Annotated in this window: 58 protein-coding genes and 2 tRNA genes (2 of these 60 running past the window's edge); 32 read left to right on the top strand and 28 right to left on the bottom strand. The window is 42.0% G+C overall.

Annotated elements, in window-relative coordinates:
* The 7 genes from cheD to PSU72_RS04180 form a co-directional block, all read right to left on the bottom strand.
* A protein-coding gene (gene cheD, locus PSU72_RS04210; protein ID WP_300430969.1) for a chemoreceptor glutamine deamidase CheD crosses the window boundary here: on the bottom strand, positions 1 to 35 show its 5' end (the start). 574 nt of this gene lie to the left of the window's left edge; 35 of the gene's 609 nt are visible here — the first part of the coding sequence; the start codon lies at positions 33 to 35; its stop codon lies off the left edge, out of view.
* The gene (locus tag PSU72_RS04205; protein WP_300430967.1) at positions 32 to 925 is read right to left on the bottom strand and encodes a CheR family methyltransferase; all 894 of its coding nucleotides are present in this window, start codon (positions 923 to 925) and stop codon (positions 32 to 34) included. The genes cheD and PSU72_RS04205 overlap by 4 nt, the downstream gene beginning before the upstream one ends.
* 108 nt (positions 926 to 1,033) lie before the next feature.
* Positions 1,034 to 1,723, bottom strand: coding sequence for a formaldehyde-activating enzyme (gene fae, locus PSU72_RS04200; RefSeq protein ID WP_300430965.1), 690 nt, complete (start codon positions 1,721 to 1,723; stop codon positions 1,034 to 1,036).
* Positions 1,724 to 2,167: 444 nt separating this feature from the next.
* The gene (locus PSU72_RS04195; protein ID WP_300430963.1) at positions 2,168 to 3,388 is read right to left on the bottom strand and encodes an argininosuccinate synthase; all 1,221 of its coding nucleotides are present in this window, start codon (positions 3,386 to 3,388) and stop codon (positions 2,168 to 2,170) included.
* A 12-nt stretch (positions 3,389 to 3,400) separates the two neighbouring features.
* Complete coding sequence (locus PSU72_RS04190) at positions 3,401 to 3,709, bottom strand: hypothetical protein (RefSeq protein ID WP_013147594.1); 309 nt, start codon at positions 3,707 to 3,709, stop codon at positions 3,401 to 3,403.
* Positions 3,710 to 4,630, bottom strand: a complete 921-nt coding sequence (argF, locus tag PSU72_RS04185; protein WP_300430960.1) for an ornithine carbamoyltransferase — start codon at positions 4,628 to 4,630, stop codon at positions 3,710 to 3,712. It abuts the gene before it with no gap.
* Between the two features lie 43 nt (positions 4,631 to 4,673).
* Positions 4,674 to 5,855: an aspartate aminotransferase family protein gene (locus PSU72_RS04180; protein ID WP_300430958.1), complete on the bottom strand. Its 1,182-nt coding sequence runs from the start codon at positions 5,853 to 5,855 to the stop codon at positions 4,674 to 4,676.
* Positions 5,856 to 6,097: 242 nt separating this feature from the next.
* Between PSU72_RS04180 and PSU72_RS04175 the strand changes: the two genes are divergently transcribed.
* Together PSU72_RS04175 and PSU72_RS04170 are read left to right on the top strand one after the other, a co-directional pair.
* Positions 6,098 to 7,090 (top strand): DMT family transporter, encoded by a 993-nt coding sequence (locus PSU72_RS04175; RefSeq protein WP_300430956.1) that lies wholly within the window; start codon positions 6,098 to 6,100, stop codon positions 7,088 to 7,090.
* A gap of 73 nt (positions 7,091 to 7,163) precedes the next feature.
* On the top strand, positions 7,164 to 7,787 hold the full coding sequence (locus PSU72_RS04170) for a hypothetical protein (protein ID WP_300430954.1): 624 nt from the start codon (positions 7,164 to 7,166) through the stop codon (positions 7,785 to 7,787).
* Between the two features lie 23 nt (positions 7,788 to 7,810).
* Here PSU72_RS04170 and PSU72_RS04165 read toward each other — a convergent pair whose 3' ends face one another.
* Complete coding sequence (locus PSU72_RS04165; RefSeq protein ID WP_013147588.1) at positions 7,811 to 8,449, bottom strand: response regulator transcription factor; 639 nt, start codon at positions 8,447 to 8,449, stop codon at positions 7,811 to 7,813.
* A 50-nt stretch (positions 8,450 to 8,499) separates the two neighbouring features.
* Positions 8,500 to 9,855: an ATP-binding protein gene (locus PSU72_RS04160; protein ID WP_300430950.1), complete on the bottom strand. Its 1,356-nt coding sequence runs from the start codon at positions 9,853 to 9,855 to the stop codon at positions 8,500 to 8,502.
* 124 nt (positions 9,856 to 9,979) lie between these two features.
* Between PSU72_RS04160 and dhaL the strand changes: the two genes are divergently transcribed.
* Together dhaL and dhaK are read left to right on the top strand one after the other, a co-directional pair.
* The gene (gene dhaL, locus PSU72_RS04155; protein ID WP_300430948.1) at positions 9,980 to 10,606 is read left to right on the top strand and encodes a dihydroxyacetone kinase subunit DhaL; all 627 of its coding nucleotides are present in this window, start codon (positions 9,980 to 9,982) and stop codon (positions 10,604 to 10,606) included.
* A 103-nt stretch (positions 10,607 to 10,709) separates the two neighbouring features.
* Complete coding sequence (gene dhaK, locus PSU72_RS04150) at positions 10,710 to 11,714, top strand: dihydroxyacetone kinase subunit DhaK (RefSeq protein ID WP_300430946.1); 1,005 nt, start codon at positions 10,710 to 10,712, stop codon at positions 11,712 to 11,714.
* Positions 11,715 to 11,731: 17 nt separating this feature from the next.
* On the opposite strand, the gene PSU72_RS04145 is transcribed toward dhaK, so the two are convergent.
* Positions 11,732 to 12,550, bottom strand: coding sequence for an SAM-dependent methyltransferase (locus tag PSU72_RS04145; RefSeq protein WP_300430944.1), 819 nt, complete (start codon positions 12,548 to 12,550; stop codon positions 11,732 to 11,734).
* Positions 12,551 to 12,791: 241 nt separating this feature from the next.
* Between PSU72_RS04145 and ylqF the strand changes: the two genes are divergently transcribed.
* The 5 genes from ylqF to PSU72_RS04120 all read left to right on the top strand — a co-directional run bounded on the left by ylqF (position 12,792) and on the right by PSU72_RS04120 (position 18,773).
* A complete protein-coding gene (gene ylqF, locus PSU72_RS04140) occupies positions 12,792 to 13,736 on the top strand; it encodes a ribosome biogenesis GTPase YlqF (RefSeq protein WP_300430942.1) in 945 nt (314 codons plus the stop codon).
* A 50-nt stretch (positions 13,737 to 13,786) separates the two neighbouring features.
* On the top strand, positions 13,787 to 14,368 hold the full coding sequence (locus PSU72_RS04135; protein ID WP_300430941.1) for an AbiV family abortive infection protein: 582 nt from the start codon (positions 13,787 to 13,789) through the stop codon (positions 14,366 to 14,368).
* A gap of 93 nt (positions 14,369 to 14,461) precedes the next feature.
* On the top strand, positions 14,462 to 15,967 hold the full coding sequence (locus tag PSU72_RS04130) for a DUF4118 domain-containing protein (RefSeq protein WP_300430938.1): 1,506 nt from the start codon (positions 14,462 to 14,464) through the stop codon (positions 15,965 to 15,967).
* The gene (locus PSU72_RS04125) at positions 15,957 to 16,643 is read left to right on the top strand and encodes a winged helix-turn-helix domain-containing protein (protein ID WP_300430936.1); all 687 of its coding nucleotides are present in this window, start codon (positions 15,957 to 15,959) and stop codon (positions 16,641 to 16,643) included. Before PSU72_RS04130 ends, PSU72_RS04125 begins: the two co-directional genes overlap by 11 nt.
* A gap of 252 nt (positions 16,644 to 16,895) precedes the next feature.
* Entirely contained in the window at positions 16,896 to 18,773 is a 1,878-nt protein-coding gene (locus tag PSU72_RS04120; protein ID WP_300430934.1) for a potassium transporter Kup, read from the top strand.
* Between the two features lie 189 nt (positions 18,774 to 18,962).
* Here PSU72_RS04120 and PSU72_RS04115 read toward each other — a convergent pair whose 3' ends face one another.
* Complete coding sequence (locus tag PSU72_RS04115; protein WP_300430932.1) at positions 18,963 to 19,235, bottom strand: hypothetical protein; 273 nt, start codon at positions 19,233 to 19,235, stop codon at positions 18,963 to 18,965.
* A gap of 140 nt (positions 19,236 to 19,375) precedes the next feature.
* On the opposite strand from PSU72_RS04115, the gene PSU72_RS04110 reads away from it, so the two are divergent.
* Positions 19,376 to 21,412, top strand: coding sequence for a UvrD-helicase domain-containing protein (locus tag PSU72_RS04110; protein WP_300430930.1), 2,037 nt, complete (start codon positions 19,376 to 19,378; stop codon positions 21,410 to 21,412).
* Between the two features lie 65 nt (positions 21,413 to 21,477).
* Here PSU72_RS04110 and PSU72_RS04105 read toward each other — a convergent pair whose 3' ends face one another.
* Together PSU72_RS04105 and PSU72_RS04100 are read right to left on the bottom strand one after the other, a co-directional pair.
* The gene (locus PSU72_RS04105; protein ID WP_300430928.1) at positions 21,478 to 22,503 is read right to left on the bottom strand and encodes a catalase family peroxidase; all 1,026 of its coding nucleotides are present in this window, start codon (positions 22,501 to 22,503) and stop codon (positions 21,478 to 21,480) included.
* Between the two features lie 57 nt (positions 22,504 to 22,560).
* Positions 22,561 to 23,031, bottom strand: a complete 471-nt coding sequence (locus PSU72_RS04100) for a MarR family transcriptional regulator (protein WP_300430926.1) — start codon at positions 23,029 to 23,031, stop codon at positions 22,561 to 22,563.
* A gap of 205 nt (positions 23,032 to 23,236) precedes the next feature.
* Between PSU72_RS04100 and PSU72_RS04095 the strand changes: the two genes are divergently transcribed.
* Complete coding sequence (locus PSU72_RS04095; RefSeq protein WP_300430924.1) at positions 23,237 to 25,147, top strand: ATP-binding cassette domain-containing protein; 1,911 nt, start codon at positions 23,237 to 23,239, stop codon at positions 25,145 to 25,147.
* A gap of 88 nt (positions 25,148 to 25,235) precedes the next feature.
* Here the strand turns inward: PSU72_RS04095 and PSU72_RS04090 are convergent, their stop codons facing one another.
* Complete coding sequence (locus tag PSU72_RS04090; RefSeq protein WP_300430922.1) at positions 25,236 to 25,460, bottom strand: hypothetical protein; 225 nt, start codon at positions 25,458 to 25,460, stop codon at positions 25,236 to 25,238.
* Between the two features lie 235 nt (positions 25,461 to 25,695).
* Between PSU72_RS04090 and PSU72_RS04085 the strand changes: the two genes are divergently transcribed.
* Entirely contained in the window at positions 25,696 to 26,328 is a 633-nt protein-coding gene (locus tag PSU72_RS04085; protein ID WP_300430920.1) for a ParA family protein, read from the top strand.
* Positions 26,329 to 26,435: 107 nt separating this feature from the next.
* Here PSU72_RS04085 and PSU72_RS04080 read toward each other — a convergent pair whose 3' ends face one another.
* Positions 26,436 to 26,960 (bottom strand): DUF3617 domain-containing protein, encoded by a 525-nt coding sequence (locus PSU72_RS04080; protein ID WP_300430918.1) that lies wholly within the window; start codon positions 26,958 to 26,960, stop codon positions 26,436 to 26,438.
* 98 nt (positions 26,961 to 27,058) lie between these two features.
* Complete coding sequence (locus PSU72_RS04075; RefSeq protein WP_300430916.1) at positions 27,059 to 27,208, bottom strand: hypothetical protein; 150 nt, start codon at positions 27,206 to 27,208, stop codon at positions 27,059 to 27,061.
* A gap of 212 nt (positions 27,209 to 27,420) precedes the next feature.
* Here PSU72_RS04075 and PSU72_RS04070 point away from each other — a divergent pair, with 212 nt between their 5' ends.
* The 3 genes from PSU72_RS04070 (at position 27,421) to PSU72_RS04060 (ending at position 30,099) form a co-directional block, all read left to right on the top strand.
* The gene (locus PSU72_RS04070) at positions 27,421 to 27,915 is read left to right on the top strand and encodes a YbaK/EbsC family protein (RefSeq protein ID WP_300430914.1); all 495 of its coding nucleotides are present in this window, start codon (positions 27,421 to 27,423) and stop codon (positions 27,913 to 27,915) included.
* A 326-nt stretch (positions 27,916 to 28,241) separates the two neighbouring features.
* On the top strand, positions 28,242 to 29,159 hold the full coding sequence (locus PSU72_RS04065; RefSeq protein ID WP_300430912.1) for a retron St85 family effector protein: 918 nt from the start codon (positions 28,242 to 28,244) through the stop codon (positions 29,157 to 29,159).
* Positions 29,149 to 30,099 carry a retron St85 family RNA-directed DNA polymerase gene (locus PSU72_RS04060; protein ID WP_300430910.1) on the top strand — a complete coding sequence of 317 codons (951 nt, stop codon included), beginning with the start codon at positions 29,149 to 29,151 and terminating at the stop codon, positions 30,097 to 30,099. The genes PSU72_RS04065 and PSU72_RS04060 overlap by 11 nt, the downstream gene beginning before the upstream one ends.
* Positions 30,100 to 30,263: 164 nt before the next feature.
* Here PSU72_RS04060 and PSU72_RS04055 read toward each other — a convergent pair.
* Positions 30,264 to 30,339: transfer RNA gene (locus PSU72_RS04055), tRNA-Arg, on the bottom strand.
* A 111-nt stretch (positions 30,340 to 30,450) separates the two neighbouring features.
* Here PSU72_RS04055 and PSU72_RS04050 point away from each other — a divergent pair.
* A complete protein-coding gene (locus PSU72_RS04050; RefSeq protein ID WP_300430908.1) occupies positions 30,451 to 30,993 on the top strand; it encodes a peroxiredoxin in 543 nt (180 codons plus the stop codon).
* A 69-nt stretch (positions 30,994 to 31,062) separates the two neighbouring features.
* The gene (locus tag PSU72_RS04045) at positions 31,063 to 32,058 is read left to right on the top strand and encodes a sensor domain-containing diguanylate cyclase (protein WP_300430906.1); all 996 of its coding nucleotides are present in this window, start codon (positions 31,063 to 31,065) and stop codon (positions 32,056 to 32,058) included.
* Between the two features lie 201 nt (positions 32,059 to 32,259).
* On the opposite strand, the gene PSU72_RS04040 is transcribed toward PSU72_RS04045, so the two are convergent.
* On the bottom strand, positions 32,260 to 32,964 hold the full coding sequence (locus PSU72_RS04040; RefSeq protein ID WP_300430904.1) for a pirin family protein: 705 nt from the start codon (positions 32,962 to 32,964) through the stop codon (positions 32,260 to 32,262).
* Between the two features lie 153 nt (positions 32,965 to 33,117).
* On the opposite strand from PSU72_RS04040, the gene PSU72_RS04035 reads away from it, so the two are divergent.
* Entirely contained in the window at positions 33,118 to 34,032 is a 915-nt protein-coding gene (locus PSU72_RS04035) for a LysR family transcriptional regulator (protein WP_300430902.1), read from the top strand.
* Between the two features lie 140 nt (positions 34,033 to 34,172).
* Here the strand turns inward: PSU72_RS04035 and PSU72_RS04030 are convergent.
* A tRNA-Leu gene (locus PSU72_RS04030) sits at positions 34,173 to 34,258 on the bottom strand.
* A 236-nt stretch (positions 34,259 to 34,494) separates the two neighbouring features.
* Complete coding sequence (locus tag PSU72_RS04025) at positions 34,495 to 36,333, bottom strand: TolC family outer membrane protein (RefSeq protein ID WP_300430900.1); 1,839 nt, start codon at positions 36,331 to 36,333, stop codon at positions 34,495 to 34,497.
* 424 nt (positions 36,334 to 36,757) lie between these two features.
* Between PSU72_RS04025 and PSU72_RS04020 the strand changes: the two genes are divergently transcribed.
* The 8 genes from PSU72_RS04020 to PSU72_RS03985 all read left to right on the top strand — a co-directional run bounded on the left by PSU72_RS04020 (position 36,758) and on the right by PSU72_RS03985 (position 46,698).
* Positions 36,758 to 38,641, top strand: coding sequence for a potassium transporter Kup (locus PSU72_RS04020; RefSeq protein WP_300430898.1), 1,884 nt, complete (start codon positions 36,758 to 36,760; stop codon positions 38,639 to 38,641).
* 106 nt (positions 38,642 to 38,747) lie between these two features.
* Complete coding sequence (locus PSU72_RS04015) at positions 38,748 to 39,572, top strand: M48 family metallopeptidase (protein WP_300430896.1); 825 nt, start codon at positions 38,748 to 38,750, stop codon at positions 39,570 to 39,572.
* 145 nt (positions 39,573 to 39,717) lie between these two features.
* Positions 39,718 to 40,545, top strand: a complete 828-nt coding sequence (gene dapD, locus PSU72_RS04010; protein ID WP_300430894.1) for a 2,3,4,5-tetrahydropyridine-2,6-dicarboxylate N-succinyltransferase — start codon at positions 39,718 to 39,720, stop codon at positions 40,543 to 40,545.
* 241 nt (positions 40,546 to 40,786) lie between these two features.
* A complete protein-coding gene (locus PSU72_RS04005; protein WP_300430892.1) occupies positions 40,787 to 42,919 on the top strand; it encodes an EAL domain-containing protein in 2,133 nt (710 codons plus the stop codon).
* Between the two features lie 179 nt (positions 42,920 to 43,098).
* The gene (locus tag PSU72_RS04000; RefSeq protein ID WP_300430890.1) at positions 43,099 to 43,443 is read left to right on the top strand and encodes an ArsC family reductase; all 345 of its coding nucleotides are present in this window, start codon (positions 43,099 to 43,101) and stop codon (positions 43,441 to 43,443) included.
* Complete coding sequence (gene dapE / locus PSU72_RS03995) at positions 43,440 to 44,597, top strand: succinyl-diaminopimelate desuccinylase (protein ID WP_300430888.1); 1,158 nt, start codon at positions 43,440 to 43,442, stop codon at positions 44,595 to 44,597. Before PSU72_RS04000 ends, dapE begins: the two co-directional genes overlap by 4 nt.
* An 8-nt stretch (positions 44,598 to 44,605) precedes the next feature.
* Positions 44,606 to 45,511, top strand: coding sequence for a 50S ribosomal protein L3 N(5)-glutamine methyltransferase (gene prmB / locus PSU72_RS03990; RefSeq protein ID WP_300430886.1), 906 nt, complete (start codon positions 44,606 to 44,608; stop codon positions 45,509 to 45,511).
* Positions 45,512 to 45,519: 8 nt separating this feature from the next.
* Positions 45,520 to 46,698 carry a class I SAM-dependent methyltransferase gene (locus PSU72_RS03985; RefSeq protein WP_300430884.1) on the top strand — a complete coding sequence of 393 codons (1,179 nt, stop codon included), beginning with the start codon at positions 45,520 to 45,522 and terminating at the stop codon, positions 46,696 to 46,698.
* A gap of 112 nt (positions 46,699 to 46,810) precedes the next feature.
* Here the strand turns inward: PSU72_RS03985 and PSU72_RS03980 are convergent, their stop codons facing one another.
* From PSU72_RS03980 to PSU72_RS03945, 8 genes are all read right to left on the bottom strand, one after another.
* Positions 46,811 to 47,935: a pseudouridine synthase gene (locus PSU72_RS03980; protein WP_300430882.1), complete on the bottom strand. Its 1,125-nt coding sequence runs from the start codon at positions 47,933 to 47,935 to the stop codon at positions 46,811 to 46,813.
* A 121-nt stretch (positions 47,936 to 48,056) separates the two neighbouring features.
* Positions 48,057 to 48,608, bottom strand: a complete 552-nt coding sequence (gene scpB / locus PSU72_RS03975; protein ID WP_300430880.1) for an SMC-Scp complex subunit ScpB — start codon at positions 48,606 to 48,608, stop codon at positions 48,057 to 48,059.
* 9 nt (positions 48,609 to 48,617) lie between these two features.
* On the bottom strand, positions 48,618 to 49,403 hold the full coding sequence (locus tag PSU72_RS03970) for a ScpA family protein (RefSeq protein WP_300430878.1): 786 nt from the start codon (positions 49,401 to 49,403) through the stop codon (positions 48,618 to 48,620).
* Positions 49,404 to 49,410: 7 nt separating this feature from the next.
* A complete protein-coding gene (locus PSU72_RS03965; protein WP_300430876.1) occupies positions 49,411 to 49,743 on the bottom strand; it encodes an SMR family transporter in 333 nt (110 codons plus the stop codon).
* Between the two features lie 26 nt (positions 49,744 to 49,769).
* The gene (locus PSU72_RS03960; RefSeq protein WP_300430874.1) at positions 49,770 to 50,972 is read right to left on the bottom strand and encodes a tryptophan--tRNA ligase; all 1,203 of its coding nucleotides are present in this window, start codon (positions 50,970 to 50,972) and stop codon (positions 49,770 to 49,772) included.
* Positions 50,973 to 51,033: 61 nt separating this feature from the next.
* Complete coding sequence (locus tag PSU72_RS03955; RefSeq protein ID WP_300430872.1) at positions 51,034 to 51,672, bottom strand: site-2 protease family protein; 639 nt, start codon at positions 51,670 to 51,672, stop codon at positions 51,034 to 51,036.
* Positions 51,673 to 51,700: 28 nt separating this feature from the next.
* A complete protein-coding gene (locus PSU72_RS03950; RefSeq protein ID WP_300430870.1) occupies positions 51,701 to 52,327 on the bottom strand; it encodes an L-threonylcarbamoyladenylate synthase in 627 nt (208 codons plus the stop codon).
* A gap of 19 nt (positions 52,328 to 52,346) precedes the next feature.
* On the bottom strand, positions 52,347 to 53,246 hold the full coding sequence (locus tag PSU72_RS03945; RefSeq protein ID WP_300430868.1) for a 3',5'-nucleoside bisphosphate phosphatase: 900 nt from the start codon (positions 53,244 to 53,246) through the stop codon (positions 52,347 to 52,349).
* A 189-nt stretch (positions 53,247 to 53,435) separates the two neighbouring features.
* On the opposite strand from PSU72_RS03945, the gene PSU72_RS03940 reads away from it, so the two are divergent.
* The 6 genes from PSU72_RS03940 to feoB form a co-directional block, all read left to right on the top strand.
* Complete coding sequence (locus tag PSU72_RS03940) at positions 53,436 to 54,014, top strand: septation protein A (protein WP_300430866.1); 579 nt, start codon at positions 53,436 to 53,438, stop codon at positions 54,012 to 54,014.
* Positions 54,014 to 54,316, top strand: a complete 303-nt coding sequence (locus tag PSU72_RS03935; protein ID WP_300430864.1) for a YciI family protein — start codon at positions 54,014 to 54,016, stop codon at positions 54,314 to 54,316. The genes PSU72_RS03940 and PSU72_RS03935 overlap by 1 nt, the downstream gene beginning before the upstream one ends.
* A 62-nt stretch (positions 54,317 to 54,378) precedes the next feature.
* A complete protein-coding gene (locus PSU72_RS03930; protein WP_300430862.1) occupies positions 54,379 to 54,639 on the top strand; it encodes a BolA family protein in 261 nt (86 codons plus the stop codon).
* Between the two features lie 30 nt (positions 54,640 to 54,669).
* On the top strand, positions 54,670 to 55,458 hold the full coding sequence (locus tag PSU72_RS03925) for a peptidylprolyl isomerase (protein ID WP_300430860.1): 789 nt from the start codon (positions 54,670 to 54,672) through the stop codon (positions 55,456 to 55,458).
* Between the two features lie 189 nt (positions 55,459 to 55,647).
* Complete coding sequence (locus PSU72_RS03920; protein WP_300430858.1) at positions 55,648 to 55,878, top strand: FeoA family protein; 231 nt, start codon at positions 55,648 to 55,650, stop codon at positions 55,876 to 55,878.
* Between the two features lie 63 nt (positions 55,879 to 55,941).
* Positions 55,942 to 57,671: the 5' portion of a ferrous iron transport protein B gene (gene feoB, locus PSU72_RS03915; RefSeq protein WP_300430857.1), read on the top strand. Its footprint extends 61 nt past the window's final position; the window shows 1,730 of its 1,791 coding nt (coding positions 1–1,730); it begins with the start codon at positions 55,942 to 55,944; its stop codon lies beyond the right edge, outside the window.

Genomic DNA, 57,671 nt, shown 5'->3' with positions numbered 1-57,671 from the left:
AGTGTGGTAGAAATTTCTTCTTGTAGCATACTCATACAATTCTTTCTTTAACCTGATTTGAAGTACGTTTAATCGTTTTGCCATCGCTTAATTCATACACGGTTTTGCCACGCAGATGAAAATCGTTAGACACATACAAAAAGTTCTCTGAATGCCCTGCGAACAAGATCGCATGCGGCTTCATTAATGGTACAAAATGACTCAAAATTTTGGTTTGAGTTGGTTTATCAAAATAAATCATCACGTTTCTGCAAAAAATAGCATCGAACGGCTCACCTAAAGTCCATTGCTCATCGAGCAAATTCAACTGCTCGAAAGTAATTAAGCTACGTAGCTCATTCCGCACACGAACTGAGCCTTCTTGCGCGCCGGTGCCTTTTTGAAAAAACTGTTTACGACGTTCATCCGACAGTTTGCTTACTCGTTCGTATGGGTAAACGCCTCGTGAAGCGGTGGCAAGCACATTAGTATCAATATCCGTTGCAATGATTTCCACTGGCGGCTTCATGGTGCCAAATGCTTCGCATGCTGTCATCGCAATGGTATAAGGCTCTTCACCGGTTGAAGCTGCAGAGCACCAAATACGAATAGGTTTTTTGAGACTAACTAAATGTTCGGCAAGAATAGGAAAGTGATGTTCTTCACGAAAAAAAGAAGTGAGGTTTGTTGTGAGTGCATTAGTGAAAGCTTCCCACTCTTCTGGATTGTTTTCATTTTCAAGATTGTCAAGATAGGTTTTAAATGAATCGAAGCCGACTGTGCGTAATCTGCGGCCAATGCGACTATAGACCATGTCTGACTTAGCTTCTGACAGTGAAATGCCAGCATGCTGATAAATGAGTTTACGCACTCGACTAAAATCATTGTTAGTAAAGTCAAATTCGCGATCATTCTGCATTTCTTTAGTCGATTTTTCTTTTAGCATCACAAACTTTCGTTAAATTTAGAGCAAACCTAGCCCCCTGCATGGCAAGTAATATAGTCACTTGCCATACATTGAGTAGGCTTTATCAATGGCTAACTTACGTCTATTTTATGTAGATGACTTACGACCACGCATCTCATTTAACGCAACATCCGCGATGTCGACTTCTGGTTCTTTTGCAATATTGGGGTTACGACCTTTCATTTGATCGATTGCAAGTGCGCTTAAAGCATCAGCTGCGCGTCTATTGCGCTCTTCTTTACTTTTTGCTGCAAAAGGATGTGCTGATTCTTTATATATTTTTAATAACTCAGCGGCCTTAGGCTCACGGTTTACAGCATTTTTAATTGCCATTTTAGTCGCTTCATAATTCCAATCTTGAATACGATCGTCCATGTCTGCAGTTTGATCAATAAACACACCAATACAGATAAACACGTCATCAGCTTCTTCTACTGGAATCGTGCCATCTGCTACGCAATCCATCACCGCCATTGAAATACCGCGCTGTGCTGGGCCAAACATTTGCATAGACTGTTTAGTATTTCTTAAGGTAACTTTGTTAAACATCACAGTGTTCGGTTTCACCATCAGGTTAGGTGCAACAATGGCTAGCAAGCCATTCACACCCTCTTTTTGGTCAGTTAATGTGCGACAAAAAGCATCTTCTGCAGGGCTACCACGAGGGCCAATAATCAAATCAATATGTGCTACGTTTTTTAGATCTAAACCACTACCATCTGGGCGATCTTCAATCACTAATGCTTCACCAATTAAAACACGGTCAATTACAGCCATTTTTATTCTCCTGAATATAAAATTATTACTGCTCAAATTCGGCATTGCAGAAAGGCGTTGCCATCTATTTCTCTCAATTGAGCTAAAACTGCAATATCGCAGTACGCCCAAATTTCATTATATAAGTTAAGCAAATGAATTGAGTTGCTTACATTTTCTATTATGAGTATTTGTTAATGAATCGTATCTTTGGAATAAACAGGTAAAAACCATTTAAATCTATTACCTCTAACCATCTTTATACGAACGTGTAAACAAGTTCAATTAAAACTAAATAATGAAGAATCTAACGATACTCCGCATGAATAAACAAACTCACAAATAAAAAGAGCCTGATAGGAATCAGGCTCTTTTGGTGAGATTACTTTTGAAGTTAGCGTTATATGAATGGTCTTACCAAAAAAATAACTACATAAAAAAAGGGGCATATTCTGCCCCTTTCACTTATTGTCTATTTTTCAAATTTGCTGCTATTCGCAACCTTAATGCATTCAGCTTAATAAAGCCGCCTGCATCTTTTTGGTCGTAGGCCCCTTTATCATCTTCAAAGGTCGCAATCGTAGAATCAAACAATGAATTTGTCTTGCTATCACGCCCAACCACAATCACATTGCCTTTGTAAAGTTTAACGCGCACCCAACCATTCACAGTGCTTTGTGTATGGTCAATCAAAGTTTGCAGCGCAACGCGCTCTGGACTCCACCAGTAACCGTTGTAGATCATGCTAGCGTATCGTGGCATTAAATCGTCTTTTAAGTGTGCTACTTCACGGTCTAAGGTAATGCTCTCAATCGCACGATGCGCTTTAAGCATAATCGTGCCACCTGGCGTTTCGTAACAACCACGTGATTTCATGCCCACGTAACGATTTTCTACTAAGTCCAAACGACCAATACCGTGTTTGCCGCCAATGGTATTCAAATGTGCCAAAAGCTCGTGCGCCTTCATTGCTTGGCCATTCAAGCTTACAGGGTCACCGTTCACATACTCAATATCTAAATATTCAGCTGCATCTGGCGCTTTTTCTGGGCTAACACTCCAACGCCACATAGACTCTTCAGCCTCTGCCGCTGGGTTTTCTAAATGACGGCCTTCGTATGAAATATGCAGCAAGTTAGCATCCATAGAATATGGGCTACCGCCTTGTTTATGCTTCATGTCTACAGGAATGCCGTGTTTCTCGGCATACGACATCAGTTTTTCACGGCTAAGTAGATCCCACTCGCGCCACGGGGCAATAATTTGAATGTTTGGGTTAAGTGCGTAAGCACCTAGCTCAAAACGTACTTGGTCATTGCCTTTACCTGTTGCGCCATGTGAAATAGCATCGGCATTGGTTTCACGGGCAATTTCAATCAAACGTTTTGCAATTAAAGGTCGCGCAATTGAAGTACCTAATAGATATTCGCCTTCATACACAGTGTTCGCGCGGAACATTGGAAATACGAAATCACGCACGAATTCTTCACGCACGTCATCAATATAGATTTCTTTTACGCCCGCTGCTTTTGCTTTTGCACGTGCAGGCTCTAACTCTTCACCTTGACCTAAATCGGCGGTAAATGTAACGACTTCACATTGATACTCGTCTTGTAGCCATTTCAAAATCACTGAAGTGTCTAAACCACCCGAATAAGCCAATACAACTTTGTTTACTTTACTCATTACTTCTAATCCTTAATCCGTAAATAATTCAAACGCCACTAAAAAGCTAACAGCCACCATCATGACCATACCAAATATAAAAAACCTATCCGCATAAAGCTCTGCGTTCACTCGCTGATCTTTATGTCTAATCGACCAATATGACAACATCATGCTCGCTAGAAAAAACAGGCTGTCAATGGCTAATACATTATCTGCCCAAGATGAAATACCTTTTTTAGGTGCTAGCTGTATAACAGAAATAACGGTCATACAAACACCAATCATAGTGGCCGAAACTGGCAATATATGGCTTGAAAGGATATTTTCCTTTTTATCCATCTAAACGCTTACTCGGCCTAATAGCAAATACTCCATCAATGCTTTTTGCACGTGCAAGCGATTCTCCGCTTCATCCCAAACTACTGACTGTGACCCATCAATCACATCGGCAGCAACTTCTTCACCACGATGCGCTGGCAGGCAGTGCATAAATAACGCATCTTTTGCTGCAACACGCATCATATCGCCATCGACTTGCCAATCAGCAAAATCACGTAAGCGCTCTTCATTTTCCGCTTCAAAACCCATGCTAGTCCACACGTCTGTAGTCACTAGATCAGCGCCTTTTGCAGCCTCCATTGGATCTGCAAACTCTTCATAATGGTCATGTCCATACAAATTAGCGCGTTCCGCTTCCACTTCATAACCCGGTGGCGTAGAAACGTGTACATTGAAATCCAACACTTCAGCAGCCTGTAGCCATGTGTTGCAAACATTATTACTGTCACCAATCCACGCAACAGTCTTACCTTGAATTGAACCGCGATGCTCAATAAAAGTAAAAATATCTGCCAGAATTTGGCATGGGTGATATTCATTGGTTAAACCATTGATGACGGGCACACGAGAATTAGCCGCAAAACGTTCGATAATTTCTTGCTCAAAAGTACGAATCATCACAATGTCACTCATGCGTGAAATGACTTGTGCAGCATCTTCCACTGGCTCACCGCGACCTAATTGTGAGTCGCGCGTATTGAGATAAATCGCAGAACCGCCTAGTTGATGCATACCAGCTTCAAACGATAAACGCGTGCGTGTGCTAGCTTTTTCAAAGATCATCACCAATGTGCGGTCTTGCAAAGGCCAATATTGCTGATAAGCTTTGAACTGCTTTTTAATTAAACGGCTACGTTCGAATACATATTCGAGCTCATCACGATTTAAGTCATTGAATTGTAAAAAATGTTTTATTGCCATAATGGTTTACCGCAGTGGTTTTTGCTTAAATTCTATTGTACTTCTAACTGTTTAAAAAAGCCTTAATAATGGCAGATAGTCGTTTCACCAACTCATTTGCCTCAGATTCGTTCATCACCAATGGTGGCAGCAAACGCACCACTTTATCAGCCGTTACGTTAATCAACAGCTTCTCTGCTAATGCCATGCTTACTAAATCACCGCACGGTCTGTCTAGCTCGACGCCAATCATCATGCCTGCATTACGCACCACGACCACACCTTTGGTATCTTTAAATTCGGCAGTAAAGCCTTCACGAATCAGATTGCCGATTTTTTCTGCATTCTCACGCAAGCCGTCTTCTTCGATAATATTTAAAGTCGCTAAGCCAGCCGCAGTAGCTAATGGATTGCCGCCAAATGTTGAGCCATGTTTACCATAAGTAAACACTTCTGCCGCTTTACCACTTGCAACACAGGCGCCAATCGGCACACCTGAACCCAAACCTTTTGCAAGACTCATCACATCAGGTTTAATAGTGGTATGTTGGAAAGCAAACCAAGTACCCGTACGAGCAATCCCCGTTTGCACTTCATCTAACATCAGTAGCCAACCATGTGCGTCACAAATTGCACGTAATGATTCTAAATAGCCGCTCGCATCTTTAGGAATATTAATGCCGCCTTCGCCTTGCACTGGCTCTACCAAAACCGCGACCACATTAGAATTGCGAGAAGCTACTTGTTTAACCGCTTCAATATCATCATAAGGCACCCGAACGAATCCGCTCACTAGCGGCTCGAAACCTGCTTGCACTTTGCGATTACCCGTCGCAGAAAGCGTTGCCATCGTACGGCCATGGAATGATTTATCCATCACAATAATTTCAGGATTAACGATCCCTTTGTTATGTCCATACAATCTGGCTAACTTAATGCTGGCTTCATTCGCTTCACAACCAGAGTTGCAGAAAAACACTTTATCCATGCCTGAAATTTCACAAAGCTTATCAGCCAACGCTTCTTGTTCTGCAATATTATAAATATTCGACACGTGGATTAGCTTGCCCGCTTGCTCACTAATGGATTTCACCAACTTAGGATGCGCATGACCCAAGCCATTAACCGCAACCCCAGCAAGCGCGTCCAAATACTTATCGCCTTTATCGTCGTATAACCAAACGCCATCGCCTTTCACAAAGGTGACTGGCTGACGTGAATAAGTATTCATTAAATGATCTGACATATCGCTTATTAAACCTGACTTAACATTTCAAAAAGAAAACGGCGGCAAATGCCACCGTTGCAAACTGAGTCTAATGGATCTCCATGTGGCACAAATATTACGCTAGCCGCATTGATATAATCCAAAAATTCCAATTATTTACTATCTAACTTTTCAATTAAACATTATATGTGAGATTATCTGAAAACCCTTTAATTGGCAAGTCTAGCTGGCTTCAACATATCCATATAACGCCATTTCACATGAAAATAAAACATAAAAAAATAAAAGCCAAATCTGAGCTCGACTCTGACTCCAAATCCAACTCAAATTCAAGCCGTTTTAACCTACCAAATCTAGGTAGTTTATGGATGCTAGTAGCAGCGCTGGGCTTTGCTATCATGGGTGCTTTGGTGAAAGTCGGCGCACAAAAATTCAGTAGTAGCGAGTTGGTATTTTACCGCTCTATATTCGGCTTAATCGTTATTTGGCTATATATCGCAGTCAACAAATTACCTTTAGCTACGCCAGTCATGTTTAAACAAATGTCGCGCGCTGTGGTTGGCTTTGTTTCATTAGTGCTATTTTTCTATGCAATTGCACATTTGCCGCTCGCTACGGCCATTACACTCAACTACACATCGCCTTTATTTTTGGCCATATTTACCCCACTTTTATTACATGAAAAACCAAAAAAATCTTTGTTTATTGGTCTAATTATTGGTTTTATCGGCGTAAGCCTGTTACTTAAACCTAATTTCACTAGTGCCGATTGGTTAGCAGGCGGCATAGGCTTGCTTTCAGGCATAGGCGCAGCATTCGCCTACATACATGTCAAACAACTAGGTAAAGCCAACGAACCAGACTGGCGGACAGTATTTTATTTCACGCTGATTTCAACGATAGGCGCTGGTTTATGGATGTTTTTTGATAGCTTTCATACGATTGAATGGCAAGATTTACCCGTTCTACTTGGCTTAGGCTTTTCTGCAACCATTGCACAACTAGCCATGACGCGTGCTTATCGCACTGGCAATACACTGGTTGTGGCGAGCTTGGCTTATGTCACAGTGGTGCTCGCAAGCTTATTCGGTGTGCTTTGGTGGAATGAGCATTTAAGTCTAGACGCTTGGCTTGCAATCGGACTCATTATACTCAGCGGCGTGATTAGCGTGCGCACCACTCAAGCACCTCAGCAGGCAGCTCTGAATCAAGCTGAGAAAACAGCACAAGAAACAATTAAAACAGTAAGTTAGCTGTTTATTTTACTAGACAATATCACTATTCAGCAGTAATCTAACTTTCCCACGTTAACAACACATGCGTCTTATGGCACATCAAGGGAATATTAAATTGTCGCTGAGTAGATGGTCTGCATTAGTCTTAATGGCTACAGCGCTTTGCAGTTGCGTGGGGGCGCCTATTGCACAGCAAATTGTGCAATCTATATTATTGCATGGTGCCGACAAGGCTACCGCAGCGGCACTAGATGCAAATGAAGAAAAGCAAAAAATAGCCGCGCAAAATATGCCGCTTAAAAACACGACGTCAGATAAGTACGACATTGCATTTATCAATGCAGGCTTTGAAGAAGTTAAACCTGAAATTGAACCCTTACCTCAGCAAGCGCCATTGGACGAAGAGAAACCTGTCCAACTCATGCAAGAAGCTAAATTAGTACAAGTTGAAGTGTGGAGTTTGCTGATAGGAGACGAAAAACAACATATTCTTGAAGCCGCTAAGAAGCAAGGTTCAACCGAACTCTCCCCTGAAAATGAATGGCAACAAAGCCAAATTGCCATTGGTGCCACTAGCAACACTAAGCTCAACAAACAAGAAGTGATTACGTTTTTGATTCCAGTGGAATTAGGTAAGTTACATAGCGGCTCTAAAGCGCTGGTCGAGTTATCTACAGTAGGACAGTTGAGTGTAGCGCGTTATGCAGTGAATTAAGTCACCAACATTAGGCTGCAACTTTAAGCATCCAGCAAACCGCTGCGCATAGCGATTAGCGCGATTTCTGCCGAGTTATTTGCATTCAGCTTTTGCTTGATATTATAAAGATGCGTGCCCACAGTTCGCGGACTTAAAAATAAAGTTTCGGCAATTTCATTGGTAGTTTTACCTTTTGCCAATGCCATAAATACCTCAAACTCACGCGGCGACAGCACATCAACTGGATTTTGGTCGCCCGATAATTGCTGTATCGCCATTTGTTGCGCGACGCTTGCCTCTAAATATTTTTTACCAGTCGCGACCACGCGAATCGCTTTAATCATCTCTTCAGCCGCGCTACGCTTAGTCAAATAACCCATCGCGCCAGCATTCAATACGCGCTTAGGGTGCACTGAATCTTCATGTGCAGACAACACCAAAATCTTGGCAGAACTATCTTTAGCCAGAATACGCTCAATCGCTTCCAAACCGCCTATGCCTGGCATCGTAATATCCATCACCACCACGTGCGGCTTAAACTCCACAAAACGCTGTATGGCCTGTTCGCCGCTTTCAGCTTCGGCAATGACTTTAATATCAGAGTCTGACTCTAGCAGCATTTTAAATCCCATGCGCACCACTGCGTGATCATCGACTAACATTACATTGATTAAGCTCATATTTTATCCATTGTCTGTGTTTTAAATACCTAGTTTTAAATACCTAAAGGTTACGCCTGCAACACTTGAGGTATATTAATGTAGAGGGTTGTTCCTTGATTCGGTTCAGAAGTGATAGTAAAACTACCGTGAAAACCCTGCACTCGCTCGCGCATGCCTAGCAAACCAAAATGTTGGGTTTGGTCTACTGTTTGTATATTCATGCCGACCCCATTATCTTTAATTGTCAGTACGATATTAGCCGCATCAGCATGACTTACATCCGCCAACACCGCCAACTTAATATCAATGGTACTGGCCTGCGCATGTTTAAGCGCATTATTAATGGCTTCTTGCACGATGCGATAAATATTGATATTCAGCGTTTCACCAAGCTTATCCAGATTACCCTCCAAGCTCAGGTTAATCTTCATTTCCGGATGAAGATTTTGCCAATAATGCACTGTATCTTTTAGTGTTTCAGAAAGCCCAAGGTTATCCAACGCACCTGGACGGAGTTTACGGACGATGTTGTGCATGCCATCGTAAATCTGATTTGCAGCAGAGACAATCACTTGCGCATTATTTGAAATATCAGGTGATTTTTCTTTGGTTTTATTGGCAATGGCTACCGCAAAAGTCTTAATTGCCGTCACATATTGCCCTAACTCATCGTGCAGTTCTCTGGCTAAACTTCGACGCTCATCCTCAATATGACTTTGAATAAGCTGGGTTAATTGACGGTTTTCTTCTAACTGGCGTTCCGCGGCCAGTGACTCTGCCATGCGATTGAGACTATGCCCAATACGATCAAATTCAGGCAAGGTAAAAGTAGGTAATCGCGTACTTAAATCGCCTTTTTCCATGCGGTTAATCGATGCCAAAATACGATTTACAGGTCTTAGGGAATGGCTCAATAGCGCATAAACCAATACATTAAGTAGTACAAAAAAGATTAAACCAACCCACATCAATTGACTAAATCCAGCCCAAGCTTCACGAATGGAACCCGCCGCGCTTGATGAAACCACCAAAGTCCCATAGCGAATTTTACGTTCTACAGTCTCTGCTTTAGGGGCTACTAATTTAACAAACCACTCTGGTGGGTGAACGTTACTTTTAAAAGTAGATTCCGGCGATTCGTAAAGCACATTGCCGCGCATATCGTAAAGCATAATATGGCTGCTACGCACGTACCCTAACGACTGCAAAAAGCTTTGCAACACTTTATGCGTTGGTCCATATTCGGGGTTAAGTGCTGAGCTTATAATGACCGTATCCAGTAACTGCACCGTCACACGACTTGCCGCCTCTACCCGCTCGCGAATAGAAATTCTAGTGTCGTTAACTAAAATCGTACCTACTACCAAAATAAAGGCTAGTGATAAAAGCGTAATCAATAAATTAAGTCGGAATTTTAAGCTCATAAATAGTAATGATTAGAGTTTAGTGAGTAAGGTTGTCATGACAAGTTAACATGTGTAGAGTTTAACAACTTTAATTCAATCACCATATAGTGTTAATCACTAAAACTACTGATACAAACTACATATGAAAACAGAGTTCATCATTGAAGCAGCACTAGCGATTCAACAAACAATTTTAGCCAATGAAAGCACATTGGAATCGCTAGACCGTGAAATTGGAGATGGTGACCACTATATCAATATGAAACGTGGCGCGACCACTGTTGCTGCAATGCAGGCCGACTTAGTATCACTTAAACCTGATGAAGCTTTGAATAAAATAGGCATGAAGCTACTCAGCACTATCGGCGGTGCATCTGGGCCACTACTGGCTAGTTTCTTCATGAGCATGGCTAAAGTGCTAAAAGAAAATGGCGATGAATCAAACTTAAAAATAGCCGCAGCCTTTGCTGGCGGCGTACAAGCCATTATTCAGCGAGGCAAAGCTGGCCTCGGTGAAAAAACCATGCTTGATGTGCTTATTCCAGTTTCAAATCAATTCGTACTATTAGCCACACAAAACTGCGACGTTAAATTGATATGCGCAACACTCATCAATATCGCCGAACAAGGCATGCTTTCAACTAAAGACCTAATCGCCACCAAAGGCCGTGCTGCAGGCTTAGGTGAACGTGCTATTGGACATATAGACCCTGGCGCTAAGAGTTGCCAGTTAATGATAGAGACTGTTTGTAAACTCTGTTTAAAATAATTAAATTTATGGGCGCAATCATAACGAGGCGCAAAAGACCGACATTTACGTATTTGTAAATGAGGTTTTTTGTAACAAAGTGATGATAAGCAAGGACAATAAAATGAAAAAATTCATCAATAAAGTTGATAATATCTTAGTTGAAAGCCTCACTGGATTTGCCAAAGCGCATCACGATTTGGTAGAACTTCACCTTGACCCAAACTTTCTAACCCGTGCTGAGAAAGCACAAAACAAAGTTGCCATTATCTCTGGCGGTGGCTCTGGACATGAACCTTTGCACGCAGGCTATATTGGCTACGGCATGTTAGATGCCGCTTGCCCAGGTCATGTGTTCACCTCACCCACGCCAGACCAAATGCTGATGGCAGCAGAAGCCGTGCATGCAGATAAGGGTATTTTATTTATTGTTAAAAATTACGCTGGCGATGTGATGAATTTTGAAATGGCGGCAGAAATGTTGCCTTTTGAACATGCCACTGTGCTCACAAGTGACGATTGTGCGGTGGTGAATAGCACTTACACCACGGGGCGTCGCGGCGTTGCGGGCACCGTGATTGTAGAAAAATGTGTAGGCAGTTTGGCGGAAACTGGCGCTGACTTGCAAACTTGCAAAGCGCTAGGCGACAAAGTTAACAATCGTACCGCCAGCATCGGCGTAGCACTCACTAGCTGCACAGTACCAGCGGCTGGGCGTGCTACTTTTGACATTAGCGATACTGAAATTGAAATGGGCGTTGGTATACACGGCGAGCCCGGTCGCAGACGCGAAACCATGCGCCCAGCAGATGAAATCATCGGTGATTGTGTTGAAGCTATTTTGATGGATTTTAAAACAAGAAATTTGCAGCCTTCTAAAAAGCACGAAGCCTTGCTACTCGTTAACGGCTTTGGCGCAACACCGTTAATGGAGCTTTACCTCATATACAACACCGCTGCCAAACTATTCAACCTGCATAACCTTGAAATTTCACGTTCACTCGTTGGTAATTACACCACAGCCTTAGATATGGCGGGCGCTTCTATCACCTTATGTTTATTAGACGATGAAATCAAACAGCATTGGGATAGCCCTGTGCATACTGCGGCATTAAGATGGGGGAAATAAGCAAAGGTAAAAATTGATTAAGCTAGAAACCTGCTTTTAAGCGCTTCTAAGTTAAGCTCTTTTAATATAGCCTCTAATCGCTCTTGCGCGTTTTTGCGCGGCTGACCGGTATATTTAGCAATAATCAGCTCGTTTTTCATGGAATGTTCCCAACCCACTAGTTCCGTCACGGTCAATTGATAACCAGCAGCTTCTAGCTGCAAACAGCGCAACACATTGGTGATTTGACTGCCAAATTCGCGCGTGTGAATCGGGTGGCGCCAGATTTCACTTAAAGGCGTTTTGCCAAAACTTTCATTTTTGTGCTGACGTAACACCTCCGCAACTTCCGCCTGACAGCATGGCACAAGTACCATATATTTAGCTTTTTTCTTTAAACCAAACTGAATCGCATCATCAGTAGCGGTATTGCAGGCATGCAGCGCAGTCACAATATCCACCGTGTCTGGTAAAGTATTAGAGGTGATGGATTCTTCCACACTTAAATGTTGAAAACCCATGCGTTCAAAATGCAAATCTTCTGCAAGCTGACGTGACTTTTCAACCAACTCTGCGCGAGTTTCTATACCAACCACCTGCCCTGCGGCATGCTGTTTGAGCAACAAATCATACAAAATAAAGCCTAAGTATGACTTACCTGCGCCATGATCAACCATGGTTGGGTTAGGGTTTTGCGCCAAAACCTCATTAAACAAAGGCTCAATAAAATTCACCAAATGGTAAACCTGCTTGAGCTTGCGACGACTGTCTTGGTTGAGCTTACCGTCGCGCGTCAGAATATGCAGAGCTTTGAGTAGCTCAATGGATTGATTAGGTTTTATTTCAGGTATTTGCATGTGCGTATTTTAAGCCATAAACGCTGAACTAAAGATAAACCAAGATAAAAACTTGATTATTAATACTAAATGTTAAAATGCGCAGTAATACGCAATATTTAATGCCTCGAAAATTGAAAATGTTTAAGCAAAACGAGGCGCGAATTGATTTTGAGGGCGCCGCATATGGGTTATATGCAAGCAATCAAAATCATTGAGCAACGAAGTATTGCGACAACATTTTTTGATTTTGAGGTATTAAATGGCAATTCAATGGTATCCGGGTCACATGACCCAAGCACGCAAAAAAGCCGAAGAAACAATGGAGTTTATGGACATTGTGATTGAGGTGCTGGATGCGCGCGTGCCTGAAGCGAGCCATAACCCCGTGATTAACGAAATGCGCTTGTTCAGACAGCGCCCTAATTTAAAAATACTCAATAAATCTGACTTGGCAGATCCTAAAGCGACTGAAGCTTGGCTGAATTACTTTAACCGCCAACCCAACACTAAGGCCGTTGCGCTTTCATGCAAAAAACCGGGTGAAGCCAATAAAATTTTGAAGCATTGTTTAGCACTTACACCACACCGTGGCACACATTTAAAGCCATTGCGCATGATGATTATGGGCATTCCTAACGTTGGCAAGTCAACGCTGATGAACGCCCTGCTCAACCGCCGCGTAGCTAAAGTAGGCGACGAACCTGCTGTGACTAAAAGCCAGCAACGCTTCGACATTAGCGAAACCATGAGCATTACCGACACACCAGGGATGATGTGGCCAAAAATCCAATATGAAAGCGACGGCTACATGCTAGCCGCCAGCCATGCGATTGGTCGTAATGCGGTGATTGATGAAGATGTTGCGATTTTCTTAGCCAACAACCTACTTAAAAGCTATCCAGCTCTGGTGAATGCACGCTACAAACTAGACACCATGAAACAAGAAGGTGGCTTCTTAGATGTGCTAAAAATGGATGGCGTAGATTTGCTCGAAGCCATCGCCAGACGTCGCTCATACAAACGCCACGATGGCTTATGGGATATGGAAAAAACCGCAGTCGCTTTTCTCACCGATTACCGCAGCGGCGCGATAGGCAGAATTAGCTTAGAAACGCCGTTAAGCCGTAGCGAAATGATGCAGGCAAGCTTGCCGAATGTTATTGAGGATACGGCTTCTGAGGTGGACGAGAATGAGGCTAGTTAAGCCTGTTAACAAACAGATAATTCCTAATATCTGTAAATTGAGATTGGATCGTGGAAGTATTTGAACTAATTCAAGGCATTGCAAGAACAGATGCAAATCTGATCCGAAGCGTTGACGAACTTAATAAGGCAATTGATCATATAGTTATGTTGATTCAAGATTCATCATCGCTATATTTAGGGGGTAGCTATCCAAGTTCGGCGTTTTTAAGTATTACAGCATGTGAAGAAGTAGCCAAAGCTCACATTGGCTTATTCACCGATGGTACACATCCAGAGAAAAACGGCCGAAATATGTTTAGAAATCATAAGATCAAACATCAGATTGCAGCAATGCCAACCGTTCCAATGGGAAAGCGCTTAGAAAATGCTCTTGGTAAGGACGAACTTGAGCGGATCATGAGCATGGCTCAAAATGCCGGATTTGTTCAAATTAGAGAAAATGCCCTATATTTTCAAAGAGAAAATGACTGTCTCGTAGTTCCATCTGAAAAAGTAGATAGAGATCTAGCTCGGTCTTTAGTTTTATTTGCCATAGAAGCATTTGACGATGCACTAGTTGGTTCAACTAAGTATTCGTATGAAGCCGACGATATTACAGATGCGCTATTTGAGCAAATCAAAAACACATAAAATCAATTACAGAAAACCAATCTCTAAATATTTATGCGATTGATATATCTAAACCGTAAACTCTGATTTATTGTATGCGCTAGGAGTTTCAAAATGCAAAAACAGAGTTTACAGTTATTGAGTATGCTTGTTTTATTGGCGATAGTGACGGCTTTTAATTACAACTTTTTCGCCTCTTTGGGGATTACTGGGGTCACACTGTTAAATTTGCTGGTAGTGGTTACAGCGGCTTATTTTTGTGAGTTCTTTGTCGCTTTAAGTACTGCGTTTCTAGCCTTCTTGACGATTAACTACTTTTTCACCGAGCCGCGTTATACCTTTGAAGTTGCGCATGCTGAGTCGTGGACTAGTTTAGTTTGTTTTCTTATCGTTTCCACCGTCATCACCTCGCTGGTTAAACAACTCAAACTTCAATCTCAGCAAGCACTTATTAATGCGCAACGAGCAGAGTTTGCCAGGGCGCTTGCAGAGCGTTTGGCACTAGCCAACAATATTGACAATCTGTTGTTGGATACCTGCTCATTACTGCAAAAAGAGTTTAATAAGCCATTCGCTATCGCGATAACTCAGCCAGCAAATTCAGCAGAGTCAAAATATAGTTATAGCCTCAGCATTCAATCTGATGCGGTACAAACGCCTGATAAGCGCTTATTGAACTGGGTTTCAGAGAATGGTAAACCGATTAGCCCTTACACGGACTACTGGACTGAATCTATCACGCAATCAAAACAATGGTTGCTACCTTTCAACCGCTTACCAAGCGCTGACCCAATTTTAGTGGTTGATAAAGTTGATGATGAGGAAAGCATAGAAACTTATACGGCCATAAAATCGTGTGTGGATCAAATTTCGCAAGCGTATCAACGACTCATTAATAGTGAAAAAGCCCAACTTGCAGAATTGGCTACTCAAGAAGAGGCGATTCAGAACGCGCTGTTGGCCTCTATTTCTCACGATATGCGCACACCGCTCACGTCAATATTAGGCGCTGCAACGACCTTGCATCAAGCTAACTTGAATGCGGAACAAGCAGCACAATTAACCACACTAATTACTTCTCAAACTCGATATTTGGCAAATACTACCGAGAACATTCTTTCGCTTATTCGCTTAGAGTCACATTCGGCAACGCCTATTCCTTTGGACTGGCAATCGCCAGAAGAACTCATTGGAATAGTGATGGCGTTATATCAAAACCGCGGGGAAACGCTCAATATTAAAGTCACGATGAATGAACCTGAGTTGTTAATCAAAGGCAATGTAAACCTATTAACGCAGGCTTTGGTCAATTTGATTGATAACGCGAAGCAGGCACATACAAGTGATGAGCCGATACTAATTGAAGTCAGTAAAATGGATAACATGGTGAATATAAGCGTAAAAGACCGTGGCAATGGCTTCACTGAAGGCATGGATTCAATAGCCATTAAAAAATTCATGACGACCAAAGCTAAAGGTTTTGGTTTAGGTCTTTCTATTGTGCAAGCTATCGCAAAATCGCACGGTGCGAATTTCACCCTCAGCAATAGAGATGGTGGCGGTGCTAGCGCCACCTTAAGCTTTGCCGCGCCAGAACTGGGTATTGTTGATGTCCAATAATCATATTCTAGTGGTTGAAGATGATTTGCAGATCAGTCAATTTCTGCAATCCAGCTTGAAAGCTAATGGCTATCACACCTTGTGTGCGCATACCATTGCAGAGGGTAAGCGTTTATTTGATGCAAACAAACCTGCCTTAGTGATACTAGATTTGAATCTGCCTGATGGTGATGGTCGAGAGGTGATTGCATACGTGCGCCTGAATTCAGATATTCCAATACTGGTGCTCTCTGCACGCCAAGCAGAGCAAGAAAAAGTAGACTGCTTTAACGATGGCGCTGATGATTATTTAGCCAAACCTTTTGGCGTGAATGAGCTTCTCGCCAGAGTTAAAGTAGCGCTCAAACGCACGGCGATGATGTCATTGCGTGACGATGTATATCACGTAGATGAGTTAACAATAGATACTGTCAATTCCACGGTGTTATTAAATCAGCAGCCGGTGCATTTAACCCCAATCGAGTTTAAATTGCTGTTCATATTGGTGACGAAGCCAGGCAAGGCATTCACACATCGCCAGCTATTGACCGAAGTTTGGGGCGCCGAATATGTAGATGACACGCATTATTTGCGTATCCATATGGGGCGATTACGTGCCCGACTTGAGAAAAGCCCTGCTACACCGCGTTATATATTGACCGAAGCTGGCATAGGTTACAGGCTCGCCGCGACTTAAATTCCTAAGTTAAAAGTAGTATTTTTTTACAATCGTCATACCGACGAAAGTCAGTATCCAGCGTCTTTTAGCAATGCTTGCAGGCTTGCTGGCTTTAGTATTTCTTATCAGCTTCCCTGATAAAGTCACTAGATTCCGTGTCAAGCACGGAATGACACCCTAAATAAAAGTATCAATCTTGTTTATGTGATTGATACATCACCCCTGTTTTAATGACCTTGTCATAATAATACAAGGCATTTAAAACACATCATGAGTAACAATATAAAATCTAAGAGTCTGGCAGCACTTACTTTAGGGGCTATCGGTGTTGTTTACGGCGACATTGGAACAAGCCCCTTATATACCATCCAAGTCATTTTTAGCGAAGCTACAGGTATCGCGCTTAATCAAGCTAACATCATTGGCGCCATCTCAGCCGTGTTCTGGGCGTTGATGCTAGTCGTGATGTTGAAATACGTGATACTAGTATTACGAGCAGATAATCGCGGTGAAGGTGGCGTAATGGCTTTGCTGGCACTCGCTATTTCCAGCTCAGGCTCTGCACCAAATCGTAAAAAAATACTCATGGCTTTAGGTGTGTTTGGTGCCGCGCTGTTTTATGGTGACAGCATACTCACGCCCGCCATCTCTGTACTTTCCGCAGTTGAAGGTATGGAGCTCATAAAACCGGAGCTCTCCACATACGTTATTCCAATTGCGCTGACCATTTTAATTTCACTCTTTGCAGTGCAAAAATATGGCACAAACACAGTCGGTAAGTTCTTTGGGCCTATCGTGATTGTTTGGTTTGCCACACTAGGCATTGTTGGCGTTCATCACATATTGCAAAACCCAGTTATTCTTAATGCATTAAATCCAATTTATGCGTTTCATTTTTTAGCTGACCGAGGTACTGGCGTATTTTTAGCTGTAGGTGCAGTGACATTAGCCATTACAGGTGCAGAAGCGCTTTATGCCGACATGGGACACTTTGGTAGACCTGCTATACGCATCGCATGGACATGTTTAGTTTTCCCATGCTTAGCACTTAATTATCTTGGTCAAGGCGCATTGCTACTTACAACGCCAGCCGCGGTAAGTAATCCGTTCTATCTATCTTTCCCACAAGAATGGTTAATACCAGTTGTGGTACTGGCAACAATGGCAACTATTATTGCCTCTCAGGCGGTTATTTCAGGTACGTATTCCATCACGCAGCAAGCCATACAACTTGGATTTTTACCTAGAATGCAAATCCTGCATACGTCTGCAAGTGAATCAGGCCAAATTTATGTACCCGCAATCAATTGGTTGTTATTGGCTGCCGTCATCATGCTGACTATCGCTTTTCAAAACTCATCTGCGATTGCTTCAGCCTATGGTATTGCCGTGACAGGCACAATGCTAATCACCACGATACTCACCTACTTTGTGATACGCCACAACTGGAAATATCCAGTATGGCTAGCGTTGAGCGCAACTATCGCTTTCTTTGCCCTAGACTTGTTATTACTGACCTCTTGCTCAGCTAAGTTTTTCAAAGGCGGATGGTTCCCAATTGCGCTTGGAATCAGCTTAGTTACCATTATGTGGACGTGGAAACAAGGTCGCGAAATTTTACTGCAACATATTCACGAAGATGACCCAAAACTTGAAGATTTTGTTAAAAATATCACCCGCGATACCAAAGCTAGAATTGAACGTACCGCTATATTTCTTTGCGCAAACCCAGACACTGTACCGCAAGCGCTGATGCATAACTTGAAGCATAATCAGGTGTTACATCAAACGAACCTGATTCTGACAGTGGAGTTTGCCGACACGCCCACTGTAGAAAAAGAGCAGCGCTTTGCAATTAAAGAGATTGGCGCAGGCTTTTGGCAAGTGAAATTACACTACGGCTTTATGGAAACGCCTAACATCCCCAAAGCACTTGCTGAGAGCAATTTAGTCGGCTTTTCAATCGACCCGTTCACTACTTCATACTTTATTAGTCGTGAAACTGTGATTTCTGGCCCTGGTGGGAAGATGGCTAAATGGCGTGATGATTTATTTGCCTTGATGTCACGAAACGCTGGGAGCGTTGTGGGCTATTTCAATATTCCAAGTAACAGTGTGATTGAATTAGGTACTAGGGTGCATATTTAAATGAAGTGGGAGCTTTGCACGAAGCAATTTGACGCTTAATTTCACCCCTCTATTTTCCATCATTCCCGCGTAGGCGGGAATCTAGGCTAATCAACCACTTGACTGGATTCCCGCCTACGCGGGAATGACGGATGTTTGATGCTTTTGTGAATGGTTTCCACCTTCGAGCAAAGATTTCTTAAGTTAAGCTTATTCGCTCTTTTTAGTCAGTTGCTTACTAAATTCAATATCTAATTTACTGACACGTTTAGGCGTTTGTGGACCATAAGCATTCACAAACGCCACAAAATCTTCCATCATCATCGGCTCACATAAACGTTCGGAATCTCCCCCACCAGTGGCTAGCAGCAGGCTAAACATAGCGCCGCTATTCATGGACATTGAATAGTTGTCGTTGCCGCTACGTCGTTTTAGCCTATCAATCGCGGCACTGGCTCTGGTAGATCTTGCGCTCGATCGCATGCTATTCCTTTAACATTTATGTGCTTATTTTTGAGTCAGCAATTATGGCATGCTTTAATCATTTAATTGATAGCTTGTTATAGCCTTAAACGTTAAAATCTTACGCTTAAGTTTTACACAAGAACTCCAAAAAGCACTGCATGTTAAATTCTCTGAACGCGCCCCAACGCGACGCTGTTAAATATCTCGATGGTCCATTGCTAGTACTTGCTGGTGCAGGTAGTGGCAAAACTCGTGTAATTACGCAAAAAATCAGCTATTTGATTGATGAAGCAGGTTACTCGCCTAAAGAAATCGCAGCCATCACCTTTACCAACAAAGCAGCACGGGAGATGCAAGAACGTGTAGGTAAGTTAATGGTGGGTAAAAACATCAAAGGTTTAACCATTGCGACGTTTCACTCGCTTGGTTTGCAAATGTTGCGCGCTGAAGCATCATTACTTGGTTATAAACCTCAGTTTTCAATCTTGGATTCATCGGATAGCTTTAAGATTCTTGCTGATATTTTAGCCACCACTGATAAGCAGTTATTACGCAAGACGCAATCGCAAATCTCGCATTGGAAGAATGGTTTTGTTAATCCAGACCAAGCCAAAGCCACTGCCGAAGAGGAACTCACTCACGCAGCAGCCAAGGTTTACCAGCTATATCAACAAACGCTAAAAGCTTATCAAGCAGTTGATTTTGATGACTTAATTAAGTTACCTGTCGAGTTATTTGATGAACACGAAGCTGCGCTTAATAAGTGGCAGCGCAAGTTGCAATATCTACTGATAGATGAATACCAAGACACCAATGCTTGCCAGTACAAACTGGTAAAAATGCTTACTGGTCTGCGTGGGCAATTTACCGCAGTGGGCGATGACGACCAAGCGATTTACGGCTGGCGTGGCGCGGACGTAGAGAATTTACGCCAACTGACAGAGGACTTTAGCAAGTTAAAAGTCATCAAGCTAGAACAGAATTATCGCTCTACGATACGCATATTGCGTGGCGCCAACGCGGTGATTGCGAATAACCCAAAGCTTTTTGAAAAGAAACTGTGGAGCGATTTAGGCACGGGTGATTTAATTCAAGTGTCTGCATGTATGAGTGAGGAAGCTGAAGCCGAATCCGTCATTATGAAGCTGCAAGCGCATAAGTTTGAAAACCGCACTAAGTTTCTGGATTACGCTATTCTTTACCGCGGCAACCACCAAGCGCGTATTTTTGAACAATACCTGCGTAATCACAAAATCCCCTACACCATCTCGGGCGGCCAATCCTTTTTTGATAAAGCCGAAATTAAAGATTTAATCAGTTATTTGCGCTTAGTGGCTAACGAAGATGACGACCCTGCTTTCATCCGCGCGGCCACTACGCCTAAAAAAGGTATAGGTAATACTACGCTTGAGCGTTTAGGCGAGTTTGCCAGCTTACACAAAATATCATTGTTTGCCGCGGCGTTTGAGGGCGACTTTCAAAATGACATAGGCAATAAACAGCTAGAAGACTTGTTGAATTTTTGTACTTATATTCAAAAAATTCAAGAACGTGCTGTGCGCGACCCAGCAGGTGAAGTGCTTAACGACTTGCTTACCACCATACAATACGAAGCCTTTTTATACGATAGCGATGAGCCGCGCGCTGCTGAGAGCAAATGGAAAAATGTGCTTGATTTTATTGGCTGGCTGACTAAAAAAGGTGAAGCAAGCACAGAGTTTGGCAACGAGACTGACGGCAAAAACTTATTAGAACTCACGCAGATGGTGTCGCTGATGAGTATGCTGGAAGGCCGTGAAGATGGCGAGCCTGATGCTGTTAAACTATCTACGTTACATGCAGCAAAAGGTTTGGAGTTTGGCCATGTGTTTTTAATTGGCGTTGAAGAAGGCATATTGCCGCATCGCGAAAGTATCGATTTAGGCGTTACAGACCCCACAAAAATTGAAGAAGAACGACGCTTGATGTATGTGGGGATTACTCGCGCACAGAAATCGCTGAATATTTCATGGTGCAAAAAACGTAAGCGCGCAGGTGAAATGCAAATGTGTGAACCTAGCCGCTTTATTGCGGAATTACCAAAAGATGATGTGCGTCACTTTGGTAATCCGTTTAATAAAGACGCAGAAGCTAGTAAAGAATTTGGTAAATCTAAAATGGCGAATATTCGCGCCATGCTTAACATTAACAATTGATTCAATCTAACTGAGCATTTATCTGAAAATACAACTCAAATAAATGCTCGTTATTAGCTAAATGATTATTGGCCTAAACGTCTACCGTAACTCACCGCATAAGCAGCTGGACGGGCTAACAATATTGGATCATCAGAAGCATCGATACCATCGACTAATACCAGCGGATTGAACATCGTCGCTTTCTCAAACTTGACGCCATCAACATCTACGTTTTTGAGCGTTAGCGTGCCTAATTCAATTTGTTTTCTGGTTTCTGGCCAAACCACTGTAGGGTCATTCACTACATCACCTTTGTCAGCCAATTGCACAGCAATTTTAAATTTAGCTGGGGCTTTGCTTAAACGTACTGGCAGCTCTTCCATCAAATAGTTTGGTGTTGCTTGAGCCGCTTGTTCTTTGGTTAAGAACTCAGCCCCGTTGATTGGAGTGATGCGATAACGGCCATACTGTGTTTCACCTTTGGCATTGGTAAATTTAAACGCGTTTACACCGTAAAAACTCTCTGTTGCAAAACTCACAGGCGCTGGTTTTGGCATTTGCACAAAAGCCAGTGCTGCTGGATGTGACCCTAAGAATTGTTCAACTGGTGATGGTTTTGCAGCATCAGGGCCGCTCGCCGCTATAGAATTTAATAACCCTAAAAAGTCTTCAGGCTTGGCTGCAGGAAAGCCATTGGTAGAAATACTCACAATATCAGTATAGGCACCTTCTGCTAGCTGAAAGCGAATCGCGATGCCCTTAGGAAAAGCATTGCCATCGGCATCTGGAATGGTTGGCAGACCTGTGGCATCTGAAAAACGTACTGTCACTGGACTAGGTTTTGTTTGCAAATGTACTGCTTTACTCAAGCTGGCAGCTGACTTTGCTGGTACGAATTCACCTTGCACGACAATACCTTTTGCATGATTAGCACGATAACCTTGATAAGGACCGCCTGATAATTTGGTCAGCGTGTTAACAATCTGCTCCACCACTGGTTTGCTGCTTTCAGCCACTTTTGCATCCTCTGCATAGGCATTAGATATGCTCAACACCAGCACAGAAAGTGCCAGGCTTTTGATATTCAATAATGAGCGTTTTTTGTTCATACTATTCTCCTAGATTTTAATAAAGTGAAATGTGTAAAGCTAATACGTATATTCTAATTACGGTGTTACTAATTTATTAATTAAACTTGTTCTTAGTAAAATGAGCTGGCTGTTGAGTTCTTTCAGCTCAGTAAGCGTGCAACCTGTACTACAAGCAATTTGTGGATGTATATCAGCCGCCTGAGATTGCAATAACTTACCCTGCTCTGTTAGCGTAATAATGACCTTGCGCTCGTCTTCAATAGCGCGCTGGCGCTGAATTAAACCTAACTTTTCTAAGCGCTTAAGCAGCGGTGTTAGTGTGCCTGAATCTGAAAACAACCGTTCTCCAATGCTATTGACGGTCACGCCGTCTTTTTCCCATAGCACCAATAAAACTAAATATTGCGGATACGTCAGCTTGAGTTTTGCTAACAAAGGCTTATACGTCTTTGTCATACTCAATGAGGCTGAGTAAAGCGCAAAGCATAGCTGCAAATCCACATTTAAGACTTTAGCACTTGCCTGAGGTGTTGTTATATTTTCCATGATTGAAATAATACATCACAATTAAATTGTGTACAATATAGTTGTGATGTATTAAACAATATGCTTGAATTTATATACTAGCAAGCGATGTATAATGTGCTTATTTAGCAAACAACACAGATTAAAGTACACCTTAGTACAGTCTCTCATTTAATAAATCCTGAATCTCTTAGTAAAGACTTACAGCACCGAAAGCAACAGAATCATGCCTTACATTACATTAGATAACGCTTCACTCGCCTTTGGACATCATGCTCTTTTAGACAAAGCCTCATTTCAATTGGATGCTGGCGAACGTGTAGGCCTGATTGGCCGCAATGGTGCAGGCAAATCAAGCTTATTAAAAGCCATCGCTGGTACCATTAAGTTAGATGAAGGCACGGTATGGCGCTCACCAAGCGCCCGCGTAGTATATGTACCGCAAGAGCCTGAGTTAGATACTACACACACGGTATTTGAAGCGGTAGCCGAAGGTTTGGGAGGTCTGCAACAAACAATTATTGATTACCACCAAGTGACCCATGATATGGGCATGCCAGACGCAGACATCGATGCTTTGATGACCAAAATGCAGCATCTACAACATGATTTAGATACGCAAAATGGCTGGGCAGCGCAATCTCGTGTGGAAACCGTACTGAGTCGCTTAAACTTAGATGCCGACGCTTTAGTGTCTACTTTATCAGGCGGCTGGCGTAAGCGCGTTGCCCTAGGCCGCGCACTGGTGGCCGAACCTGAAGTGTTATTACTGGATGAGCCAACCAACCACCTTGATTTAGAAGCCATTGAATGGCTAGAAGAGCTATTACTAAGCTTTAATGGCTGCGTATTGTTTATTACCCATGACCGACGCTTTTTAAATAGACTTGCGACGCGCATTACCGAATTAGATCGCGGCATACTCACAGACTTTGTCGGTAATTTTGCTGACTATCAGATCAAAAAAGAAGAGTTAATTGCCGTAGAGGAAGTTCACGCAGCTAAGTTTGATAAGTTTCTAGCACAAGAAGAAGTATGGATACGCCAAGGCATTAAAGCTCGCCGCACCCGTAATGAAGGCCGCGTGCGCCGTTTAGAAGCACTTCGCTTAGATCGCGCGGCTCGCCGTGAACGTCAAGGTAATGTAAAACTGAATTTAGATGCTGGCGAACGTAGCGGAAAACTGGTTGCTGAACTAGAAAACGTCAGCAAAGCTTATGGCAACAGAACGTTGATTAATAACTTTAGCACGCGCATTTTACGTGGTGACAAAATCGGCCTACTCGGCCCGAACGGTATTGGTAAAACCACCCTGCTCAAACTCATTTTAGGTGATATTGAAGCCGATAGCGGCAATGTGGAACGTGGTACTAAAATCAACGTAGCTTATTTTGACCAAATGCGCGAACAGCTTGATGAAGAAGCAACTCTGGCAGATACCATTAGCCCAGGTTCGGACTTCGTAGAAATTGGCAATGAACGCAAACACGTGATTAGCTATTTAGAAGACTTTCTATTTCCACCACAACGCTCACGTTCCCCAGTTAAGTCGCTATCAGGTGGCGAACGTAACCGCTTATTATTAGCACGTTTGTTTGCCCGCCCTGCCAATGTATTAGTGCTAGATGAGCCGACGAACGACTTGGATATCGACACACTAGAACTGCTAGAAAGCTTGCTACAAGAGTTTGCAGGTACGTTATTCTTAGTCAGCCACGACCGTGCATTTTTAGAAAACACAGTGACACAAGTCATTGCCTTTGAAGGTAACGCAGTACTTACTGAGTTTGGCGGCGGCTATGATGATTGGCAACGTTACACGCAACAACGCTTGGAAGAGAAAAAAGCACAGCAAGCTCAAGCGGCTAAAGCTAGTACAAAGCCTAGCAATACTGCTCAAGCTAAACCCAGCTCAAAACTGAGTTTTAAAGAAGAGAAAGAGTTGGCGGCGATACCTGCAGAAATTGAAAAGCTAGAGTTAGAACAAGCAAGTATTAATGAACAACTCGCTGATGGCGAACTCTACAAGACACAAGCTACGTTAGTCAAAACCTTGCAAGCAAGACTTATCGAAATTGAAGGTTCGTTAGAAAAATCACTAGCTCGATGGGAAGAGCTGGACGCTAAAAATCTTTAAAAATTAAGATCTTATAAAAGTATCTAAACTTTCTAGCAGTAGCATTTATAAAATGTCACTGCTAGAAAACATACTGCTAGCTTTATACTTACTTATTTTTTTTGTTCATTTCAATTCGTTTTTCGCGCCATTCGGTTAACTGCTCATCATCAAGCTCTAGCTGTATCGCTAACACCTCTATCAAGCTCAACTTTTTTTCTTCTTCTCTGCGCGTTAACTTGTTACGCATTCTACTTTGTAATCTTTCAATCTCTTCCTGAGACAAGTTTTTTGCTTTTTCCATGTATTCTTCGCTAGCGTATTTAATTTTCAAGTCACACTCCCCAGATTTTTAATACTTAAATATAACTACAATAAGCTAGCAGTATAATTAACCACCAGCCCACTTTTGTGACATATTTATGAAGATTTACTATAAACACCGCAGCCCTATCATAAAGGCTGGGTGTGGATTCCAGGCGTACTGTTTACAAACAAACAAGTCAGACGTTACTAGGCTAAATGCAGTATGATTTGATATCTAAACTTTAAGATTTTGGAGCTTATGCATGAGAAATATCTTAATCGCCAACTCAAAAGGTGGTAGCGGCAAAACGACCATAGCGACTAATCTTGCTGGTTATTTTGCCTCTATTGGTGGGCGAGTGCTGCTATCCGATTTAGATCGTCAACTTTCATCGACCAATTGGGTGCAGCGCAGACCCGCAGAATTACCCATCATTCACACCTCCAACCCTCGCAGCAAACCATCATCAATCGACCCTGACTGGATCATTACTGACTCCCCGGCGGGATTTCGTGAAGAAAAACTTTCAGATGCGGTTAAACAAGCAGACTGCGTCATTGTACCCATACAACCATCGGCCTTTGACATAGGCGCCACCACCGATTTTTTAGATTTACTCGCAGAAGAAAAAGCCATACGCAAAAATAAAACCTTTGTAGCTTTAGTCGGCATGCGCGTCAATAGCCGCACAAATGCTGCAACTACCCTCGCGGAATTTATGGAGCAAACAGGCTTTCCAATACTCACTTATCTTCGTAACGCACAGGTGTACGCCACAGCCGCAGAACTCGGTGCCAGCTTATTCGATATGCGCCCTTCACTTGTCGCTCAGGATATTGAACAGTGGAAGCCATTGCTAGATTGGGTGAATGAAACGACAGCGAATGAAAGATAAGTCAATTTAACTTCATGAGCTTGCCTCATGAAACTCCCGAACATTCTAATATTAAAGAGTAATAGTGATAAAACTAGGCAAAGATTGAACTTGTAGGTTATCCAATTTTACAATGGCTTTACTGCACCACAACTTGCATTAATCCACTTACCGTTGATATCAGCCCGTTCGTTCACCGGCGTGCCTTGAGCTTCACCAGTGAAATTAGTTTGACCTATAAAAGCCTCAGGCGTTGCAATTACGCCCGTCGCAGTGCCATTGCCTTTTAGGTCGGAGCTGGTACAGACAAAGTCAACTTTGTAGTTATTGCCGCTACGGGTTGCATTCTTAGAGATGCAGCCTAATTGCGGTTGATAAAAATTAGGCAGCATTTTTTGGCTCGCCATCTCTTGTGTAATGCATGCTTGGGAAACTACAGCGCCATTTTCAATTTGAGGCATTTCAAACCCGTAATCTTTGGCTAAATCTTTAATGCTTTGCATTTGGTCTAGCGGCAGGTGCTGTGCCAGTAGCAACAAATCAGACGTGGTGGTGATTTGCCATAATCCAGGTCGAATATTGGTCTCTGCTGCGTTTGCTAAAGGCGCTAATAATGAAGCCATTATGGTCAAACCTAATAGAGTTTTGTGCATTGAGTCTCCTAGACAATGTGTGACATACACTTTCTTGGAGGCGGCATACTCAAGTTTAGTTCAGCGCAATTGAGTTTCAGGCTGACATTGCCCAAAATCTAAAAGAACAGAAATTTTACTGCCGCAGAAGTTGGCACTATAAATGTCGCCGTTACAAATATGGCTGTAAATATGGCACGCAAGAATTTGTTAGACTCGAAATATGCGATTTTTAACCGACCTTTACGGTAGTTTTGGTATGTAGTCATTTAAATCTCCTAAAGAAACTTTTGATTTCTTGGTTGTTGCAAATGAAGTGGATAACTTCAATAAATGCGTTAAGGAAAAAATAACTTTAACAGAGTTTTATGTCAGATATATGTATATCAACTCAATATGTAAATCTTAATTTCACGCTACTTTTGATTACTTGGTTAAAAGTAATCATATAGTTGAGATAATTTAAATTAGGACGATTGATATGAGCAACCTTATCACTTCACCTGTCACAGCGCTGTTAAAAAATGAAGGCATTGCTTTTGATGTGATAGAAATTCCATTAACCGAGGATAAAAAACCTGTTCGGAATCTTGAAGAGTTACTGTTGAAGCAAGGCGTTGATCCACAATCTGTTGTAAAAAGCGTGCTATTCAAAACAGCATCAAACAAGTTTGTTTTACTAGCTGTTGCGGGCGGCGGCCGTGCAGATTGGGGCGTCTTACGTAATCATTTGAATGAGCGTAAGTGTCGCATGGCTGAATTTAATGAGGTATCAGAAGCCACAGGCTATGTTGTTGGTGCAGTTCCACCAATTGCACTGCCAGAGTCAATTCAAATTTTAGTAGATAGCAGTGTCAAAGACTATGAAACCGTAGTGATTGGCAGTGGCGTTCTGGGGTTTGCTTTATCTCTGAAAGGAGCTGATTTACTTAAACTGCTTGGAAATGCCGAACAAGGGTTATTCACAAGCTTGTGAGTAATTAGGAATACATACAGCTAAAAATCGCTCTGAAACCAATCTATTTTTATTAGATAAACAGACATCTCGAATGAATATCCAATTGAGAGTGATATTGAAATATGTATTAGCACGACTTACTCTAATACTGCCTACTCATTGAATAGCCTAATTTATAGGTATACAATGTTTCTTGTTGCCTAGCTATATGGGCGAAAGCCCATCGGAATGTGAGTCACATTCCGCCTTGATTTTTTAGCTTTCTAGCGTATCTTCCGTTTCGGGAACCGCTAGTCAGCACTTTCCAAAACGGAAGATACGCTTGCATTTAGTAGGCAACACTTATGTATGAGTTAATTAAAAATAAGAGTGCAATTAAATCCAGAATTGAAACTCTTCAAAAAGCAATCATTAATTCTCGTGTTTTTCTCCCGAAAGATTTATCCAAATTTATATTTATATGTGGCGCTAACAAGAGTGAGCATATAGTTTCCGAGCGAAGAAGGGCTATTATGGCCTTCGCAAAGACAAACTTACCTCACACTCAATTCTTCTTAGCAGAGAAAATGTTCTCAACTCTTCAAAAAGAGGGACACAAAGCAAACATACTTGATATTGAACATGAAATATCTAGATTTGCTGACAAAATACTCATAGTACTAGAAAGCCCGAGTACCTTCACAGAACTTGGGGCGTTTTCACATGCAGAGCTTAGAAGTAAGTTAATTGTAATAAACGATGCTAAATTTAAGTCTTCATTGTCATTTATAAATTTAGGGCCATTAAAAGCAATTGAAGACGCTAGCAGTAAAGATAATCTAATTTATTACAAAATGAGTGACGATGGAATTCACAACTTAGATGCAATAGGCGAGGTTTTCAATCCTCTTTATGAGTTGCTCAAAGAACCGATTAAATCTAAGGCTTCTTCTATAGATTTAGATTCATGTAATCCTGCAAAAAAATTTGATAAGTTTTCTGCTATGTTTGTACATGACTTGCTTTATTTAGCAGGTCCATTAATACACAAAGAAATTATTGAGTTACTAAAACTACTATTTGGGGGAAAAGAAGACTTTAAATTAAGCGAACACTTGGCCATCTTGGTCGCCTTTGAATCAATTTCAAGAAATGAAAAAGGGCTATATAAAAGTAACAGAGGCAAGACTTTTTATGAGTATAAATTTGACATAAGCAATGTAATATCAACTTTTAGAAACTACACTCTCAAACATTTCCCTGAGAGAATATATGAATATTAAAGAAGTGATTTCAGGAGATATTGATGTGCCTGTAAGTATGATTAATGCGGCACTTATTCATGCTCGGCAGCAAGTAAAAAGATTTGCAATTCCTAAGCGAAATGGTAAACAAAGAATAGTAGTTCAGCCTTCAAAGAAATTAAAAACCATACAGTATTGGTTAATAATTAATATCTTTGAAAAAATGGCAGTTCATGACGCAGCTATTGCATACAGAGATGGAAAATCAATATTAGATAATGCAAAACTTCATAGAGAAAACAGATTTTTTCTTAAGCTGGATTTTAAAGATTTTTTTCCGAGTATAAAATTTTCAGATTTAATACCTAGAGTCATTCATTGGCGTAATGACCAAAATTTAGATTGGGATCTTGATATTGATGCTCAAGAACTAATTCGGCTTGCATGTTTTTATCATGGAGATACCTTAGCAGTTGGCTATCCAAGCTCCCCAGTGATTAGTAACATAGTAATGTTTGATTTTGATACTTCCGTGTTGGCCTTGGTAAGTGATAAAGATAAATATGGTGACATGGTATACACTAGATATGCTGATGATCTGGTGTTCTCGACTAATAAGCAAGGTGTAAGCCAAATCTTATTGAAAGCAATTACAAGCTTAATTTCTATTATTAAATCACCTAATATTGCTTTAAATACAACGAAGACAAAAATTGGCAGCAGCTCAGGAGGAACTGCCTCGGTTACTGGTCTTAAAATTTGCAATGATGGTCACATTACAATACATCGGAACCAGAAGGATCATATAAGACTTCTGCTCAGCCTTTATAGGAAAGGCGCATTAAGTACAGAAGAACATGACTCTTTATTGGGGCATCTCGCCTATGCATTTCATGTAGACAGTGCCTTCTATACAAAACTACAAGGAAAATATTTTAAAGAAATTACTGAGCTCAGAGCCAAATCAATACTAAGTTAATTCAAAGCTGCGTGAGTCGCATTTCTTAATTCCAAGTACAGCAAAACTAAGCACCACTATTAGATAATTAACAATTTAACGGCCGCACTATCGCTACACTAACTGAAATTTAAATTAATATAGAAAAACATAAAAACAGCAACCAATTGGTTTATATATATTATTGGTGCCCCCGACACGAATCGAACGTGTGACCCTCCCCTTAGGAGGGGGATGCTCTATCCACTGAGCTACGGGGGCATATCAAAATTTCGGCTATTTTCTCACATTTCAATCCATCTCGTATTAGTGTTAACATAACTTATTGTTAATTACCTAGTAATTGCTGATTAAGCAGCTAATATCAAATATATGACACTTAAGTTAATCTTTTACACAGGCGTGTTGTTGTTAGCATTTTTTGGGTATCGCAGTTATGCCGTGGCTGGGCGAGCACTGCAAATTGGCGATGATGCACCTAGCTTTACGCTAAATGACGCGCAAGGGCAGACTCATTACCTATCTGATTACGCTGGCAAGTATCTAGTGCTGTATTTTTACCCCAAAGATGACACGCCAGGTTGTACAAAAGAAGCGTGTCATTTTAGAGATGATATGTCGCAGCTTGAAAAATTAGGGGCAAATGTTGTTGGCGTCAGTGTTGATAATAGTAACTCACACGCTGATTTCGCTAAGAAGTATCACTTACCATTCCCTTTATTGATAGATGCTAATGGTGCTGTGGCAGACAGTTATCACTCGCTAACAAATCTTTACATTGTAAAAATTGCAAAGCGTCATACTTTCTTAATCAGCCCAACTGGGAAAATTGCTAAGGTGTACACGAGCGTGGATACTTCTAACCATTCGCAGCAAATTATTGATGATTTAAAACTGTTGCAGCACAAGCCGTGAGTCATTCAATTTAGTCATTATTGGTATGTAGTATAGAGAATTGCAAAATGTAAATTAACTAAAATAATAATGAATTTCAGTCAAACATTACCGTTAAATATTGCTTTAATCATCATGCTACTGCCTTTAATTGCAGTCGGCTTTTACTACATTAAATTAAAAAACAGCGAAGAACTTTGGAAGTTTGCATTAGAAGGCGCTGGTGATGGCGTTTGGGATTGGGATATTAGTAACGACAAAGCCCACTTTTCTGATCGCTACAAAGAGATGCTAGGCTTTAATAATGAAGAGGTTGATAACAACGTAAAAGAATGGAATAACCGCGTGCATCCAGATGATGCCGCATCGTTAGAGCAGGCGGTCAGTGACTATTTATCAGGTAAGACAGAAAAATACATCCACGAACATAGAGTCATCTGCAAAGATAAAAGCATCAAGTGGGTGCTGTCGCGGGGCATGATAGTTAAGCGTGATAAACATGGCAAGCCGTTGCGCATGATTGGTACCCATACAGACATTACAGCACGTAAGCTGCTGGAAACTCGTTTAGAAAATCTAGCGCATTTTGATGCTTTAGCTAACGTACCTAATCGCACACTATTTAACGATAGGCTTAAGCTTGCGTTATCTTATGCTAAACGCGAAAAAAAGATGCTTGCAGTCATGTTTATTGACTTAGATCTATTCAAAGAAATCAATGATTTATACGGTCATGAAACCGGTGACATCGTACTCAAAAAAGTCTCAAGGCAATTAGTATCATGTGTGCGTGAGTCTGACACTGTCGCACGTATGGGCGGTGATGAGTTTGTGATTTTACTACCGATTGTTGACGAGATTGAAGATGTAAAATTAGTCGCCCACAAAATTGTAGAGGCGGTAGCCCAGCCGATTAAAGTCGCTAAAACACATTTACACATTACCTGCAGCATAGGTATTGCCCTCTATCCACAGCATGGTAAAGACGAAAAGCTATTAGTGATTAATGCTGATATGGCAATGTACCAAGCTAAAAATAGTGGTAAGAACCAAGCTAAATTCTTTGAAGAAGCGATGCTGAACTAGATGCTTTGATGACACATCAAAGCATCTAGGTTTTTGATTAAACAATCATTAAACAAATGTTGCTTTATTGCTTTCCAAATAATCTGCTAATTTAGTTAATGGTCGACCTAGCAACGTCTCACCATGTGGACTAACAACAGCCGTTCCAATAATTAAAAACTTCTAATTTCATCGTACTCTGTTTAAGTTCTAAAAAAATTGTTAATAAGGTAAGTCGAATAAAAGAAACTCGACCTCATTTGCATTGGCAAACGCAATTAAAGATATATCTTTAATTTTTAAGGCGTCACCCGTTTTTAATGTATTGCCATTCACATCAACCTGCCCACGAATCACATGCACATAAGCGCTACGGCCTGCTTTTAAGCTATGTTGTACTTCTTGATCTGCTGTATTCAAAATTGAGGCATAGAGATAAGCATCTTGATGAATTAGCACAGAGCCGTCTTTACCATCTGGCGAACCAATTAAACGTAAGCGACCAATTTTAGATGCCGTATCAAAATGTTTCTCTTCATAGCTAGGCGCAATGCCTTTAACATTCGGCTCAATCCAAATTTGTAGAAAATGGACTCGCTCAACACTTGAGTGATTAAACTCACTATGGCGCACACCAGTACCAGCGGTCATTCTTTGCACGTCACCATACTGAATGACTGAGCCAGTACCCATGCTATCTTTATGCTCTAAAGAGCCGCTTAATACATAAGTGATGATCTCCATATCTTCATGCCCATGAGTACCAAACCCTTTACCGGCTTGAACACGATCTTCATTAATCACGAGTAATGGCCCAAATCCCATCGCTTCTGGATTGTAGTAATGTCCGAATGAGAATGAATGGTTTGATTGCAACCAACCATGGTCTGCGGCACCGCGGCTACTATTTTTATGAATGTCTAACATGGTGATCTCCTTTTAAGTATTTACAAAATCATCAATAAATTAGAATATAATTAATGTCTAATTACTCTTATTTATTAAGCATGTCTGCAGTATGAGCTGGAATATGAAAGATGAAAAACGGAAAAAATATCAACCTATCATCGAAAAAATCGAATGTTTAGAATTAGCTTAGATGCCCTACTGATATTGGATGCTATTGATCGCTTAGGATCTTTTGCAGCCGCGGGAAATGAGCTATATAAAGTACCCTCAACGATTTCGTACACTGTAAGCAAACTTGAGCAGGATTTGGGCGTAAAAGTATTTGATCGCCTAGGCCCCAAAGTCGCCATCACCAAAGCTGGCAGTGAGCTACTAAAAGAAGGTCGCCACTTACTAAAGGCCGCAAGTGATTTAGAACATCGAGTTAGAAGAGTCGCGTCAGGTTGGGAAACTGAACTGACGATAGGTATGGACTCAGTATTCTCCCCAACCTCATTGATTCATGATGTGACTGAGTTTTGTAAGGTTGCCGACCTGACAAGACTGAAATTCTCGCAAGAAACGCTCTCTGGCACTTGGGAAGCGCTGCTTGATAGGCGAGTAGACCTACTGGTTGGCGCGGCTGGTGAAGGTCCTTCCGGTGGCGGCTATCACTCACATCTCATCGGCTATATGGACTTTGTGTTTGTTGTTTCACCAAACCACCCTTTAGCCAGCATTACTAGCCCGCTAAGCAAAGCCGACCTTAGTCAGCACCTCGCCATCACCGTCAGCGATTCTGTGAGAAAAATGCAACCCAGAACCGTAGGTTTGCTTTTCGGACAAAATTCCTTAGCGGTATCTAACATGCGCGCAAAATACGAATATCAATTAGCGGGGATGGGCTTTGGCTTCTTACCTGAACTCATTGCACGCCAAGCAATCACGTCTGGCTTATTAGTCATAAAAGAAGTGGAAGAGCCGCGCAAACCTGAACCAGTCTACCTAGCATGGCGCACAGAAGAAGTGGGCGCTGGTTTAGCTTGGTGGATAGATAAAATGAAAAGCCCAAGCTTACTGGAAAGGCTGTGGTCTTCTTTTAATTAAACTACGCTTAAGAACTAAGTATCGCCGAAACTGATTTATATCTCGCCGTTTAAGTGAAGCGAATGTAAATATTACGCTACAACTCACAGCTGAAACAAGCAAAAAAAAGACCTACAAAAATTGTAGGTCTTTTTTATATTTGGTGCCCGGAGCCGGAGTCGAACCGGCACACCCATAAGGCGAGAGATTTTAAGTCTCTTGTGTCTACCAATTTCACCACCCGGGCAGATGGAAGGTCTACATCAAATTACGGAGCGTATTCTAACACTGTAGTACGCATTTTTCTAAGCAAAAAATAAGTTTTTTTGCAGTAAATCGAAAAATATTTATACTTTTTTGCTTTACTTATAAATAAGCCAAAAATAAACCAAAAAAATGGAAGCCTAGACTTCCATTTTTACTTTTAACAACTTTAAAAATTACACTGCAAGTTAATTACTATAGAAACTTAACTGAATAAATTTATTTTTTCTGCTCACGCACTAGCTCTACGCGACGATTGACCAAATTACCTTCTTTAGGATCATTCTCAGCAAGTGGCTTGCTGTAGCCGTAACCCTTAGCAGATAAACGTTTAGCATCTATGCCTTTTTTAACGATATAGTCCATCACAGCTTTAGCGCGCTTCTCAGATAGGCGCAGGTTGTAATCTGCTTTTGATGTATCGCGTTGATCGGTATGACCTGCGATCTCTACGTTTGAATCACCCCACTCTTTTAAGGTGGTAATCGCATTATCTAATACTGGATATGAAATTTCTTTAATTTTTGCGCTGTTAGTTTCAAACTGCACATCTGGCACAACTTTATTCGCCATAGGCTTCGCTTCAACCTTTGCAGGCTCAGCTGACTTAGCCACAGATATAGTTGAACTCAGTGGTTTTGCATCGGCTAATAACGCTGCTTTATCTACAGTCACTTGAACTGGCGACACGGCTTGACACACATTTTCATCATCCATGTAACTTTCACGCTTGTACTCAGGCAATCCGCCTCGTGCTGCTCCAATTTTATTTAACAACTCGCCTTGACCCGCATAGGTTCTTGCATAGGCGGTTTGAATGTCATACTCAACATTGGCTAAAGCACGTCTAGCTTGAAAATACTCATTCTCAGTATCTAACAAGTCTAACAAAGTACGCTGACCAATATCGAATTGCTTACGATAAGCTTCGCGAGCATTTTCAATTGAGTTTTTATGCTCGGTACGATATTTTTCTTGTTCTTTTAACTGCTGAATATCGTTATAAGCAATCACCACTAGTTGACGCGTATCAACACAGGCTTTATCTCGTAAATCTTTAGAGTTATTGAGCTTTTCTGCTGTCTGTTTAATAGCATTTTTGTCTGAAAAGCCATTAAATAAATTAAAATTCATGGTCAATTCAAGTAAGTCAGCTGCATTTGAACTGAACCTGCCATCATTACTAACGCCTAGATTCTTACGTGCTTGTAAGTCTAGCTTAGGGTAGTAACGTGACTCTCTTGTCTTAATCTCATCTTTACTGGCTTGAATGTCTTCAATGGTTGAAAGCAAATCTGGGTTTTGATTGTATGCAACTTTTAATGCTTCAGCTGAAGTTGGCTCTACCCCTGCATTAAAAAACGTAGGTGCCTCTAGCGTTTCTGGTGGAAGCTCACCGTATAGACGTTGCATACGCGCGGTAACATCATGAAGGTTCGTTGTTTCAGTCAACAAGTTAGCTTCAGCTAAAGCTAAACGTCCTGCAGCTTGCTCTAAATCGACTTTACGAGCAACGCCAGCGTTTACACGCTCTTGGATGCGATCAAATAACTGCTTATGTATAACGTAGTTTTCTTTTGCATACTGGCTTAATTCGCGATAACGATTAGCATCGATGTAGGCGCGCATGAATTCCAGCGTAGTATTTTGCATCGCACTTTGCAACTCATAATAACGTACACGGTTTGCATGACCCAAGCGTTTAACTTCATTACTAGTAGCAAAGCCATCAAAAATCATTTGTCGTAAAACTAGCTCATTGTTAAAGCGAGGAATATTTGTACCGTCACCTGGTTTAATGAGCTCTTCTTGTTTTCTATAAGTAGAGACAATATCTGCTTTGGGAAGGAAATTGCCATGTGCTACATCTTGCTCGAAACCTGATTCTAAAAAACGATGATAACGTGATTGCACTTCAGGATTTGCCGTGACAGTTTTCTCAACCATCTCTTTTAAGGTAATTAATGAGCCTGCGGCATAGCTAGCATTGCTAAGCGTTAAACCAAGGCTAGAAGCCATGATTAGGGCAATTAATTTGTATTTAAATTTGTGATTCAAAATATTTTTCCTTTAAAATTTCAGCGAACTTCAACTAGCTACATTAGCAAGCACTTTAGTATCTAAAAAAAACAATGCCTTTTAGGCTGAAATTTATTGCTCTACGTTAGTTTACGTTTTTAAGTCATTTATACTGTTGCGAATAATACGATTTTCGGGTCACTTAATCAATAAGCGCATGTTTTATTTGGATAATTCAGACAAGTATTAACAAATTTTTACATTCTTAACAGAATTGTACTTGATACATACCGAGTTTGCTGTCACCCAATTGGGTAAAAATTATGCTTGAGCACGCCAAAAACAAGCCCTAATCAATCTATTTCTTTATCTATCGTTTAAAAAAACTGTTGTAAAAATCTATTGGTTTAGTGTTTAAGTTGATTGATAATAGTATCTCTTGCTTAATTAAACTCACATTTTAATGTCAACTCCTAATGGCAGTAAAACTAAACTCTCCGCTCTTACCTTAGCCGCACTTGGCGTAGTATTCGGCGATATCGGCACAAGCCCTCTATACACAATTAAAGAAGTATTCTCCGTAGGCACTCACCCCGTACCACTTACCGAAGCTAATATGTACGGCATATTATCGTTGATTGTTTGGGCGCTCATCATGGTGGTGTCAGTCAAATATGTTGCATTTATCATGCGCGCAGATAACCGCGGAGAAGGCGGCATTATGGCTTTGCTTGCATTGGCTAGTCACAACGCAGGTAGTAACATTAAGAAGCAGCACACCATCATGTTGCTAGGTATTTTAGGGGCATGTATGTTTTATGCAGACGGCATGATTACACCCGCAATTTCAGTTCTATCTGCAGTTGAAGGGCTTGAACTTGCAGCGCCGATGCTACACCCACTCATTTTGCCGATTACATTAGTGGTACTTTTTGCTTTATTTTGGGCACAAAGTAAAGGCACTGCATTAGTCGGTGCTTTTTTTGGTCCAATCATGCTGCTGTGGTTTGGCACTCTGGGTGTGCTTGGCATACAAAGTATTATGCAAAATCCAAGTATTCTGCATGCGTTAAATCCAATATATGCTATTCACTTTTTTACGGTAAGCCCATGGATTGCCTTTGTAGCGCTTGGCGCAGTGGTGCTGTCAGTGACTGGGGCGGAAGCTCTATATGCAGACATGGGGCATTTCGGACGCTTTCCAATTCGTCTTGCCTGGTTTGGTTTGGTTTTGCCAGCCTTAATTTTAAATTATTTTGGACAAGGCGCCCTCATACTGCAACACCCAGAAGCCGTTAAAAATCCATTCTATTTACTTGCCCCAGAATGGATGCTTTTCCCGCTGATTATATTAGCCACACTTGCTGCGGTGATTGCCTCGCAAGCTGTGATTACTGGGGCATTCTCAGTCTCGCGCCAAGCTTTACAATTAGGCTATTTGCCGCGCATGCATGTTGAACACACCTCAGAAAGCCAAGAAGGCCAGATTTATATGCCACGCGTCAGCTGGGGCTTGATGGCTGCGGTGATGGTATTGGTGTTAACCTTTAAATCATCAGGCAACTTAGCCGCCGCTTATGGTATTGCGGTGACTGGCGATATGGTTATTACCACCTTGTTAGCCGGTATTGTGTTTCATAACCTTTGGGGATGGAGCAAACTGCGCACAGGCTTGCTAGTAGCGATGTTCCTCACAGTGGATATTGCCTTTTTCAGTGCAAACGTTCTGAAAATTCCTGATGGTGGCTGGGTACCGCTAGCCATTGGCATTGTCATTTTCACCTTGATGCTGACTTGGAAAACAGGTCGCGGCATAGTTTATACAAGACTTAAAAACGAGGCCATGGCGTTAGACCCATTTATTGAAGCCATTGGCGCGCACCCCCCAACTCGTGTTTCTGGCACCGCACTATTTATGACGCCAAACCCAGATGGTGTGCCACATGCCATGCTGCATAACTTAAAACATAACAAAGTACTGCACGAAAAAATGGTGATACTCACCGTTAAATTTTTGGACTACCCTCACACTTCAGAAGAAGAGCGTGTGAAGCTAGAAGTGCTGCCGCATGAGTTCTATAGAGTAACGGTGCAATACGGCTTTAAAGATGAACCAGACTTACCACGTGATTTGCAACTTTGTACCGAAAAAGGCTTGGTATTAGATGAAATGGACACCTCATTCTTTATTGGTAAAGAAATTCTGATTGCCAGCGGCAAATCGGGCATGTCTTTCTGGCGCAAAAAAATATTCATTGGCTTATTTAGAAGTGCTGAAACCATTACCAACCAATTCAAACTGCCACCAAACCGCGTGATTGAACTAGGTTCTCAGTTAAAAATTTAACAATTGTTGACGATTTTACATTCGACTTTAGACTACACTCATGTGTTAAATGTCAATTGAGTAGTGAATCAGCTCAATATTTTTATATTAAGATTTAGGAACAACCATGAAAAAACTGACCCTTATTTTACTGACAGCCATTTCATTGCAACTCAACGGTTGTGCAACCACCACTCAAGATAGTGTATCTGGTGTAAACCGCTCGCAATTCATGTTACTGCCCGCATCGCAAGTCGTAGCCATGTCTAGCCAGTCTTACACTCAAACCTTGCAAGAATCTCAAAAGAAAAACACGCTCAACACCGACAAAGTGCAACTAGAACGTGTACGCACTATTTCAAATAGACTGATCGCACAAGTTGGCGTATTTAGACCAGATGCCGTGCAATGGAAATGGGAAGTCAACGTTGATAAAAGTGACCAAGTGAATGCTTATTGCATGCCAGGTGGCAAAATCATGGTACTCACGGGATTAATCGACCAACTAAAAGCCACTGACGACGAGCTAGGCGCAGTGATTGGCCATGAAATAGCACATGCGCTACGCGAACATGGTCGTGAGCGTATGTCTCAAGCTTATGTGCAACAATTTGGCCTACAAGCATTAGGCGCAATCTTAACCAATGGCACCAGTGCTGCCGTTGGTAATGCTTCTATGCAAGCCGCTAGTGTTGGTTCACAGTTATTCTTTGCTTTGCCAAATAGTCGTTTGCAAGAAACGGAAGCGGATAGAATCGGACTAGAATTATCTGCTCGCGCAGGCTACAACCCTGATGCAGCCATCACGTTATGGCAAAAAATGGGTAAACTGAGTGGCAACAAACCATCAGAATTCTTTAGTACTCACCCCTCCGATAGCACGCGTATTGCCGAGCTACAGAAACTGGTACCAAAAGTAAAACCTCTATATGAAGCCGCTAAAAAAAGATGATTAAGCGCTAGCAAAAATTAGCTAACGTGAAATTATTTGAAGCTCATGCCAGATATTCAATATCTAGCATGAGCTTTGTTTTTGGTGAAAGCACACTTTAGGTTAAAATAACGTTTTTATTAAATCAACTAACTCTGAGAGCATTATGGATCCACGTCAAAGCATTATCGAAGCGGCTTTTGAAGACCGCGCCAACATTAACCCGAGCAACGCATCTGCTGAAATTAAAGCAACAGTCGCTTCTTTAATCTCGGATTTAGATGCAGGCACTCTACGCGTTGCTTCTCGTATTGGCGATAGCCAGAACTGGGAAACACATCAATGGCTTAAAAAAGCCGTATTGCTCTCATTTCGCCTAGAAGATAACACTTTGCTAGACGGTGGCTGCACTAAATATTATGACAAAGTACCTCCAAAATTTGCTAATTACACTGAAGAAGATTTCAAAGCTGGTGGCTTCCGTGTAGTGCCAAATGCAATGGTGCGTCGTGGTTCATTCATTGGTAAAAATGCAGTATTACTACCTTCATACGTCAATATCGGCGCTTACGTTGGCGAAGGCACAATGGTTGATACATGGGCAACAGTAGGTTCATGTGCACAAATCGGTAAGAACGTACATTTGAGCGGTGGTGTCGGTATTGGTGGCGTATTAGAGCCAATTCAAGCTGGCCCAACAATTATTGGTGACAACTGCTTTATCGGCGCACGTTCTGAAGTGGTTGAGGGCGTGATTGTAGAAGACAACTGTGTGATTTCTATGGGTGTTTATATTGGTCAATCAACCAAAATTTACGACCGCGAAACAGGTACTGTCACTTATGGTCGCATTCCTTCTGGTTCAGTGGTTGTTTCAGGTAACCTACCTTCTAAAGATGGTAGCTATAGCCTTTATTGCGCAGTGATCGTTAAAAAAGTAGACGAAAAAACACTAGGTAAAGTCGGCATTAACGAATTACTACGTGGCATTTAACTGCACGGTATTTAAGCCTAGTTGGCATGCTCAGTTGTAATGCATAGCTGTCAGAATATCGACAGTTACCAATTGGGATTAGTTAGCAGCAATTAAATAGCACCCTTGCATTAACAGGCTGCAAGTAAGCTCTCACAGGCTTCTGCAGCCTTTTTTACGTCTATAGAAAACGAATTTTTAATATGGCATAGACATTGCAATAACTCATTTAACTAACTTTAGAGGCATTTTCTAACTCAGTATGAGTTTAGATAATCCAGTCACAATGAGTCATTACAATATAAAATTAATCGTGCTTTCTATGCTGCTGGGCTATGTAGCGGTGCTGCTTACGTTCAATTTAGTCAGCAAGCTATACAAATCGCAGGTAATTGATAAAAAGAACTTACTGGCATATAGCAGTATCACTGTCGGCTCGTGCTTGTGGGCGATTCATTTTATTGATGTGTTGGCCTTTCCTGTTGTTAAATCTGCAGGCTTCACCGTAATTTATCTAGCGCTTGCTTGGCTTGCAGCGCTTTTATTTTCAGCCATCATATTACATATATCAAGCCAAAAAACACTTCCAGCCAACACACTGATTATTGGTGGCTTAATTGCCAGCATATCTGCTTACAGCATCTTCTACTTCAGCGTTGCCTCAATGGAGATTCAACCTGCAGTGACATTCACCCCATTGATTAGCGCTATTGCCTTCACTACTACCTTTTCAGTCACGCTATTAAGCATCCTCATATTTTTTTGGATTAAAAACTATGTTGGTAAATACGAATTACTGACAAAATCTATTTTTGCAGCTTTAACCTCATTAGCCATCACTGGCGTACACCTAGTGTACATGGCATCGATTGAAATTCCGCTCAATGCTTATAGTGAAACAAGCGCACAACTTGATAGCACGCTATTAGGCGTGACTATTGCACTAGGTCTAATTTGCTTATTCTTGGTAGGGTTCATTGTGGCTATTTTTTACGATAAATTTGGCTACGATACATTTAAATGCAATGCATTAAAAAACGAAAACTCTCAAGAGGCAAGTCGCCTAGCCTTGGTCGATACTTTAACTCAGCTACCTAATCGCCGCGCTTTAATGCAACATTTAGAAGCTGCCACTAGAAGATGTGATAGAAATGGAGCTAGCTTAGCGGTGGCTTTTATAGACGTTGATAACTTTAAGCAAATTAATGACACCTTGGGTCACCAAGCTGGCGACCTAGCCTTACAAAAAGTCGCTAGAAGATTAGTCACCGCAGTACGTGGCTGTGACGAAGTGGCACGGATTGGTGGCGATGAATTTATTGCCATTATTGAAGAAGTCGATTCATATGAAGATTGCATAACGGTGATTGAGCGCATGGTGAGCGCAGTGCGCGAATCATGCACCATCAATAACTCTGAAGTGCATCTATCCATTTCCGTTGGCGTCGCGATTTACCCTAAAGATGGCAACATTCAACAGCTCATTAGCGCGGCTGATACCGCCATGTATCGCGCGAAGAAAGATGGAAAAAATCAGTATCGTTTCTTTGATAGCGAAATCGCCACAGCTGCCGATCATCTGCTTGAAATGCAGCATGACTTAAAAAATGCCTTAGCGAATGATGAGCTAAAACTTCACTATCAAATTAAAATTGATAGCATTACCAGAGAGCCAGTAGGCGCAGAGGCATTATTACGCTGGGATCATCCAGTAAAAGGTTTATTGTACCCAGGCGACTTCATGCTAGCGGCAGATCGATTTGGTCTAAGTTACGCAATTAATGATTGGGTGGTTGAGGAAAGTTGCCGCACATTAAAACAATTAAAAAGCTTAAGTATTCCATTCAACATTTCGGTCAATATATCGCATCAGCAAATGATTAACGCAAATTTAGTTGGCAATATCAATGCCATGCTAAGTAGATATGACTTGCCTAAAACAAGCTTAATCATTGAAATGACTGAATCTACCGCACTTAAGAATCAGGCTGTTTTCAACAATCAACTCGCTCGTTTTAAAGAAGCAGGCATCAAAGTAACGCTTGATGACTTTGGCACATACTCATCCAGCTTAACCAATCTTCAAAAATGGCAAGTAAGCGAATTAAAACTTGACCCAACTTTTACTGAAGATATTGAAACTAACAATAGAACACGTGGCGTGGTTCAAGCAGTGATTGAGCTTGCTCATGCGCTAGATTTAAACGTAGTCGCTGAAGGCATCGAAACCGAAGGACAACGCGTACTATTAGCAGAGCTAGGCTGTGATGAGATGCAGGGCTACTTTATCTCTCGTCCACTTCCGGAGGAGCGTCTAATCAGTTTGCTAAAAAACCTAGACCTTAACTTTACTGAAAATGGTCAATTATTTTTTAAAGAGCTCCACGAAACCTAGCACCTCATAGAGCAGGCTTGATATTAGCATTCGACACTATATTTAAATGCGAAATTCAAGCCTGTGCAGCTAGATTTTGCCAACTTATCAGCACAATCTCAGCACTTTGGGTTATTTCTCTGGCGTATTGCTGTAAAATGCGTTTTTAATATAAAACGTTTATTTTAAACACTATATCTATGCAGCTATTTGGCATTCCTAACTGTAACACAGTAAAAAAAGCGCGCGACTGGCTTACCGCGCACCATATTGCTTACGAGTTTCATGACTTTAAAAAGAACGGTGTGACTCAATCTTTACTTGAAGCCTGGTTAAACCAACAACCTTGGGAGAAATTAGTTAACCGCGCTGGCATGACATGGCGTAATTTAACTGATGCTGAAAAAGCTGCGGTCATTGATGCGCCATCAGCAATCAAATTAATGTTAGAAAAATCCTCTGTGATTAAACGCCCGGTATTAGTCCAAGACGGCAAAATCGTGTGTTTGGGATTTACTGAAGCAGCTTACAAAGAACTACCATGACAAATCCAACTACTCAAAGTAAAACACTCAGTCTAGCCATCGACTTGCTTACACGTCGCTCAAATACCCCTGAAGACGCAGGTTGCCAAGAACTGATGATTTCACGCTTGGAGCCACTAGGCTTTAAAATCGAACGTATGCGTTTTGGCAATGTAGATAACTTATATGCCAGACGCGGCACAACTGGTCCCTTGTTAGTGTTTGCAGGTCATACCGACGTTGTGCCTACAGGTCCGCTGGATAAATGGCACACACCTCCGTTTGAGCCGACCATCAAAGATGGCATGCTTTACGCGCGTGGCGCCGCCGACATGAAAACCTCATTAGCAGCGTTCATCACTAGTATTGAAGAGTTCATCGCTGAAAATCCGAATCACACTGGTTCGATTGGATTGCTGATTACTTCTGATGAAGAAGGCGTGGCAGTGGATGGCACAGTGAAAGTAGTTGAAGCACTTAAAGCACGTGGTGAGTTGATAGATTATTGCATCGTTGGCGAGCCGACTAGCAATAAAGTCGTTGGCGATATGATTAAAAATGGTCGCCGTGGCTCACTTTCTGGCAAGCTCACCGTTAAGGGCATACAAGGCCACATTGCTTACCCGCATTTAGTGAAAAATCCGATTCACCTAGTAGCGCCTGCCATTAAAGATATGGTTGAAACCGTTTGGGATAACGGCAACGAATACTTCCCACCTACTTCATGGCAAATCTCCAACATGAACGGCGGCACTGGCGCAACCAATGTCGTGCCTGGCGAAGTAGAAATTCTATTCAACTTCAGATTTTGTCCAGAACTTAACAATCAAGGCAGTACTGAGGCTAACTTAAAATCTCGCGTACACGCCATTTTAGATGGTCATCAACTCAACTATGATTTGGAGTGGGAATATTCACCACCTTACATCACACCACGCGGCAATTTGGTTGAAGCGATTACTGAGGCTATCGAGCAAGCTTACGGCGTAACGCCTGAATTATCGACCACTGGCGGAACTTCAGATGGTCGTTTTATCGCAGACATTTGCAAGCAAGTCATTGAGTTCGGCCCACTCAACGCAACCATACATAAACTAAACGAATGCGTAGGTGTAGCGGATATTGAGCCGCTAAAAGAAACCTATAAATTAACGTTACAAAAACTACTTAAATAAAGAACGTCATGGCAAACAATACACAAATTTCAGCTACTAGTGAGCTATTTACCATCCGCGACTGGATACGCTACGCTGTAAGCCAATTCGAAGCCTCTGACGTGTTTTACGGCCACGGCACTGATAATGCTTACGATGAAGCTGTTTGGCTCATCATGAGTGGCCTGCATCTGCCTATGGATACGCTCAATAACTTTCTAGACGCACGTATCACTGCTGACGAACGCATCAAATTAGCTCACTTTATCGAACAACGTATTACCAAACACACACCCACGGCTTACCTCTTAAAAGAAGCATGGTTGCAAGGCTTGAAATTCTACGTAGATGAGCGCGTATTGATTCCACGCTCATTTATAGCGGAACTACTTGCTGACGGTTTAAGCTCATGGATTGAGTTTCCTGAAATGGTCGATAGTGCTGCTGACATCTGTACTGGCAGCGGTTGCTTAGGCATATTGCTCGCCAGCGTGCTCCCTAATGCAGAAATTGATGTGATTGATATTTCGCAGGATGCGATTGATGTTGCCAATATCAATATTGCAAACTACAGCCTGCAAGAGCAAGTCACGGCAATTAAATCTGATATGTTCACGGCGCTCAAAGGCAAAAAGTACGACCTCATCATCAGCAATCCTCCTTATGTAGATGCGCCATCCATGGCAGCACTACCACAGGAATATCAGAACGAGCCACAACTGGCGCTAGGTAGCGGTGATGCGGGTTTAGACCACACACACACCATTCTGCGTGAAGCCGCAAACTACTTAAATGATGACGGCATATTGATTGTTGAAATCGGCCACAATCGTGAGGCGCTAGAAGCCGCATACCCAAACATTATATTTAACTGGCTAGAAGTTTCGTCAGGTAACGAATTTGTATTTTTACTCACCAAGTCACAGCTTATATAGGCATTATTTTGAACACACAAACAACCAAGCCAACCATTGACAGTCCAGCCGTTAACAACACCATTAGCTGGCAAGAAGCCAACAAAACTAAAACTGGTACTTGGCACTCTGAAAATGCCGCGCCAGTGCCTAAACGCGTTCAAATTGCTGACGACACCACCAAAGCCGACGATGCTTACAAGCTTTGTTGCGAAGGCACAGCCTTACTTTGGCGCGGTGATTTTCAAAATGCCAAAATGCTGTTGCAAGCACTTTCACGCCGCATAGATCGCCCAGGTAAAAAACCGAAAAAACCAGCAGAAACCATGCTGGAAGCATTTCATTTGCATCGCCAAGCGCAGTCGCAAAAAGCGCGTATCTTAGGCATGTTAGTCATTGAGTTAAACGTTGGTTATAACATCAGCTTACGTCGTGCACCTGACGTAAAAGCCGCTTGTGAGCATGCTTATGGCAAAAGTACATATTCAATCGTAGTCTCTTTACGTGAGATTTTGGGCTTAGTTGGCGCTTATGAGTGGAGCAAAAATGGGGTCGATATCCCAGTCATCAACAATAAAATATTCCCAAGCTACGGCGTGTTTTCACCAATTCGCGGCGAATATTTAGATTTAGTTGATGTCACACCGTTACCAATTCCATGCAACTTGGCTTTTGACATTGGTACGGGTACTGGCGTGTTAGCGGCTATTTTAGCCAATCGCGGTATTACTAATATCATTGCCACAGACAACTCACACCGCGCTTTGGATTGCGCATTGAAAAACGTCAATCTACTGGGCTTAAAAAATAATGTGAAATTGGTAGAAGCGAATTTATTCCCAAGCGCCGAACATGGCAAAGCAGATTTAATCGTCTGCAACCCACCATGGTTACCTGCGCATCCAAGTTCGGCGCTAGAGTCTGCAATTTATGATGAAAAAAGTAAAATGCTTAAAGGCTTTTTAAATGGCTTGAATGCGCACTTAAATACCAATGGTGAAGGTTGGTTGATTCTTTCTAACTTTGCTGAACTTTTAGGCCTAAGAACACGCGAAGAATTGCTAGGCTGGATTGACGAAGCTGGCTTAAAAGTCATCGAAAGAACTGATACTAAAGCAAGACATGGCAAGACACTTGATGCTACCGACCCTTTACATATAGCTCGCAAAGCTGAAGTAACCTCTTTGTGGCGCTTAGCTAAAGCTTAAACCTAGGGCTTAAATCTAGGTTAGTATAAAACTAGATTGGTATAAAAAAGGGGTGATTCTAAACTTTAGAATCACCCCTTTTAACATGTGCGAATGTGAGATTTAACTCTAATTAACCGCGACCACGATTTCTATCGCTTTTCTTTTGCATGCCTGCTTTTTGAGCATCTGACGCAGGTAAATCGCTGGTCTGTCTAACTCTACGGTTCTCACTTTTTCTAGGTGCTGGCTTTTTCGGTGCTTCTTTACGCGCAACACTAGGTTTTTTGCTATAAGGTTCGCCATCTGTACGTGGCACTCGATCTAACGCGCTAATACGTTGTTTACGCACTTTAGGCATAAACACGGTTGTGGCTTTCAGCTTTTCACGTTGTGTGAGTTGTCTTAACGGTGCGCTTGGTACTGGCAAATCTGCCCATTCTAGTAAGCCAACCACTTCTTTTTGTTCAAGCTTTAACATGGAGCCACGTTTAACGCGAGGCGGTAAGTTAACTGGACCAAAGCGTACGCGCATCAAGCGGCTCACTGGCAACTGAAATGCCTCAAACAAACGGCGCACTTCACGATTACGACCTTCGCGCAAAATGACTTGGTACCAATGATTTGCACCCTCGCCACCTTGTGCAGTAATGCTATCAAAGTTCGCTGGGCCATCTTCTAGCTCAATACCTTCTTTCAATTGCGTCATTTGGCCTTCGGTCAACTCACCAAAAATACGCACGGCATATTCACGCTCAACTTCATAGCGCGGGTGCATAAAACGATTTGCCAATTCGCCAGAAGTAGTAAATATCAGCAAGCCGCTGGTATTCATATCTAAACGGCCGATGGCAATCCATTTACCATTTTTCACTTTTGGCAATTTATCAAACACGCTCGCACGGCCTTCAGGGTCATCTTGACTAACAATTTCACCTTCAGGTTTATGGTAAATCAATACTTGCGGCAATTCAGCTATAAATGGCAGTTTAACTGGGCGGCTATCTAAGCGCACCGTATCAAATTGCGTCACACCTTGACCTTGTGTTGCTGGCGCACCATTCACAGTAACGCGACCGCTAGCAATTAGCGTTTCCATATCGCGGCGTGAGCCTAAGCCAGCCAGCGCTAATAACTTATGTAAGCGTTGCGTAGGTTCTGGCGGCGCGTTAGGGTCTGTGTCTAATTTAGTAAAATTAGTGGTAGGACGACGAGGAGTCGCCTGCGGGTCGCGTTGTGTTTTAAAAGGACGTGCCATATTGATAAACTATTGATTGCAAAAGCGCATTTTACCGCAGATAGTGGAAATCGCCTCAGATTAAATCGGCTAGATTAAAAATCAATTTTAAAATAGCTAGAAAATTCAGTCTAAAAGCCTTTTATAAATCCAGCTGCGTTTCAGTTTTTACGAAATCTTCCATTGCGGGCAACTCAGCCAGAGACTTTAGGTTAAGATCATCTAAAAAATGCTTAGTCGTTGCGTACAATGAAGGTCGACCAGGAACTTCGCGCTGCCCTACTACATCCACCCAATCACGCTCTTGTAACTGGCGCATCAGATTGGGGTTCACGGCCACGCCGCGAATCTCTTCAATGTCGCCACGTGTTACAGGCTGTCTATAAGCAATAATCGCCAATGTTTCCATTACTGCGCGTGAGTATTTTGATTGTTTTTCTGGGTTCAGTCGCGCTAAAAAAGGGGCATATTCGGCTCGCGCTTGAAAGCGATAACCTGTTGCCACCTGCACTAACTCCATCGTGCGCGCATCCCAATCTTGCTTGAGTTCATCCAGCAGCATACGCAATGTGGCACGCTCCATACGGTCTGCAAACAACTTTTGCATATCATCTAAACTTAGCGGCTGCGTTGAAGTTAGCAAGGCCACTTCTAACACCTGTTTCTTCTGCGTAATGTTTTCGGGTTCGTTCATAGCATTCAATTATTCGCGAGAATTTAATTGTACGTAAATTGGCGAGAATGGCGCTTGTTGTGTCATGCGCAGCAAACCTTCACGCGCTAATTCTAAAATGGCTAAAAAACACACTACTAATTTTGGAATGCCATCTTTCGCTACATCAAATAGCTGAGAGAATTCTAAAAAATTATCCGCTTTTAAACGACGTAAGATAATGCTCATGTGTTCGCGAACAGAAAGCTCCGCCTTGCCAACCTTGTGATGCTTAAAATGGCTAGCGCGCTTCAACACATTGCGCCAAGCTTCGGTTAAATCATCTAAACTTACTTCAGGTGGTTTCACATCACCTATGTGCTGATAATAAGCACTGGCTACAATAATATCCTCACCCACCTTCGGCATTTCATCAAGACGCTGCGCAGCGAGCTTAATCGCCTCATATTCCATTAAGCGGCGCACCAATTCAGCTCTAGGGTCATCTTCAGACTCAATCTCGGCAGGTTTAGGTAACAACATGCGTGATTTAATCTCAATCAACATCGCTGACATCAGCAAGTAATCCCCTGCTAACTCCAACTTGATTGCCTTCATTTTTTCTACATACTCCATATACTGACGTGTTAAATCGGCCATTGGAATATCTAAAATATCAAGATTATGCTTACGGATTAAATACAGGAGTAAATCGAGTGGGCCCTCAAAGGCATCTAAATAAACCTCTAGTGCATCTGGTGGAATATAGAGGTCATGAGGAACTTGGGTAAAAGCTTCACCGTGAATGCGCGCATCTAAAGTGAGCTGAGTTTGCATATAAGGTTCAGTGCCCCACAGTTTTCGAAAACACGTTAATGATAATGACACCCGCAATAATGAAAGCTAAGCCTATGATTGCTGGCATATCTAAGGTTTGCCTAAAGACTAACCATCCCAACACTGAAATCAGTACAATCCCCATGCCAGACCAAATGGCATACATAATGCCAACAGGCAGTACACGCATGCTGATTGACATGAAATAAAATGCTGTACCATAACCCACCACTACAATTAATGACGGTATCAGCCGAGTAAACTCGTTTGAGGCTTTGAGTGCCGTAGTTCCTATCACTTCTGCAATTATTGCGATTGCAAGCGCTAACCAATGACTCATCAAAGCCCCAATAAATTATGTGTTGACTAAGAGTAATTCAAGCCCATCGCATCGCGTACATCACGCATGGTTTCACGCGCCAGTTTACGGGCTTTTTCACAGCCTTCTGCGACGATATTCTTCACTAAAGTAGGATCTTCAGCATATTGCGCAGCGCGTTCTTGAATTGGTTTTAACTCGGCTAGCACGCTTTCAATCACAGGGCCTTTACATTCTATACAGCCAATACCTGCGCTTTTACAGCCTGCTTGTACCCATTCTTGGGTCGCTGTATTTGAATAAATCTCGTGTAACTGCCAAACTGGACATTTTGCTGGGTCACCCGGGTCTGTGCGGCGTACTCGCGCTGGGTCTGTTGGCATGGTTTTGATTTTTTTCGCGACCGCATCCGCTGGCTCACGCAATGAGATGGTGTTGTTGTAAGACTTAGACATTTTTTGCCCGTCTAGACCTGGCATTTTTGAAGCTGGCGTGAGTTTGTATTCAGGCTCAAGCAGAATCATCTTACCGCCGCCTTCTAAGTAGCCCAACAGGCGCTCTTTATCGCCCATGCTCATGCCTTGTTGCTCTTCAATCAATGAGCGAGCAGCATCCAAAGCTTCTTCATCACCGCTTTGTTGATAGGCATTACGCATTTCTTCATACAAAGCACTGCGTTTACTGCCTAGTTTTTTGATTGCGGCTTCGGCTTTTTCTTCAAACCCTTTTTCTTTACCGTAAATGTGATTAAAGCGGCGTGCGATTTCACGCGTGAATTCAATGTGAGGAATCTGATCTTCGCCTACAGGTACTTGAGTCGCTTTATAAATCAAAATATCAGCACTTTGTAGTAGTGGATAGCCTAAGAAACCATAGGTAGATAAGTCTTTACTTGAAAGTTTTTCTTGCTGATCTTTGTAAGTCGGCACACGTTCCAACCAACTTAATGGCGTAATCATGCTTAACAAGGTATGTAATTCAGCATGCTCTGGCACACGGGATTGTATAAAAATCGTAGCGTTGGCAGGGTCTACGCCCGCAGCCAACCAATCAATCACCATTTCCCACACGCTTTCTTCGATTATCTCGGGCGTATCGTAATGCGTTGTCAATGCGTGCCAATCAGCTACAAAAAACAAGCATTCATGCTCGTGCTGTAGTTTAATCCAATTTTTAAGTACGCCGTTGTAATGCCCTAAATGCAAATTACCCGTTGGGCGCATACCTGATAAAACGCGTTCGATTGCCATGTGCGATAAAACCTTAAAATAAATACTAGAGTTAGAATTAGCCGTTATTATACAAACAAGCTTAGCCAAATAAGCTAATTATTAGCGCGTAAACCGCATTTATGAGTGGATCTAAAATTTTATTGAGTATGCCTGAGAACATCAGCGCAATTAAAATTAAGAAGCCAAAACGTTCAATTTGTGCAAACTTAATCGCGTAAGGCATAGGTAGCAAGCTTACCGCGATGCGTCCACCATCTAAAGGTGGCAATGGCAGTAGATTTAATACCATCAAAACAATATTAATACTGATACCTGCTTTAGCCATTTCAACCAACGGAAGCGAAATTGCTTCTGGTGCGCCCATAGCAAACTTAATCACGAATACCCAGAATATTGCCATTATAAAATTAGATGCAGGCCCAGCCGCAGCGACCCATAACATGTCTTTTTTAGGGTTCCGTAGACGGCTAAAATCTACAGGCACAGGCTTTGCCCAGCCAAAGAGAATGCCGCCTAAAAGTATGGTCATTGCTGGCAATAAAATCGTGCCGAACAAGTCAATGTGCTTTAAGGGGTTTAAAGTGATGCGGCCCGCCTTGTAAGCCGTCATATCGCCAAAGTGCTTAGCCGCGTAACCGTGCGCCGCTTCATGCACAGTGATGGCGAATATGATAGGCGGTGCATAAATAACTATTTTTTGTATTAGGGATAATTCCATTACCTACTCTTTTTCAAATAAATTTAATCTAACTCAAACCAAAAGGCGTCAAATCGCCTAGTCCCTCACGGATTAACTCTGGCGCATCACCCGTCAAGTTAATCACAGAAGTTGCACCTGCCACACAATGCCCTACATCAATGACTAAATCGACGACATGTTCCAATTTATCGCGAATTTCCCACGCTTCACTAAGCACTGAGTCTTCGTCTGGAATATAAAGCGTCATACTGAGCAAAGGTGCATCGATCTCTTCTAATATCGCTTGAACAACGGCGTGATCTGGCACGCGTAATCCTACTGTATTCCGTTTTGGATGCTGCAGCTTACGTGGCACTTCACGCGTCGCGTTTAAGATAAAGGTATAAGCGCCGGGCGTATTAGCTTTTAGCAGACGAAACTGACTATTACTCACAACCGCGTAATTGCCTAACTCACTTAAATTACGGCAAAGCAGTGTAAAAAGATGCTTGTCATCCACACCGCGAATCTGACGTATGCGCGTTTGCGCATCTCCATGCCCAAGCATGCAGCCCAATGCGTAGCCAGAGTCTGTTGGATACGCAATCACACCGCCATCGCGCAGAATTTCAGCCGTATGAACAATCAGGCGATGCTGCGGATTCTCTAAATTAATGTTGAACAGTTGGGACATGATATTGTGGATGTTGCTTTCAAATGAGCTCTGCAGCAGTTTCAGTAGTATTGCTTTTCGTGATATTCGTACTCGTCAACAAAGCCTCTGGCCAATCTTGCCAAATGGGTACGCAATTATTTGGTAGCGCTGGCAAGCGCCCCATTTCCATAAAGCTCACACCCTTGCCGTGATAATCCGTCCCCACTGAGGATTTCAAGCTAAACATCTGCGCATACTTTGCAAATTCGACATAATGCGCACCTGTATGGCTGCCTGTCACCACTTCAATCGCCGTACCGCCTAACGCGCGAAACTCTTCTAACAACAGCAACATATTAGTACGGCCTAAATCATACCGACCTGGGTGCGCTAACACCGCAACGCCGCCGCTACCGACAATCCAACCAATTGCTTCTTCTAAACTCGCCCACTGATGTTCAAAATAACCGGGCTTACCTTTGACCAAATATTTCTTAAATACGGACTTATTGTCTTTTGAAACTCCGTTTTCGACTAAAAATCTTGCAAAATGTATGCGGCCTATAATGCCATCGTTCACATACTGATAGGCGCCTTCTAGGCTGCCCATGATGCCAACTTTATCTAAGCCGGCCGCCATGCCCTCCGCACGCGTATGGCGTCCTGCGCGAAGTGCTGCCAAGCCTGCTTTCAAGGCAGGATACTCAGGATTGATTTTCAAGCCAACGATATGAATCGTACGCTTTTTCCAAGTGACTGAAATTTCTACACCATTGATAAAATGTACACCCCAGCGTTTAGCCTCTTCTGCCGCAACTGCCAAACCACCTGTATCATCATGGTCAGTTAAGGCCAATACATCAACGCCCTGCTTTGCCGCATACGCAACCAGCTCAACAGGGCTTAACATGCCATCTGAGACGGTGGTGTGGGAATGTAGATCAAAAATGAGTGGCATGAACGCAATACTTAAAAGTTAGGCTTAAAGAATAGTGATGAGTAAAAAAATACTTGAAAATTAAACCTTGTGGCACAACATCAATCATAGCAAAATAACGACTTACGCTAAAGCGTTGTTAATCATTGATTTTTTGAACGTAATTACAATTCACACAAGCACCACTTAGAAAGCGACTCGCCTAAAGCCATGAATAAGTTTTTATTCGACATGTTCCCTGTTATTTTGTTTTTTATCGCATTCAAGTTCTTTGGCATCTTCACGGCAACTGCAGTCACCATTGCCGCCACGATTGCACAAATTATCTACAGCAAAATTCGCTATGGCAAAGTTGAAAAAATGCTCATTGTGAGCGGCGCCGTTATTGGCATACTTGGCAGCATTACCCTGCTATTACATGACAAAACTTATATTATGATGAAGCCAACCGCGCTGTATTGGATACTTGCAGCCGCCCTACTCATTTCTAATTTACTTTTTAAGAAGAACTTGATTCAGCAAATGATGGCAAATCTGATTGATGCACCTACGCCCATTTGGAATAGACTCAACTTGGTATGGGTGGCTTTTTTAGTGCTACTGGGTTTTTTAAACCTGTATGTTGCATTTAACTATACTGAAAATGCTTGGGTCAATTTCAAACTATTTGGCGTGACTGGCATCATGTTTGTATTCTTCATCGCGCAAACCTTAGCGTTAAGAAAGTATCTGGTAGCGCCGGTTGATGAAGAAAATAAAGAAAAACAAGATAAAAGCGAGACAAAATAATGTGGTACGCAATCATGGCTGAAGATACGCCTAACAGCTTAGACAAACGTTTAGTCGCCAGACCTGAACATTTAAAGCGTTTACAAATACTGCAAGAAGCAGGCAAATTGTTGCTGGCGGGTCCATTTCCAGCGATAGATAGCTCAGACCCAGGACCAGCAGGCTTTACAGGCAGCTTGATTGTTGCAGAGTTCTCTAACCTTCAAGAAGCAACAGAATGGGCAAATAATGATCCGTTTGTCATCTCAAATGTGTATAAGAACGTTATAGTAAAACCATTTAGAAAAACTTTACCGAGTTAACTGTAATCAAAACTTCGTTCTCACCCAACACCTTCCCACACAGCAATATATAAGCCACAAATATGACTTTAGTTGAAGAAATCACCAGCCGCTTACAATCACTAGACCCTAGCACTTTGCAAATAGAGGATGAAAGCGCCATGCATGCCGGGCACGCAGGCAATACTGGTGGTGGCCATTTTAAACTCAAAATAACAAGCTCGCATTTTTCTGAAAAATCACAGATAATGCGTCATCGCATTATTTATCAGGCACTTGCCGAACTTATTCCTAGTAAAATTCACGCCTTGAGCATACACGCTCTGGCGCCAGAAGAACTTTAACCCCCTATTTCTAACCATGAGGATTTTCGCATGAAATTTACCCAAACCTTAATCGCAGTGGCTATTCTTTCATTAGCACCAGCAGCTTTTGCTGCAGACGCTGTAGCAACAGTTAATGGTAAACAAATCAAACAATCTGTTTATGATTACATTGCTAAGGACGCTGCTTCACGCGGCCAAAAAGTTGACGATCAAGTTAAACAAGCCATTACGAACAAATTGATAGACTCAGAACTTGTCTACCAAGAAGCGCAAAAACTAGGCCTAGATAAACAAGCCGATTACGTTGCACGTGAAGAGCTTTCACGCCGCGAACTACTTACTTCGGCGTATCTACAAGACTTTGTGAAGAAAAACCCAATTTCAGATGCTGATACTAAAGCCGCTTACGAACAATACAAAAAAGCTTATGGCGATAAAGAATACAGCGCACGTCATATATTGGTAAAAACTGAAGCTGAAGCTAAAGATATTATTGCGCAATTAGGCAAAGGCGCTGACTTTGCAAAACTTGCTAAAGAAAAATCAATGGATCCTGGCTCTAAGGAAAAAGGTGGCGATCTAGGCTGGTTCTCACCAGCAACGATGGTTAAACCATTCAGTGATGCTGTAGCTGGCCTACAAAAAGGCGCAGTTTCTGCTACACCAGCGCAAACTCAATTCGGTTGGCATGTAATTAAATTAGTTGACACACGTAGCGCGCAACCATTGGCTTACGACAAAGTAAAAGATGGTTTACAAAAAAATCTTCAACAACGTAATTTAGAAAAAATGATGTCTGATTTGCGCACTAAAGCTAAAATAGATATTTCAAAATAAGTCATTCTTATTCATTGAATTAGCAGTATTAAAAAAGGCTCATCGTGAGCCTTTTTTAATATGCGAGCATCTTAGTTTAACCAACTATTAATTTTTAGCCTATTGCATATTATTACTTTAGAAATGCACATCATTATAGAATTATGCGATAATAAGAATTATTATCATTTGTAATACTCTTACTGATTAATGCAACTGCTCTCTCAATTAAAAATTGGTCAAAACGCCATCATTACTGCGATAGAAGCGGATGAATATTTGTTTCATCGGCTCTCGGCACTAGGCTTTCGTGTAGGCAAACCGCTCAGCATTATCCGCCGCGCTAATTTCAATGGTCCACTTCATGTGCGCCTTGGTACCACCGATGTGATTTTGCGCGACACTGAGGCTACTCGCATACAAATCAACGCTGAAATTTAATCTACATTATTACCCCATAGAATAAGCCAACCCATTCATCTTTTGCGCCAACAATAAACACTCATGAAACGTATTGCACTATTAGGCATGCCCAACACAGGGAAATCTACCCTGTTCAATCGTATTAGTGGCGCATCTGCACGCGTTGGCAATTGGCCTGGAATCACTGTTGATTTAATGAGTGCAAAGATTTTGATTGGCGGGCATATTGCCGAATTAATTGATTTACCTGGCATTTATGATTTACATGGCTTTTCAGAAGATGAGCAAGTTGTCAGACGCTTTCTTTCGAATAATGCGGTAGACCTCGTCATTGTGCTATTGAATAGTTCGCAGATAGATCGCCAACTTTCATTAGTTTTGCAGATTAAAAAACTCAATATTCCAGCTGTACTTGCTCTAAACATGGCGGATGAAGCCAAGCAGTCTGGCATTACCATTGATACTGAAAGCTTGGCTAACGATTTGCACATACCAGTGTTATCTATCAGTGCAAAATATGGCGATGGTTTACCAAAAGCTTTACAAGCAGCCACGCAGATTATCAATCAGAATCAAACAGCGACTGACCCAAAAGTCATTAGCCAACTTCTACAAGAAGACCATCAAATCGAACATGAGATGGAAAAATTGATTCAACATCATGTGCAAATACCAACTACATTTACGGATAATACTACCGATAAAATCGATAAGGTTTTGCTACATAAATGGTTTGGTCTGCCTATATTTTTTGTTGCGATGTTTGTGTTGTTTCAGTTTATTTTCACCGTTGGCAAGCCGCTACAAGATGGACTAGCATGGGCTTTAAGCTTATTTAGATCAGGCTTGTTAGAACCAATATTCGTCTCAAGTCCAGCATGGTTTAGCGGTTTGATGTTAGATGGTGTTTATAACGGCGTAGCGACCGTAGCTGCATTTGTGCCTATTATTGTTTTATTCTTTTTAGTCATGTCCATGGTCGAAGATAGCGGCTATTTATCGCGTGCGGCTTTTCTTATGGACTCACTCATGGCAAAAATGGGCTTAGATGGCCGTGGCTTTGTGATGATGCTGATGGGCTTTGGTTGCAACGTACCGGCACTGATGGGTACACGCATTATGCGCTCTCGCCCAATGCGCTTGCTAACGATGCTGGTGATTCCATTATCATTATGTTCAGCACGGCTACAAGTGTTTATTTTCATTATCACGGCGCTATTTACCGCAAAACATGCACCGCTGGTTTTATTCACACTTTACGTGATGAGCTTTTTAACGATGTTTTTAACTGCCATTCTTTTTCAAGGACAGTATAAAAACACCGAGCCATTCATTCTCGAATTACCACCCTATCGCTTTCCTACACTACGTCAAATCATATTAAGAGGTTGGCATGAGGTAAAACACTTCTTAGTACGTGCTAGCAAATTTATTGTGATTGGTGTTGTGCTGGTTTGGGCGCTGACTAACTTCCCAAGTAACGTTCCACCAGCCAGCGCAGGTACTTATGCAGGCCAAATTGGCGCGTTGTTTGCACCTATACTAGATCCACTCGGTATTAACAATCAGCTAGCCATTGCTTTAATATTTGGTTTTGTCGCTAAAGAGATCGTTGTTGGCGCGCTTGCTGTGATTTACGGTATGCAAGGCGATGCCCTCATGGTGCATATGGCAACGCAAATTGATTGGGTGCAAGCCATGAGCTTTATGTTGTTCACGCTGATATATACGCCATGCTTATCGACCATTGCCACGCTTAGAAGTGAGGCTAAAAGTAGCGCTTTCATGTGGCTATCAATTGCTTGGTCGCT

Origin of the sequence: Methylotenera sp. (assembly GCF_029945535.1) — a bacterium.
Lineage (GTDB): Bacteria > Pseudomonadota > Gammaproteobacteria > Burkholderiales > Methylophilaceae > Methylotenera.
Note: the sequence above shows the minus strand (reverse complement) of the source record. Positions and strands in the feature narration are given on the sequence as shown.

Bases quoted from the DNA above. Each gene is read 5' to 3' on its own strand.
- PSU72_RS04045 (WP_300430906.1), top strand. From the start codon at position 31,063: ATGAATTTCAGTCAAACATTACCGTTAAATATTGCTTTAATCATCATG.
- PSU72_RS04085 (WP_300430920.1), top strand. From the start codon at position 25,696: ATGAGAAATATCTTAATCGCCAACTCAAAAGGTGGTAGCGGCAAAACG.
- PSU72_RS04000 (WP_300430890.1), top strand. From the start codon at position 43,099: ATGCAGCTATTTGGCATTCCTAACTGTAACACAGTAAAAAAAGCGCGC.
- PSU72_RS04165 (WP_013147588.1), bottom strand. From the start codon at position 8,449: ATGAGCTTAATCAATGTAATGTTAGTCGATGATCACGCAGTGGTGCGC.
- dhaK (WP_300430946.1), top strand. From the start codon at position 10,710: ATGAAAAAATTCATCAATAAAGTTGATAATATCTTAGTTGAAAGCCTC.
- dhaL (WP_300430948.1), top strand. From the start codon at position 9,980: ATGAAAACAGAGTTCATCATTGAAGCAGCACTAGCGATTCAACAAACA.
- PSU72_RS04110 (WP_300430930.1), top strand. From the start codon at position 19,376: ATGTTAAATTCTCTGAACGCGCCCCAACGCGACGCTGTTAAATATCTC.
- PSU72_RS04125 (WP_300430936.1), top strand. From the start codon at position 15,957: ATGTCCAATAATCATATTCTAGTGGTTGAAGATGATTTGCAGATCAGT.
- PSU72_RS03930 (WP_300430862.1), top strand. From the start codon at position 54,379: ATGACTTTAGTTGAAGAAATCACCAGCCGCTTACAATCACTAGACCCT.
- PSU72_RS04070 (WP_300430914.1), top strand. From the start codon at position 27,421: ATGAGCAACCTTATCACTTCACCTGTCACAGCGCTGTTAAAAAATGAA.
- PSU72_RS03955 (WP_300430872.1), bottom strand. From the start codon at position 51,672: ATGGAATTATCCCTAATACAAAAAATAGTTATTTATGCACCGCCTATC.
- PSU72_RS04180 (WP_300430958.1), bottom strand. From the start codon at position 5,855: ATGTCAGATCATTTAATGAATACTTATTCACGTCAGCCAGTCACCTTT.
- PSU72_RS04195 (WP_300430963.1), bottom strand. From the start codon at position 3,388: ATGAGTAAAGTAAACAAAGTTGTATTGGCTTATTCGGGTGGTTTAGAC.
- PSU72_RS04100 (WP_300430926.1), bottom strand. From the start codon at position 23,031: ATGGAAAATATAACAACACCTCAGGCAAGTGCTAAAGTCTTAAATGTG.
- PSU72_RS04145 (WP_300430944.1), bottom strand. From the start codon at position 12,550: ATGCAAATACCTGAAATAAAACCTAATCAATCCATTGAGCTACTCAAA.
- PSU72_RS04005 (WP_300430892.1), top strand. From the start codon at position 40,787: ATGAGTTTAGATAATCCAGTCACAATGAGTCATTACAATATAAAATTA.
- dapE (WP_300430888.1), top strand. From the start codon at position 43,440: ATGACAAATCCAACTACTCAAAGTAAAACACTCAGTCTAGCCATCGAC.
- PSU72_RS03960 (WP_300430874.1), bottom strand. From the start codon at position 50,972: ATGGCAATCGAACGCGTTTTATCAGGTATGCGCCCAACGGGTAATTTG.
- PSU72_RS03950 (WP_300430870.1), bottom strand. From the start codon at position 52,327: ATGTCCCAACTGTTCAACATTAATTTAGAGAATCCGCAGCATCGCCTG.
- PSU72_RS04205 (WP_300430967.1), bottom strand. From the start codon at position 925: ATGCTAAAAGAAAAATCGACTAAAGAAATGCAGAATGATCGCGAATTT.
- PSU72_RS04065 (WP_300430912.1), top strand. From the start codon at position 28,242: ATGTATGAGTTAATTAAAAATAAGAGTGCAATTAAATCCAGAATTGAA.
- PSU72_RS04130 (WP_300430938.1), top strand. From the start codon at position 14,462: ATGCAAAAACAGAGTTTACAGTTATTGAGTATGCTTGTTTTATTGGCG.
- PSU72_RS04040 (WP_300430904.1), bottom strand. From the start codon at position 32,964: ATGTTAGACATTCATAAAAATAGTAGCCGCGGTGCCGCAGACCATGGT.
- PSU72_RS03945 (WP_300430868.1), bottom strand. From the start codon at position 53,246: ATGCCACTCATTTTTGATCTACATTCCCACACCACCGTCTCAGATGGC.
- PSU72_RS03935 (WP_300430864.1), top strand. From the start codon at position 54,014: ATGTGGTACGCAATCATGGCTGAAGATACGCCTAACAGCTTAGACAAA.
- scpB (WP_300430880.1), bottom strand. From the start codon at position 48,608: ATGAACGAACCCGAAAACATTACGCAGAAGAAACAGGTGTTAGAAGTG.
- ylqF (WP_300430942.1), top strand. From the start codon at position 12,792: ATGGCAATTCAATGGTATCCGGGTCACATGACCCAAGCACGCAAAAAA.
- fae (WP_300430965.1), bottom strand. From the start codon at position 1,723: ATGGCTGTAATTGACCGTGTTTTAATTGGTGAAGCATTAGTGATTGAA.
- PSU72_RS04190 (WP_013147594.1), bottom strand. From the start codon at position 3,709: ATGGATAAAAAGGAAAATATCCTTTCAAGCCATATATTGCCAGTTTCG.
- PSU72_RS04170 (WP_300430954.1), top strand. From the start codon at position 7,164: ATGGCACATCAAGGGAATATTAAATTGTCGCTGAGTAGATGGTCTGCA.
- PSU72_RS04105 (WP_300430928.1), bottom strand. From the start codon at position 22,503: ATGAACAAAAAACGCTCATTATTGAATATCAAAAGCCTGGCACTTTCT.
- dapD (WP_300430894.1), top strand. From the start codon at position 39,718: ATGGATCCACGTCAAAGCATTATCGAAGCGGCTTTTGAAGACCGCGCC.
- PSU72_RS04160 (WP_300430950.1), bottom strand. From the start codon at position 9,855: ATGAGCTTAAAATTCCGACTTAATTTATTGATTACGCTTTTATCACTA.
- PSU72_RS04075 (WP_300430916.1), bottom strand. From the start codon at position 27,208: ATGACTACATACCAAAACTACCGTAAAGGTCGGTTAAAAATCGCATAT.
- PSU72_RS04080 (WP_300430918.1), bottom strand. From the start codon at position 26,960: ATGCACAAAACTCTATTAGGTTTGACCATAATGGCTTCATTATTAGCG.
- PSU72_RS03970 (WP_300430878.1), bottom strand. From the start codon at position 49,403: ATGCAAACTCAGCTCACTTTAGATGCGCGCATTCACGGTGAAGCTTTT.
- prmB (WP_300430886.1), top strand. From the start codon at position 44,606: ATGGCAAACAATACACAAATTTCAGCTACTAGTGAGCTATTTACCATC.
- PSU72_RS04050 (WP_300430908.1), top strand. From the start codon at position 30,451: ATGACACTTAAGTTAATCTTTTACACAGGCGTGTTGTTGTTAGCATTT.
- PSU72_RS04020 (WP_300430898.1), top strand. From the start codon at position 36,758: ATGTCAACTCCTAATGGCAGTAAAACTAAACTCTCCGCTCTTACCTTA.
- PSU72_RS03920 (WP_300430858.1), top strand. From the start codon at position 55,648: ATGCAACTGCTCTCTCAATTAAAAATTGGTCAAAACGCCATCATTACT.
- PSU72_RS04095 (WP_300430924.1), top strand. From the start codon at position 23,237: ATGCCTTACATTACATTAGATAACGCTTCACTCGCCTTTGGACATCAT.
- PSU72_RS04060 (WP_300430910.1), top strand. From the start codon at position 29,149: ATGAATATTAAAGAAGTGATTTCAGGAGATATTGATGTGCCTGTAAGT.
- PSU72_RS04015 (WP_300430896.1), top strand. From the start codon at position 38,748: ATGAAAAAACTGACCCTTATTTTACTGACAGCCATTTCATTGCAACTC.
- argF (WP_300430960.1), bottom strand. From the start codon at position 4,630: ATGGCAATAAAACATTTTTTACAATTCAATGACTTAAATCGTGATGAG.
- PSU72_RS04120 (WP_300430934.1), top strand. From the start codon at position 16,896: ATGAGTAACAATATAAAATCTAAGAGTCTGGCAGCACTTACTTTAGGG.
- PSU72_RS03965 (WP_300430876.1), bottom strand. From the start codon at position 49,743: ATGAGTCATTGGTTAGCGCTTGCAATCGCAATAATTGCAGAAGTGATA.
- PSU72_RS03980 (WP_300430882.1), bottom strand. From the start codon at position 47,935: ATGGCACGTCCTTTTAAAACACAACGCGACCCGCAGGCGACTCCTCGT.
- PSU72_RS04175 (WP_300430956.1), top strand. From the start codon at position 6,098: ATGAAAATAAAACATAAAAAAATAAAAGCCAAATCTGAGCTCGACTCT.
- PSU72_RS04035 (WP_300430902.1), top strand. From the start codon at position 33,118: ATGTTTAGAATTAGCTTAGATGCCCTACTGATATTGGATGCTATTGAT.
- PSU72_RS03925 (WP_300430860.1), top strand. From the start codon at position 54,670: ATGAAATTTACCCAAACCTTAATCGCAGTGGCTATTCTTTCATTAGCA.
- PSU72_RS03940 (WP_300430866.1), top strand. From the start codon at position 53,436: ATGAATAAGTTTTTATTCGACATGTTCCCTGTTATTTTGTTTTTTATC.
- PSU72_RS04115 (WP_300430932.1), bottom strand. From the start codon at position 19,235: ATGCGATCGAGCGCAAGATCTACCAGAGCCAGTGCCGCGATTGATAGG.